The 57,671-nt window shown below is 44.6% G+C and carries 54 protein-coding genes and 1 tRNA gene (1 of these 55 running past the window's edge); 29 read left to right on the forward strand and 26 right to left on the reverse strand.

What is annotated here, in order from left to right; translation table 11 throughout:
- Positions 1–124 precede the first annotated feature (124 nt).
- From bfr (ACYFDN_RS18090) to ACYFDN_RS18105, 4 genes are all read right to left on the reverse strand, one after another.
- Positions 125–592 (reverse strand): bacterioferritin, encoded by a 468-nt coding sequence (gene bfr, locus ACYFDN_RS18090; RefSeq protein WP_016402942.1) that lies wholly within the window; start codon positions 590–592, stop codon positions 125–127.
- A complete protein-coding gene (bfr, locus tag ACYFDN_RS18095) occupies positions 592–1,071 on the reverse strand; it encodes a bacterioferritin (protein WP_016402943.1) in 480 nt (159 codons plus the stop codon). The genes bfr (ACYFDN_RS18090) and bfr (ACYFDN_RS18095) overlap by 1 nt, the downstream gene beginning before the upstream one ends.
- A gap of 451 nt (positions 1,072–1,522) precedes the next feature.
- Positions 1,523–2,221, reverse strand: a complete 699-nt coding sequence (gene mtgA / locus ACYFDN_RS18100) for a monofunctional biosynthetic peptidoglycan transglycosylase (protein ID WP_483512224.1) — start codon at positions 2,219–2,221, stop codon at positions 1,523–1,525.
- Between the two features lie 31 nt (positions 2,222–2,252).
- Positions 2,253–3,455 (reverse strand): benzoate/H(+) symporter BenE family transporter, encoded by a 1,203-nt coding sequence (locus tag ACYFDN_RS18105; RefSeq protein WP_483512225.1) that lies wholly within the window; start codon positions 3,453–3,455, stop codon positions 2,253–2,255.
- 122 nt (positions 3,456–3,577) lie between these two features.
- Here ACYFDN_RS18105 and ACYFDN_RS18110 point away from each other — a divergent pair, with 122 nt between their 5' ends.
- Entirely contained in the window at positions 3,578–4,156 is a 579-nt protein-coding gene (locus ACYFDN_RS18110) for a helix-turn-helix domain-containing protein (protein ID WP_220718705.1), read from the forward strand.
- A gap of 53 nt (positions 4,157–4,209) precedes the next feature.
- On the opposite strand, the gene ACYFDN_RS18115 is transcribed toward ACYFDN_RS18110, so the two are convergent.
- Positions 4,210–4,285: transfer RNA gene (locus ACYFDN_RS18115), tRNA-Phe, on the reverse strand.
- Between the two features lie 423 nt (positions 4,286–4,708).
- Here ACYFDN_RS18115 and ACYFDN_RS18120 point away from each other — a divergent pair.
- From ACYFDN_RS18120 to ACYFDN_RS18135, 4 genes are all read left to right on the forward strand, one after another.
- Positions 4,709–5,158 carry a Fur family transcriptional regulator gene (locus ACYFDN_RS18120; RefSeq protein ID WP_016402947.1) on the forward strand — a complete coding sequence of 150 codons (450 nt, stop codon included), beginning with the start codon at positions 4,709–4,711 and terminating at the stop codon, positions 5,156–5,158.
- A gap of 87 nt (positions 5,159–5,245) precedes the next feature.
- Positions 5,246–6,685, forward strand: a complete 1,440-nt coding sequence (locus ACYFDN_RS18125; RefSeq protein ID WP_483512227.1) for a peptidoglycan DD-metalloendopeptidase family protein — start codon at positions 5,246–5,248, stop codon at positions 6,683–6,685.
- 136 nt (positions 6,686–6,821) lie between these two features.
- Complete coding sequence (locus ACYFDN_RS18130; protein ID WP_194164113.1) at positions 6,822–6,995, forward strand: hypothetical protein; 174 nt, start codon at positions 6,822–6,824, stop codon at positions 6,993–6,995.
- Positions 6,996–7,174: 179 nt separating this feature from the next.
- A complete protein-coding gene (locus ACYFDN_RS18135) occupies positions 7,175–7,690 on the forward strand; it encodes a cysteine hydrolase family protein (RefSeq protein ID WP_483512228.1) in 516 nt (171 codons plus the stop codon).
- A gap of 19 nt (positions 7,691–7,709) precedes the next feature.
- Here the strand turns inward: ACYFDN_RS18135 and edd are convergent, their stop codons facing one another.
- From edd to ACYFDN_RS18155, 4 genes are read right to left on the reverse strand one after another with little or no spacing between them, the layout of a single operon-like run.
- On the reverse strand, positions 7,710–9,518 hold the full coding sequence (edd, locus tag ACYFDN_RS18140) for a phosphogluconate dehydratase (protein WP_483512229.1): 1,809 nt from the start codon (positions 9,516–9,518) through the stop codon (positions 7,710–7,712).
- 7 nt (positions 9,519–9,525) lie between these two features.
- Positions 9,526–10,056, reverse strand: coding sequence for a gluconokinase (locus tag ACYFDN_RS18145; RefSeq protein ID WP_483512230.1), 531 nt, complete (start codon positions 10,054–10,056; stop codon positions 9,526–9,528).
- Positions 10,053–12,494, reverse strand: coding sequence for a GH36-type glycosyl hydrolase domain-containing protein (locus ACYFDN_RS18150; protein WP_483512232.1), 2,442 nt, complete (start codon positions 12,492–12,494; stop codon positions 10,053–10,055). Before ACYFDN_RS18150 ends, ACYFDN_RS18145 begins: the two co-directional genes overlap by 4 nt.
- Positions 12,495–12,498: 4 nt before the next feature.
- A complete protein-coding gene (locus tag ACYFDN_RS18155; RefSeq protein WP_483512234.1) occupies positions 12,499–13,524 on the reverse strand; it encodes a LacI family DNA-binding transcriptional regulator in 1,026 nt (341 codons plus the stop codon).
- Positions 13,525–13,766: 242 nt separating this feature from the next.
- Between ACYFDN_RS18155 and ACYFDN_RS18160 the strand changes: the two genes are divergently transcribed.
- The 3 genes from ACYFDN_RS18160 to ACYFDN_RS18170 all read left to right on the forward strand — a co-directional run bounded on the left by ACYFDN_RS18160 (position 13,767) and on the right by ACYFDN_RS18170 (position 17,090).
- Complete coding sequence (locus tag ACYFDN_RS18160; RefSeq protein ID WP_483512235.1) at positions 13,767–14,399, forward strand: glutathione S-transferase family protein; 633 nt, start codon at positions 13,767–13,769, stop codon at positions 14,397–14,399.
- 219 nt (positions 14,400–14,618) lie between these two features.
- The gene (locus tag ACYFDN_RS18165) at positions 14,619–15,809 is read left to right on the forward strand and encodes a class I SAM-dependent methyltransferase (protein ID WP_483512237.1); all 1,191 of its coding nucleotides are present in this window, start codon (positions 14,619–14,621) and stop codon (positions 15,807–15,809) included.
- 231 nt (positions 15,810–16,040) lie between these two features.
- A complete protein-coding gene (locus tag ACYFDN_RS18170) occupies positions 16,041–17,090 on the forward strand; it encodes an alpha/beta hydrolase family protein (protein WP_483512238.1) in 1,050 nt (349 codons plus the stop codon).
- Between the two features lie 57 nt (positions 17,091–17,147).
- Here the strand turns inward: ACYFDN_RS18170 and ACYFDN_RS18175 are convergent, their stop codons facing one another.
- From ACYFDN_RS18175 to ACYFDN_RS18185, 3 genes are all read right to left on the reverse strand, one after another.
- Positions 17,148–17,396, reverse strand: coding sequence for a hypothetical protein (locus ACYFDN_RS18175; RefSeq protein WP_016402961.1), 249 nt, complete (start codon positions 17,394–17,396; stop codon positions 17,148–17,150).
- Between the two features lie 227 nt (positions 17,397–17,623).
- Positions 17,624–18,013 carry a CBS domain-containing protein gene (locus ACYFDN_RS18180; RefSeq protein WP_483512239.1) on the reverse strand — a complete coding sequence of 130 codons (390 nt, stop codon included), beginning with the start codon at positions 18,011–18,013 and terminating at the stop codon, positions 17,624–17,626.
- A gap of 231 nt (positions 18,014–18,244) precedes the next feature.
- Complete coding sequence (locus ACYFDN_RS18185) at positions 18,245–19,228, reverse strand: lipase family protein (RefSeq protein WP_483512241.1); 984 nt, start codon at positions 19,226–19,228, stop codon at positions 18,245–18,247.
- A gap of 286 nt (positions 19,229–19,514) precedes the next feature.
- Here ACYFDN_RS18185 and ACYFDN_RS18190 point away from each other — a divergent pair, with 286 nt between their 5' ends.
- On the forward strand, positions 19,515–20,231 hold the full coding sequence (locus ACYFDN_RS18190; protein WP_483512242.1) for a hypothetical protein: 717 nt from the start codon (positions 19,515–19,517) through the stop codon (positions 20,229–20,231).
- Between the two features lie 65 nt (positions 20,232–20,296).
- Here ACYFDN_RS18190 and ACYFDN_RS18195 read toward each other — a convergent pair whose 3' ends face one another.
- Positions 20,297–21,061 carry an exodeoxyribonuclease III gene (locus ACYFDN_RS18195; protein ID WP_016402965.1) on the reverse strand — a complete coding sequence of 255 codons (765 nt, stop codon included), beginning with the start codon at positions 21,059–21,061 and terminating at the stop codon, positions 20,297–20,299.
- Positions 21,062–21,384: 323 nt separating this feature from the next.
- Here ACYFDN_RS18195 and ACYFDN_RS18200 point away from each other — a divergent pair, with 323 nt between their 5' ends.
- The gene (locus tag ACYFDN_RS18200) at positions 21,385–22,959 is read left to right on the forward strand and encodes a BCCT family transporter (protein WP_016402966.1); all 1,575 of its coding nucleotides are present in this window, start codon (positions 21,385–21,387) and stop codon (positions 22,957–22,959) included.
- 57 nt (positions 22,960–23,016) lie between these two features.
- Here ACYFDN_RS18200 and ACYFDN_RS18205 read toward each other — a convergent pair whose 3' ends face one another.
- The 3 genes from ACYFDN_RS18205 to ACYFDN_RS18215 form a co-directional block, all read right to left on the reverse strand.
- Positions 23,017–23,733, reverse strand: a complete 717-nt coding sequence (locus ACYFDN_RS18205; protein ID WP_152781984.1) for a 3'-5' exonuclease — start codon at positions 23,731–23,733, stop codon at positions 23,017–23,019.
- A complete protein-coding gene (locus ACYFDN_RS18210) occupies positions 23,733–25,619 on the reverse strand; it encodes a DUF294 nucleotidyltransferase-like domain-containing protein (RefSeq protein ID WP_483512243.1) in 1,887 nt (628 codons plus the stop codon). Before ACYFDN_RS18210 ends, ACYFDN_RS18205 begins: the two co-directional genes overlap by 1 nt.
- Positions 25,620–25,943: 324 nt before the next feature.
- Positions 25,944–27,245 (reverse strand): anaerobic C4-dicarboxylate transporter, encoded by a 1,302-nt coding sequence (locus ACYFDN_RS18215; protein ID WP_338624571.1) that lies wholly within the window; start codon positions 27,243–27,245, stop codon positions 25,944–25,946.
- 313 nt (positions 27,246–27,558) lie between these two features.
- Here ACYFDN_RS18215 and ACYFDN_RS18220 point away from each other — a divergent pair, with 313 nt between their 5' ends.
- Positions 27,559–27,978, forward strand: coding sequence for a GNAT family N-acetyltransferase (locus tag ACYFDN_RS18220; protein ID WP_483512244.1), 420 nt, complete (start codon positions 27,559–27,561; stop codon positions 27,976–27,978).
- Positions 27,979–27,995: 17 nt separating this feature from the next.
- Here the strand turns inward: ACYFDN_RS18220 and ACYFDN_RS18225 are convergent, their stop codons facing one another.
- From ACYFDN_RS18225 to ACYFDN_RS18235, 3 genes are all read right to left on the reverse strand, one after another.
- Positions 27,996–30,659, reverse strand: a complete 2,664-nt coding sequence (locus ACYFDN_RS18225; protein ID WP_016402971.1) for a family 14 glycosylhydrolase — start codon at positions 30,657–30,659, stop codon at positions 27,996–27,998.
- 196 nt (positions 30,660–30,855) lie between these two features.
- Complete coding sequence (locus ACYFDN_RS18230; RefSeq protein ID WP_249483261.1) at positions 30,856–31,326, reverse strand: methyltransferase family protein; 471 nt, start codon at positions 31,324–31,326, stop codon at positions 30,856–30,858.
- A gap of 13 nt (positions 31,327–31,339) precedes the next feature.
- Positions 31,340–31,882, reverse strand: coding sequence for a hypothetical protein (locus ACYFDN_RS18235; RefSeq protein WP_483512245.1), 543 nt, complete (start codon positions 31,880–31,882; stop codon positions 31,340–31,342).
- A gap of 1,055 nt (positions 31,883–32,937) precedes the next feature.
- Between ACYFDN_RS18235 and ACYFDN_RS18240 the strand changes: the two genes are divergently transcribed.
- On the forward strand, positions 32,938–33,867 hold the full coding sequence (locus ACYFDN_RS18240) for a pyridoxal-phosphate dependent enzyme (RefSeq protein ID WP_483512246.1): 930 nt from the start codon (positions 32,938–32,940) through the stop codon (positions 33,865–33,867).
- Here the strand turns inward: ACYFDN_RS18240 and ACYFDN_RS18245 are convergent.
- Both ACYFDN_RS18245 and ACYFDN_RS18250 read right to left on the reverse strand, forming a co-directional pair.
- Entirely contained in the window at positions 33,864–34,619 is a 756-nt protein-coding gene (locus ACYFDN_RS18245; RefSeq protein ID WP_483512247.1) for a hypothetical protein, read from the reverse strand. The two genes, ACYFDN_RS18240 and ACYFDN_RS18245, sit on opposite strands and share 4 nt — an antisense overlap.
- Before the next feature lie 118 nt (positions 34,620–34,737).
- Entirely contained in the window at positions 34,738–35,454 is a 717-nt protein-coding gene (locus ACYFDN_RS18250) for a substrate-binding periplasmic protein (RefSeq protein ID WP_472588994.1), read from the reverse strand.
- 205 nt (positions 35,455–35,659) lie between these two features.
- On the opposite strand from ACYFDN_RS18250, the gene ACYFDN_RS18255 reads away from it, so the two are divergent.
- Both ACYFDN_RS18255 and ACYFDN_RS18260 read left to right on the forward strand, forming a co-directional pair.
- Positions 35,660–36,694 carry a DUF2157 domain-containing protein gene (locus ACYFDN_RS18255; RefSeq protein ID WP_483512248.1) on the forward strand — a complete coding sequence of 345 codons (1,035 nt, stop codon included), beginning with the start codon at positions 35,660–35,662 and terminating at the stop codon, positions 36,692–36,694.
- Positions 36,695–37,208: 514 nt separating this feature from the next.
- Positions 37,209–38,825, forward strand: a complete 1,617-nt coding sequence (locus tag ACYFDN_RS18260; RefSeq protein WP_483512249.1) for a methyl-accepting chemotaxis protein — start codon at positions 37,209–37,211, stop codon at positions 38,823–38,825.
- 153 nt (positions 38,826–38,978) lie between these two features.
- Here ACYFDN_RS18260 and ACYFDN_RS18265 read toward each other — a convergent pair whose 3' ends face one another.
- A complete protein-coding gene (locus ACYFDN_RS18265) occupies positions 38,979–39,926 on the reverse strand; it encodes a LysR family transcriptional regulator (RefSeq protein ID WP_483512250.1) in 948 nt (315 codons plus the stop codon).
- Between the two features lie 354 nt (positions 39,927–40,280).
- On the opposite strand from ACYFDN_RS18265, the gene ACYFDN_RS18270 reads away from it, so the two are divergent.
- The 3 genes from ACYFDN_RS18270 to ACYFDN_RS18280 all read left to right on the forward strand — a co-directional run bounded on the left by ACYFDN_RS18270 (position 40,281) and on the right by ACYFDN_RS18280 (position 45,344).
- The gene (locus ACYFDN_RS18270; RefSeq protein WP_483512251.1) at positions 40,281–41,405 is read left to right on the forward strand and encodes an efflux RND transporter periplasmic adaptor subunit; all 1,125 of its coding nucleotides are present in this window, start codon (positions 40,281–40,283) and stop codon (positions 41,403–41,405) included.
- Entirely contained in the window at positions 41,402–44,503 is a 3,102-nt protein-coding gene (locus tag ACYFDN_RS18275) for an efflux RND transporter permease subunit (protein WP_483512252.1), read from the forward strand. Before ACYFDN_RS18270 ends, ACYFDN_RS18275 begins: the two co-directional genes overlap by 4 nt.
- A gap of 256 nt (positions 44,504–44,759) precedes the next feature.
- Positions 44,760–45,344 (forward strand): PEP-CTERM sorting domain-containing protein, encoded by a 585-nt coding sequence (locus ACYFDN_RS18280; protein WP_483512253.1) that lies wholly within the window; start codon positions 44,760–44,762, stop codon positions 45,342–45,344.
- 36 nt (positions 45,345–45,380) lie between these two features.
- Here the strand turns inward: ACYFDN_RS18280 and ACYFDN_RS18285 are convergent, their stop codons facing one another.
- Positions 45,381–45,698, reverse strand: coding sequence for a heavy metal-binding domain-containing protein (locus ACYFDN_RS18285; RefSeq protein ID WP_221074530.1), 318 nt, complete (start codon positions 45,696–45,698; stop codon positions 45,381–45,383).
- Between the two features lie 197 nt (positions 45,699–45,895).
- Here ACYFDN_RS18285 and ACYFDN_RS18290 point away from each other — a divergent pair, with 197 nt between their 5' ends.
- The 3 genes from ACYFDN_RS18290 to ACYFDN_RS18300 all read left to right on the forward strand — a co-directional run bounded on the left by ACYFDN_RS18290 (position 45,896) and on the right by ACYFDN_RS18300 (position 47,784).
- Positions 45,896–46,297, forward strand: a complete 402-nt coding sequence (locus tag ACYFDN_RS18290; protein ID WP_483512254.1) for a hypothetical protein — start codon at positions 45,896–45,898, stop codon at positions 46,295–46,297.
- Between the two features lie 341 nt (positions 46,298–46,638).
- Positions 46,639–47,346 (forward strand): hypothetical protein, encoded by a 708-nt coding sequence (locus ACYFDN_RS18295; RefSeq protein WP_483512255.1) that lies wholly within the window; start codon positions 46,639–46,641, stop codon positions 47,344–47,346.
- A gap of 27 nt (positions 47,347–47,373) precedes the next feature.
- Positions 47,374–47,784 carry a hypothetical protein gene (locus tag ACYFDN_RS18300; protein WP_483512256.1) on the forward strand — a complete coding sequence of 137 codons (411 nt, stop codon included), beginning with the start codon at positions 47,374–47,376 and terminating at the stop codon, positions 47,782–47,784.
- Between the two features lie 365 nt (positions 47,785–48,149).
- Here ACYFDN_RS18300 and ACYFDN_RS18305 read toward each other — a convergent pair whose 3' ends face one another.
- Together ACYFDN_RS18305 and hutX are read right to left on the reverse strand one after the other, a co-directional pair.
- Positions 48,150–48,662: a pyridoxamine 5'-phosphate oxidase family protein gene (locus ACYFDN_RS18305; protein ID WP_483512257.1), complete on the reverse strand. Its 513-nt coding sequence runs from the start codon at positions 48,660–48,662 to the stop codon at positions 48,150–48,152.
- On the reverse strand, positions 48,662–49,177 hold the full coding sequence (gene hutX, locus ACYFDN_RS18310) for a heme utilization cystosolic carrier protein HutX (RefSeq protein WP_152782024.1): 516 nt from the start codon (positions 49,175–49,177) through the stop codon (positions 48,662–48,664). The genes ACYFDN_RS18305 and hutX overlap by 1 nt, the downstream gene beginning before the upstream one ends.
- A 180-nt stretch (positions 49,178–49,357) precedes the next feature.
- Between hutX and ACYFDN_RS18315 the strand changes: the two genes are divergently transcribed.
- From ACYFDN_RS18315 to ACYFDN_RS18340, 6 genes are all read left to right on the forward strand, one after another.
- A complete protein-coding gene (locus tag ACYFDN_RS18315; RefSeq protein ID WP_483512258.1) occupies positions 49,358–50,185 on the forward strand; it encodes an energy transducer TonB in 828 nt (275 codons plus the stop codon).
- A 4-nt stretch (positions 50,186–50,189) separates the two neighbouring features.
- Entirely contained in the window at positions 50,190–50,927 is a 738-nt protein-coding gene (locus ACYFDN_RS18320) for a MotA/TolQ/ExbB proton channel family protein (RefSeq protein ID WP_016402993.1), read from the forward strand.
- Complete coding sequence (locus ACYFDN_RS18325) at positions 50,924–51,346, forward strand: ExbD/TolR family protein (protein ID WP_483512259.1); 423 nt, start codon at positions 50,924–50,926, stop codon at positions 51,344–51,346. Before ACYFDN_RS18320 ends, ACYFDN_RS18325 begins: the two co-directional genes overlap by 4 nt.
- Positions 51,339–52,193, forward strand: a complete 855-nt coding sequence (locus ACYFDN_RS18330; protein ID WP_483512260.1) for a heme/hemin ABC transporter substrate-binding protein — start codon at positions 51,339–51,341, stop codon at positions 52,191–52,193. Before ACYFDN_RS18325 ends, ACYFDN_RS18330 begins: the two co-directional genes overlap by 8 nt.
- Before the next feature lie 62 nt (positions 52,194–52,255).
- Positions 52,256–53,323, forward strand: a complete 1,068-nt coding sequence (locus ACYFDN_RS18335) for a FecCD family ABC transporter permease (protein ID WP_221074539.1) — start codon at positions 52,256–52,258, stop codon at positions 53,321–53,323.
- Positions 53,324–53,330: 7 nt separating this feature from the next.
- Positions 53,331–54,113, forward strand: a complete 783-nt coding sequence (locus ACYFDN_RS18340; RefSeq protein WP_483512261.1) for a heme ABC transporter ATP-binding protein — start codon at positions 53,331–53,333, stop codon at positions 54,111–54,113.
- An 8-nt stretch (positions 54,114–54,121) separates the two neighbouring features.
- Here ACYFDN_RS18340 and ACYFDN_RS18345 read toward each other — a convergent pair whose 3' ends face one another.
- Positions 54,122–55,021, reverse strand: a complete 900-nt coding sequence (locus ACYFDN_RS18345) for a helix-turn-helix domain-containing protein (RefSeq protein ID WP_483512262.1) — start codon at positions 55,019–55,021, stop codon at positions 54,122–54,124.
- A gap of 295 nt (positions 55,022–55,316) precedes the next feature.
- Here ACYFDN_RS18345 and ACYFDN_RS18350 point away from each other — a divergent pair, with 295 nt between their 5' ends.
- The 3 genes in view from ACYFDN_RS18350 to ACYFDN_RS18360 are tightly spaced (at most 5 nt apart) and all read left to right on the forward strand, a layout consistent with a single transcriptional unit that may run on beyond the window.
- Complete coding sequence (locus tag ACYFDN_RS18350; RefSeq protein WP_483512263.1) at positions 55,317–56,192, forward strand: virulence protein; 876 nt, start codon at positions 55,317–55,319, stop codon at positions 56,190–56,192.
- On the forward strand, positions 56,192–57,121 hold the full coding sequence (locus ACYFDN_RS18355) for an alpha/beta fold hydrolase (protein ID WP_483512264.1): 930 nt from the start codon (positions 56,192–56,194) through the stop codon (positions 57,119–57,121). Before ACYFDN_RS18350 ends, ACYFDN_RS18355 begins: the two co-directional genes overlap by 1 nt.
- Positions 57,122–57,126: 5 nt before the next feature.
- A protein-coding gene (locus ACYFDN_RS18360) for a DUF4056 domain-containing protein (protein WP_483512265.1) crosses the window boundary here: on the forward strand, positions 57,127–57,671 show its beginning. 757 nt of this gene lie beyond the right edge of the window; 545 of the gene's 1,302 nt are visible here — the first part of the coding sequence; it begins with the start codon at positions 57,127–57,129; its stop codon lies beyond the right edge, outside the window.

Genomic DNA, 57,671 nt, shown 5'->3' on the forward strand with positions numbered 1-57,671 from the left:
GAAAAATCCTGCCTTATTCTCGAGTATTTTTCCTGCGTTTTTTTGAACACTTACTTAGTGTGATTGGTATAAAACAAAAAACGAGAGCAAAAGCTCTCGTTTTTATATCTGCTGGGCACAACTTTTACATTTGGCTTTGTAGGTAATTCTCTAAGCCAATTTTCTTAATTAAGCCTAACTGCTGCTCTAACCAATAAGCGTGATCCATCTCGGTATCATCAATCAGGGTTTGCAACATGTTACGTGTTACGTAATCTTGCTTAAGCTCGCAAAGGGCCATCGCTTCTTTTAGTAAGGCATCAACTTCATACTCAACTTTTAAGTCATTCTCAAGCATGCTTGGTACATCGCTACCAATACGCAAAGGCTCACGCTTACTTAAGTCTGGTGTACCTTCTAAGAACAAAATACGTTGAATAAGCAATGAGGCGTGACCTTTCTCATCATCAAACTCGTGATCGATGCGCTCATATAACTTATTAAGGCCCCAGTCTTCATACATGCGTGAATGGATAAAGTACTGATCCATTGCTGTTAGTTCATTCATCAACAGGCGGTTTAGCACATCAATGACTTCATTATTACCTTTCATTAGTCATCTCCTTCGGTAATTTGAGCAGCTAAATAGTTTTCTAGGCCCATTTTTTCAATTTGATATTGTTGAGTTTCAATCCAATCAATATGATCTTCTTCGTAATCTAAGATTTCTTCTAACAAATCTCGACTAACGAAGTCTTTAGCTAGCTCACATTCGGCAATAGCTTGTTTAATGATTGGCAACTGCTCTAACTGGAAGTCCATATCACATTGCAGCATTTCTTCGGTGGATTCACCAATGCGCAATACACCCAACATGTGGGCATGAGGTAAACCTTCTAGGAACAAAACTCGCTCCATTAATTTGTCGGCTTGCTTCATATCCTTAATCGATTTTTTATAGTTACGCTCATTCAGCGCATCAAAACCCCAGTTTTTATACATTCTGGCATGTAAAAAATACTGGTTAATCGAAGTAAGTTCTGAAACTAACACCTTATTTAACAAAGCAATTATATTTGGTTCGGCTTTCATTACTGCGCTCCAAGCTGCCAATTTGAGGTATCGAAAAAGTATACACCCTAACTAAGCTCGCTGCATAATATATTTACATTTCATTAACTTACAGTAAAAAGAATGACAACCATTATCATTAATATTTAAATTTAGTGTGCGATTAAGTGACCAAAATTAAAATCAATTTACCGATCACACTCTTTAGTGATTGTTTAAAAAAACAGCAGTCAATATTGATCTAAAACAAATTCTAAAATTCAGTGTTTACTCAACATTTAGTATAATTACATTGAATCAAACTCCAGGGATGGCTAAACACAAGTGAGGTCACTATGTTCTTTGGATTCTTAAAAACACTCTCAAAAGCTAGCCTTATCGCAATCTCTGTATTTGTCATTTTGCTTTGTCTAAAGCTGTCATCTCAATTCGCTATAGACCTTTTCCAAGCAGCACTTTAGTCATGCGTAAACTAATGGCGGCTCAACTCTAAAGATCCTAATTGGCGCATTTGCTGGCGAATCCACGAGATTCGCTGGCTCATAAATGCACTGTTGGGGTTTAGTGAGTAACGATATGGACTTGGCAGCAAGGCTGCCAAGCTTGCCGCCTGACGAGCACTAAGTTGTGATGAAGACAAAGCGAAGTAATGCTGACTAGCCGCCTCTACGCCGTAAATACCAGGACCAAACTCAGCAATATTTAAGTAAATCTCGATGATTCTGGATTTAGGTAGGTTCAACTCCAGCAAACCTGCAAAGCCAGCCTCTACTGCCTTTCGCCAATAACTCTGACTAGGCCACAACCACAGATTTTTGGCAGTTTGTTGAGTAATAGTACTACCGCCCCTTAATCGCCCGCCTTGTTGATTGCTCTTATACGCTTTCCAGATAGCTAAAAAGTCTACGCCATAGTGCGACAAAAACCGCTGGTCTTCAGCGGCAACCACCGCCAAGGGCATTGATTTGTTGATATTAGCTAATGGTATCCATTGGTGCTGTATTTGCTCAGGGTATGAAGCAGGGGGGAACCAAGCACGGTGTAAGCGCCAAGACCAAATTGGCGGGTCGATCCAACGTAAGGCTAACACCATTAACTCAGCAAACAGAGCAAGTAGCAGAAAGCCTTTTAGTAAGTAGAGCAAAAAACGTTTAATCAACGACGTAAACAATCATATTTGTGATGCTTCACCTTAAGATAAGCTAGGCTTTATTGCTAGCTTCTCTAGTCTCTTTAACTATTCCGGCGGCTTCATTGCGAGAAAAAAGGTAGTGCACGCTCAAACCTAAACTTAGGCCCCAAAACGCGCTGGCAATGCCAAACAAGTTGACCGATGAAGCAGTTACCAAAAAAGTAATGGCGGCCGCCTCTCTTCCCTTTGTGCAGTTTAAAGCAGTTGATAAACTGTTTGCGATGGTACTAATCAGCGCTAAACCAGCAATAGCCACCACCAACTCTTGAGGAAAAGCGGCAAACAAACTCACCACCGTTGCCCCCAGCAAGCCCACCAGTAGATAAAACACTCCAGCCCATATCGAGGCATAATAGCGTTTTGTGGGATCTTCATCGGCCTCCTTGCCCATGCAAATTGCAGCAGTAATGGCCGCCAAGTTAAAAGCAAAGCCTCCAAATGGCGCTAGCAGTATCCCGGCGACGCCTGTCCAAGATATCAGTGGAGAAACTGCAGGCCGATATCCATTGCCATGCAAGGCTGCAATACCAGGCATATTTTGTGAGGCCATGGTGACCACAAACAAAGGCAAACCTACACCTAAGATTGCTTGCCATGAGAATGTTGGACTAATCCACACCGGCATAGCTAACTCTAAAGTCACCGACGATAACTCCAGTAAACCCAAGTAAAAAGCTGCTGTAATGCCTACCAGTAAGGTAATCAGCATAACGTAGCGTGGGGCATATAATTTGCCGATTAGGTAGCAGGCCACCATACTGGATACCAATATCAATTGGCTCTCTAGTGATTGAAACAACTGCAAACTAAATTGCAATAACACTCCAGCTAACATCGCAGAGGCCACTGATTGTGGGATCCAACGGATCAGCTTATCCATCAACCCACTTAAACCCACTAAGGTTATTAATAGCGAGCTAAACAAAAACGCACCAATCGCTTGATTAACCGAGAGCCCAGATAAGCTAGTCACTAGCAGTGCTGCGCCAGGCGTAGACCAAGCAGTAAGAATCGGCTTTTTGTGATACCAAGAAAAGCCGATACTCGTCGCCCCCATCCCAATACCTAAAGCCCACAACCACGAACCAATTTGCTGTTCGCTAGCTCCTGCCGAAGCAGCAGCTTGAAACACAATAACGGCTGAGCTGGTATAGCCCACTAATACTGCGATAAAACCAGCCGACACTCGAGATAAAACAAACCAGTCACGCATAGCTACTCCTTGGCTTAACTGTAAATTCCTACTCACGCCGTGCGCTATAGCGCACGCACTGGACAAGCCTAGCACTTGTGCGCTATAACGTACAAGACTAATTTTTCAACTAGTAGGTTATTTTGCTGGCCTTAAATCAATATCTCGCGGCAGCGCTCAAACAGCAGCGCAAAGACAAACAGTGGAGTTTAGACACCGCAGCCAAACAAACCGGTGTGAGTAAAGCCATGTTAGGACAAATAGAACGTGGTGAATCTAGCCCCACTATTGCCACACTGTGGAAAATAGCAGGAGGTTTTAATACTTCCTTATCAACCTTTTTAGAGCCAGAACTTGCAGAACAAGCCCAGCCAGAAATTCGCAGCGCAGATCAACTTCGCCAACAACCCGCCAGCGATGACATGCTTGTAGCAATTTTATTCCCTTACGATGAAAAGTATGGTTTTGAGATGTACGAACTCACCTTGTTAGAGAACTATCAGCGAGTATCGGAGCCCCACGAAGCAGGAGTGAGTGAACATGTCATTGTGACCAGTGGGGAGATGGAAGTATTGGCAAATGGGCAATGGAATAAACTCAGCCAAGGACAAGCGTTGCGCTTTGCTGGCGATAAACCTCACGGCTACAGAAACTTAAACAAGCAAGCGGCGGTGTTTCATTGCTTAATTCACTATTCTCGCAATAAATCTCAGCAGAACTAAATTCAAGGCTTGAAACGAAAAAAGCCTGCTAAATTTAGCAGGCTTTTTAAAGATGGTGCCCGGAGGCGGAATCGAACCACCGACACGAGGATTTTCAATCCTCTGCTCTACCGACTGAGCTATCCGGGCAACGGCGGCTATTAAACGTTTTTAGCCGAAACAAGTCAACCGCTTTTTCGCAATTAAGGTTCGAGTGCTTACAAAGCGAGCAAACTAAATAAAAAATCAGCACTTTTAGTGGAGCCTTTATCTACAGCAGCTTCAGCGCTAATCAACCGCATTAAATTACTCGGTATTTACATCTCTTCACTCAGTGAAGTAAACAGTAATAGCAGATGGCATAATCACTTAAAGTAGTACATTTTAACCTGTCGCCAATCAACGACATAATTTAGCGCTTTATTTACAATCACTTAAATAAGACATAAAAAACCATGGCAATGTCGATACTTGACCTTGCAAGGCTTGCCTATAAGCAGTGATTGTTATAATGTAACGCTCAAATTTTGTGGGTGTATTTCGCTCATCAGCTAAGTTCTATTTCGGTAAAGCATGTCTACAGCCAATTATATACAACGTGTCAGTGACTACTGTAGCCAAAATAAGCTTAAGTTCACGCCAAATCGTGCAGCAGTGTTGGCTATTCTTCATCAACATCAACAAGCACTTAGCGCTTACGATATTTTGGCTAAGCTGCAACAACAGCAACAAAACACCAAGCCTCCAACGGTATATCGCGCTTTAGATTTCCTACTGCAATATCACTTCATTCAGCATATTGAATCAAGTAGCCGTTACATCATTGGCCACCAGCATGCCCCATTTACTCCACAACCCTTGCTTATTTGCACCGACTGTAAATCTGTCACTCAAATAGGCTTGTCTGAATCATTAAAAATTGAATTGGACCAGTTTGCCGGACAGCAAGGCTTTAAATTGCATTCACAAAGTTACGAATTCCAAGGGCTTTGCTCTGGTTGCCAACAAGGGCAAGTGTCGTGAATAGCACCACGAACCAGCAAAAGTCGCTCACTAGTATTAATACAATAACAGCTGCGTTAAGACAGCGTTCATTAGGTAAAAGATTGTATGTTTAACAGTAAAACTCGTTTGTTTGGTCGCCCTAGCAGGCTTCCCAACAAACATTGGCAGCTCATTATTGCCTGCGGTGTACTCGTGGGCATTGCCAGTATTTGGCCTAGCTCCAAACAAGTAAGTACCAATAGCCGTCAGCTTATCGAATTGCCGCAAAACGACTTTAAGTCAGAGTCCGATGGCATCACTTTTAGCCTGGCTAGTCGCTCCAATGAAGCCATCGATATAGTAAAGCAGAATACCCAAGATGAGCCCAGTGCCGAGCAGTTTAGACAAGCTGCTGAATCGCCAGTTGTGGCAAAGCAAAACACCAACGAGCCAACACTCGCTGCTGCAAAAACAGAGCCTGAACAAGCTGAGGTTGGAGGCGAACGCAGCTATCAATACACTATTGAGAAGGGCGATACTTTAGGTAAAATTTTCACTCGCTTTAACATCGACCAAACCACTATGTATCAAGTACTAGAGGCGGATATTTCGGTACTAGCTTTAGATACCTTAAGTCCTGGTCATGATCTTACCTTTACCATTGACCACGACCAACAACAATTATTGGCCCTACAACTTGCCTTTAATCCGGCACAAAAAATCATCTTTAAGCGTGTAGATGCAAGCAGCTTCGAATACGAAACCATTAATATTGAAGGGCAATGGCAGAAACAAGCCATAGCAGGCACCATTGAAGGTAGCTTTTACGTATCAGCCCGAAAAGCTGGTTTAAGCCCAAGTGAAGTAGAGCAAGTAGCGCAAATGTTTAAAGACAAACTGCGTTTTTCTCGTGACTTTAGAGCGGGCGATGTTTTCCAAGTTGTACGTAATCGCCAATACATCGATGACGAACTCACCGGTCAAAGTGAAATTAGTGCAGTACGTATTTTTAACCGAGGCAACGAATACAGTGCTTATTTGTTTAGCAATGGCAACTACTATGACAAAGATGGCGAAAGCCTAGCGCGCGCCTTTATGCGAGTACCGCTTAAAGGTGCTCACCGGGTCACCTCTGGTTTTAATCCACGTCGTAAGCACCCTATTACCGGACGTATCTCGCCACATAACGGTGCCGATTTCGGCATTGCTATTGGCACCCCTGTTCTAGCCGCTGGCGATGGCGTAGTAACACGAGTCGAGAATCACCCGTATGCGGGTAAATACATCGTGATTCAACACGGCGGTAAATATCGCTCACGTTACCTACATTTAAACAAATTTAAAGTTCGCAAAGGGCAACGAGTCACTCGTGGCCAAGTGATAGCAGACTCTGGCAATACAGGTCGCTCAACAGGGCCCCACCTGCATTACGAGTTCCATATTAACGGCCGAGCGGTTAATCCAATGACCGCAAAAATCCCCCTCGCCTCTGCCATTGATAAACAAGAGCGTGCCGAGTTCGACCAGCTGGTTAGCAATATGAATGATTTGATTGCGGCAGGCTAAACCACTTCGCTTCCCCCTTTAAAAACGGACCTTAATTGGTCCGTTTTACTTTTCTTTACGTTTTATTACAGATTGCTGGCAATCAAAAGAGGCTATTCGCGGTCTAATAACATGTACAGCTTGTTAGGGGTATTTTATGAACCGACTTACATTGGTGTTGTTGCTGCTTATTCCAGTGTTGCTCTCAATCTCTATTGCCAGTCAATTACACAAAGGTGTGGCGCTAAATTCATCGCTATTTTCTTCGCAAACTGATTTGCCAGAAAGCCATAACACCCAGCCAATACTAGCTAGCAAGGATAATAGCTAGCTCAACACTAAACATGCTAGCTTCTGAGTAAAGCAGTGGTGCCTACTGTTCCTTATTAACACTTCTCACAATGTCAGTTTTACCCTCATAGTTGTCATTTATGACTCTGTTAGCCAACCAGCACCAATCCGATAATAGCCTCACTGATTAAACGCAATTATATTAAAAGGCTAACAATTATGACCACTGCCCTGTTAATCATCGATCTACAAAATGACTATTTCCCTGAAGGCAAATACCCGCTTTGGAATACCTCAAAATGCTTGCAGAACATTCAATCTGCGATAGCAAAGGCTACAGAGCAACAGATGGAGCTTATTCATATTCAACACATTGCCGACCCAGCATTGGGGCTCGCCCCGTTTTTCAATCAAGACTCAAGCGGCGCAGACATTCACCCAGAGATCTTAGCGGCAGCTCCACAAGGCAAAGTGATAGTGAAAAGATTTGCCGACAGTTTCGAGCAAACCGAACTTAATCGTTACCTACAACAACAAGGCATAGATAAGCTGCTAATCTGCGGCATGATGACCCAAAACTGTATTACTCACACAGCCTTATCGAAAGCAGCCGAGGCTTATGAAGTATCCATTTTGGCGGACTGCAGCACCACGGTAGATGAAATGCTACACAACATTGCCTTACATGCCTTGTCTACCCGAATTCCACTATTAAGCCTTGAGCAAGCTTTTTAAGTTGCGGCTACGTGAAGACTTAGTCATCAAATAATATGGTAGCGCCGCTCTCGGCGCTGCCTACCAAACGCCTAAAGGGATTAAATAGCTCTCTGCCACAACCCTCATCTTGTTTGGTTTTGCTGTCGGCGACAGGCTCTCGTTGCAGTAGTTCTTGCTCGCTAACTTGGCAGTCGATGCGTCCTTTAATCGCATCTAAGTAGATCATGTCACCGTCTTGTACTTTGGCCAGCAAACCGCCTTTGGCCGTTTCTGGACTTAGGTGCAGCGCGGCGGGAATTTTACCTGATGCGCCCGACAAGCGACCATCGGTAAGCAGTGCCACCTTAAAACCTTGTTTTTGCAAGTTGCCCAATACTGGCATCAATTTATGTAGCTCTGGCATTCCATTGGCTGCTGGCCCGTTATAACGCACCACTACTACAACATCTTGGTCAAGCTTACCTTGTTGATACGCTTCTACCACGTTGTGCTGACAATCAAATACTTTAGCTGGCGCACAAATAACTTGATGCTCAGCCTTAACTGCACTGGTTTTTATTACTGCCCGCCCCAAGTTGCCGCTTAATACCTGCAAGCCACCACTGCGATTAAACTGTTTGCCGTCTGCTGCAATCACATGGTTATTGTTGCTGGCCTGTGCTGGCCCCCACTTTAGCTCTTCGCCTACTAAAACAGGTGACTGTAAATAATCACTTAGCTTTCCATAGAGAGTAGTGGCATCCATATGCAGCAAGTCTCGTTGCGCTAACAAACGCAGCAAACAAGGCACTCCACCTGCTTGCTCAAAGGCATTAATATCTGCTGGGCCATTAGGGTACATGTTAGAAAGTTGCGGCACTACCTCGGCAAGCTGCGCAAAATCATCCCAATTAATGATAATGCCGGCACAACGGGCAATCGCTATCATATGTAAGGTGTGATTAGTGCTGCCTCCAGAAGCCAACAAAGCCACTAAACCATTCACAATGGCTCTCTCATCGATAACTTGATACAGCGGGCGATAAGCTGAGCCTCCGCGAGTAATTCCCACCATGTGACTAAGCAAATGTTGATTAAGCCTATCTCTAAGCGCGGTATTCACATTAACAAAGGCGCTACCCGGTAGCATTAAACCCATAGTTTCAAATACCAGTTGATTAGTATTGGCAGTACCGTAGAAAGTGCAGGTGCCGGGCGCATGGTAGGCTTTGTTTTCCATCTGCTGCAGCGCCGCTTTGTCCACTTCTCCAGCAGCATGCCGTTGGCGAACCACCACCTTTTCATCATTGCTAATACCACTTGGCATTGGCCCGCTGGGCATAAAAGCAGTTGGCAAATGGCCAAAAGACAAAGCTCCCATTAACTGCCCTGGGGCAATTTTGTCGCAAACCCCTAATAAGACGCAGGCATCAAACCCTTGATGGCTCAAACCAATGGCAGTGCTTTGGGCAATAAGGTCACGTGAATACAGCGATAAATCCATGCCCTCTTGGCCTTGAGTAACGCCATCACACATCGCTGGTACACCACCAGCAACTTGCGCGCTATGGCCAAGTTCAGCCATTTTTTGCTGAATCAACTGAGGGTATTGAGCGTAGGGCTGGTGAGCACTTAACATATCGTTGTAGGCAGTAATAATAGCCAGATTTACTTTGGTAAAATCTAGCAGGCGGTCTTTTTGTTGCTGACCACAGGCAGCAATGGCATGGGCTAAGTTTCCGCAGCTTAAATGTGCCCTTGCGTTCCCCTGCTCAGCTTGTTTTTCCATTCTTTGAACATAATCGCTGCGCAAGCCTTGGCTGCGCGCAATAATGTTTTGGGTAACGTGTTTGATAGTGGGATTCATTTCAACCTCAATTAAGCGCGGGCTTGCGACTAATACTATTAATACAACGTGCTAGTACCTGCTCTAGGTTAGCGTCAATTTCAATCGGAATAACATCAGCTTCGGCAGAAGAAGGGGCTTCTAAGGTGGCAAATTGGCTAGCTAATAAGTGCTGTGGCATAAAATGATTACTGCGCCGCTCTAGCCTTTGCTGAATTAGAGTTTGTTCACCTTTTAAGTAGATAAACACCACTTTATTGCTTACTTGGCGCAATAGATCTCGGTAAGATTTCTTTAATGCAGAACAAACAATGACTACCGTTTTTCGTTGCTGGCTAATAGCATCAGCTTTAGCCACTATGTTCGCCAGCCAAGGCTTACGGTCCTCATCATTTAGTGCAAGACCACTGCGCATCTTTTCTATGTTGCTTTGAGGGTGTAGCGTATCTCCGTCAATAAACTCAGCTTGCAGATAGTTTGCCAGCCCTTCACCAATGCTAGATTTGCCACAGCCGGAAACCCCCATAACGTAATAAACCATACCCTGTTCAGCATTCATACTAAGGCACTCTCAGCAGCGGCTTGGCTGGCCTTGTCTTCTAGCGCTTGTATTACCCTTATCTGATACCGCTCGCCAGCCACGAAACCACTAAGCAGCAATTTACCATCGGCCTGCTGAGTGATGGTGAGCTTAGCTTCATCAGCACTCAATAGCTGTTTTGCGCTTATAGGCTTGGCACTGCCTCCACTAACTTGTTGGTATTGGATATCAAAGTTTGCCCCTCTAAATTCTCGAACCACCGAGGCTTTTTGCCAATCACTTGGCAGTTGCGGCTGAAGCAGCAAGCCCTGTGGCGTACCACGTAGGCCAAACAACTGCTCAACCACTAATTGGTAATACCAAGCGCAAGTACCAGTATTAAACAAGTTGCTAGAGCGCCCAGCGGTGCGTGGGTATTGGTAATAAGCGCCTCGATAATAGTTAGGTAAATAAATCGGCAATTGCCCACGCACTTTCAATTCGTCTGTGGCATTGCTTGGCAGCATTTTGCGTAATACATTAAATGCGCGCTCCCCTTCGTCACTGGCATACAAAGAAGCCGCGTAAAACGCTGCTGCATGGTTATACACCGAGCCATTTTCGGCACTGCCCGGCCACTTTTGAGTGACTCGACCAACATCATCGCGCATTTCGGTAAAGGCAGGCGCACTCATCATTACGCCAAACGGCGTGTCTAACTGCTCATCAATGGCCTGCAGCATCTGCGTTTTTTGCTCATTACTGGCAGCTCCACATAACATTGCCCAGCTCTGGGCATTAAGAAATATTCGCCCTTCCTTATCGCTGCTTATGCCAAATAACTTGCCAGCATCGGTAATGCCGCGCCCATACCATGCGCCATCCCAAAAATAGTGATTAATGCGCTGGTTTAATTGTTCTGCACATTGGCTAAAGGCTTGAGCTAAGGCGGCTTCGCCTAGGTGCTCACACACTGGCACCCACAGTTGCAAGGCATAAGAAATGGCTTCGGCCAACCAACCCGACACGCCCTTGCCTTGATAGCCCACCATGTTCATTGGGTCGCACCAATCTCCCTGGGCGATATAAGGCAAACCGCGTTCATCTTTGGCCTCACACAAAAATTGCATCGCCTTGCTCACATGCTCAAATACACTTTGCTCGAGTGGGTTATCTGCCCAACAAAGCCTGAGTTGTAGCAAGCTATAGTCGTTGGTTTCTTGAAGATAGGCGTTTAACACAATGGCTAGCCAAACCGGATGGTCGGTATGCGGCACTTGATTAATGTACTTAAGCTCCGCCTGTTCGCTTAATAAAATGCCGTCGGGCATCTCACCTGAGAACTTTTGCTGTTTAAGTGCGATTAGCAATGCCTGTTTACAAGCTTCTGGTTTGAGGTAAACCATGCCCATGGCATCTTGCAGGTAGTTACGGGTTTGAGGATCGGTCGTTAAACGCTGACTATCACCATGATAAAACACCTGCCTAGGCAGCCAATGATTAACAAAGTGATTAAACTGCTGATCGGGCGTCTCTATGGAAATACAGCCTTTGGCTTGAGCAAAATAGGCTTCGCTAGCTTGGCGTTGGGGATCTAGCTCGGCGTACAAATACTGCTGGTTGAGTTGCTTAATTTCGGCCTTATCTTTCGCCGGCCCAAAACTAAGATTAAGCACATCGCTACCATCGGCCGGTAAATTATATTGAAACTGCATAATCGCCGCTGGCAGCTCATAATGCGCTTCGCCATTATTTAAGTTTCCACCATCCTGCAAAGCACTGGGGTTATGTAAACCACCCTCTCCTTCAAAAGCCTGTTGCGAAACTTCATAGAAGTCTGGCAGTCGGCTAGCAGACAAAAAGGTAAGATCTTTGAAGTGCTGATTCTTGAAATAATCAGTGACTTTTTGGTAAGGAGTTACACTACTGCAAACAATCGCATTAAGCTCAGCATCATATTGTCCGCCCATATTCATCCACGAGGCGTAACCCACTGGGAAATAGGGTATTAAAGAAATATCTCGACGCTGCGAGCTTAGGTTTCGCAGAGTGACTTGCCAGCTCTCTAGCACCGCATCAACCGCTAGGCTCAGCCTTATGTTTAGCTCAATATCAAGCTTTTCTACCACCCAGCGAATGTCAGCCAAACCCGGCTCAAAAGCAAAGCGGTCTAACTCCACTTTCATTGGCTCGTAGGGAGCAGAAAACATCTCTCCAGTTTGATTATCTCGCAAGTAGAAAAAACGTCCAGGATGATGACTAAAATAAGGCTGCTCGGGCTGCATAAAGCTTTGCGCAGCTAAATTGGGCACATGAGCATATTTGCGAGGTTCGGGATCCATATATTGGCTAACCGCAAAGCCACGACAGTTTATGTGCAACATCATTTTTTTGTTCCACAAGTAAGCCGCGCTGTTTGGCGCAATACAAGGGTCTTCTAAGTGATAACGTGTTCCATCTTCTATAAACTTCGCCATAAGCTTAGCCTTCTTTAGTCTTAAGATACGGGGATGCTTGGGTGCTCGCTCGCGCAATAAAACGCGGCTCAGACACGCTGGGAATAGTGAGTGTTAAGTCGTAAGCTAAATTGAGTACTTGCCTGCTAGCGACTGTCGCCATTTGTTTGATAGGAATGGCAATCGTGCTAAGAGGTGGTGAGGCAACTGCGGCAAAATCGACATCATCGTAGCCCAATACCGAAACCTGTTGCGGCACCTTTACGCCAGCCCCCTGCAAGATTGATAAAGCCACTAAGGCAACTTTGTCGCTACCACAAAACAATGCATCAAAAGGCAACTGTTTATCCAGTAGCTGCTGCACTGCAAACTGGCTAGAGGCAAAATCAAAGCTTCCTTCAATACACAATTCCGGGTTAATCGGCCGACCTTGGCGGGCTAATTCATCCACAAAACCTTGCTGGCGCTGCTGCGCATCTTGGGCACTTAAACGGCCACTTATACAAGCAATGTTCTTATGGCCTAGCGCCAACAAGCTGTTTGCTGCCAAACAACCACCTGCATAATGATCAACACTAAAAGACTGCTTAGACAATAAATCGGTGGAGTGATTAATAAATACCAGCGGTGGGTAATTAGCTTGAGCAATCAGCAGATCCGAAATGGCGATTTCTGGACACACCATCAGTACTCCATCGCAATCACGATTAATTAAATAGTCTAAGTGCTGCAGATATTCTTCATTACTGTTTGCTTCTTCAGCATTGGCTATAATTAGGTGTTTGTCGTGCAGGCGCAGCTCAAACTCTATGGCTTGTAGTATGTGCTGATAAAAAGGGCCGGACAATGAAGGTAACCAAACACCAATAATGTTGGAGCACTGGGTAGATAAAGCCCGAGCAAGGCTGTTAGGTCGATAGTTAAGCTGCTGCATGGCTTCGCTTACCTTTTGCTCAGCCTTGGCAGACACCCCGCCCTTGCCAGCTAAGCAGCGAGATACGGTTCCCACGCCTACTTGCGCCAACTTAGCCACATCTTTAATCGTTGCCATCGTTTCCAATATTGCTAACCCAACTTAACACCAGCATGGTCGCCAAAGCTTAGATGCTCAAGCTTTAAACAAGCAAAACGGAACCGATTCCAAATTACTATGAAACCAAGCTTGAATTAGCTCTTTAGTTTCACAGCCGCTCATCAAAACGCTGACAAATTGCCAACAACAAAAGCTCGCGTAGTCGCGTTCAAACAACTACTTTATACAATGCTTGCTAATGCTGAATAGGAACAGTTTGAATGATTACTTTGTATGGCTCGCCACGCACTCGCTCTTTGCGCGTATCGTGGATGCTGGAAGAGTTACAACTTGAATGGAATTATCACTACCTTAACCTTCAAGCCGGTGAACACCACAGCGATGAATACTTAAGCATTAATCCCTGCGGTAAAGTGCCTGCATTAAAAGATGGCGAGCTAGTCTTTAATGAATCTGCCGCTATTTGCCTTTATTTAGCCGAGAAATACGGCCCGCACTTTTTGCCCTCCCCAGGCAGCGACCAAGCTGCCCTGCACCACCGCTGGGTAAGCTTTACCATTTGTGAATTAGAACAAGCCTTGTGGAACATGGGCAAACATCGCTTTGCTTTACCTGAAGAACTGCGCGTGCCAGAGATGCAAGAAACCGCTACTTGGGAATTTAATAAAGCGGCTGCCATTGCCGAGTTTTGGGTTCCAGAAGAAGGTTATTTATTGGGCGAACAGTTTACGGTTGCCGATATACTGCTGTGCCACACCCTAAACTGGGCAATGGCGTTTCAGCAGCAACTTCCCACAAAACTCATGGCCTACCGCAAACGCACCAGCCAGCGCTCGGCGCTCAACACCGGCCTAGAGAAAGAAATGAATGGAAAAGCCATGAGCAAACTCTAGGGACTGGTTATCTTTCGCGGTTAATTTTGTTCGTGAAAGATAAACAGCCCCTAGACCACCAGACAAAATTCACTCACTAAATAGCCAAGCTTCTGCTTGGCTTTTTCATCGCCTAATAAACCGAGTAAACCTGCCAACGAGTAATAAAGCCAGACTATACTTGGGTTTTGCTAAGCATGGCGCTTATAATGCGCGGCATTAATCATTAGGAAGCAGAACATGAGCGGCATCATCACCCTTAAAGCCAAGCGCGACAAAGCTTTGTTACGTCGTCACCCTTGGATTTTTTCAAACGGCATTCATAAAGTATCGGGCAAGCCACTCTCTGGCGAAACCGTAGAAGTTTACAGCGCCGAAGGGAAATATCTGGCTACTGCTGCCTACTCGCCAGAATCGCAAATTAGAGCTCGAGTTTGGAGCTTTGAACAGCAGCAAGAAATTGATAAGCAGTTTTTTATTGACCGCTTAGAAGACGCCCAAGCGGCTCGACAAATTCTCGGTGAGTTTGCCAATACCAACGCTTATCGTTTAGTTGCTGGTGAAAATGATGGCCTACCAGGCATCACCATTGATCGCTATGCAAATGTATTGGTATTGCAGCTGCTAAGTGCTGGAGCAGAGTTTCAGCGTACTAACCTTATTGAAGCGCTAAAACACTGTTTCCCAGATGATGTTATCTACGAACGCTCAGACGTAGATGTTCGCAAAAAAGAAGGTTTAGCTCCTCAACAAGGGCTGATTCATGGTGAGCTACCCGCTCAACCAATGGAAATAAATGAAAACGGTTTGCGCCTACTCATTAACGTGGAAACCGGCCATAAAACCGGTTATTACCTTGATCAACGCAATAACCGTAAACTGGTTGGACAGCTCGCCAAAGGCAAAAAAATACTTAACTGCTTTTGTTACACCGGCGGCTTTGGCACCTATGCCTTGGCTGGTGGCGCTAAAAAGGTGGTAAACGTAGATGTCTCTGACGCCGCTTTAGAGATAGCCGCCAAAAACGTTGAGTTAAACGACTTAGACGCTAGCAAAATAACCCAGCTAAATGCCGATGTATTTAAGCAACTGCGCGCCTACCGCGATTGTGATGAGCAATTCGACATGATAGTGCTAGACCCACCAAAATTTGTTGATAGTAAAGCCAGCTTAAATCGCGCTAGCCGAGGTTATAAAGACATCAACATGCTTGCTATGCAGATGTTACGTCCTGGTGGAATATTGCTGACTTACTCCTGTTCTGGCCTTATGCCAACGAGTTTGTTCCAAAAAATCGTGGCCGATGCAGCCATTGATGCCAAACGAGAAATGCAGTTTCTTAAAACCCTAGAGCAAGCCGAAGATCACCCAGTTGGCGGCCCCTACCCAGAAGGTCACTACCTAAAAGGCTTTTTGTGTAGAGTTAAATAACTCTAGCCTCTTAACGCTTCAAAGACGCTGCTTTTGCAGCGTTTTTTATTCTATCAACATATCTCGCTAAGCAAGTTTCACTAGCCAAATTTCGCTACAAACGCTGACATATCCGCTACGGATTAAACAAGAAGACGACAGTTCTATACAAAAGATTTAGCGTATTAGTTTCATAATAATAATCACTAACTTAATGTAGGCAGCTAAGCGCTTAACAAGGGACATTAAAGCATGAGCAGATCAACGATTTATCGCTATGGTTTGTTACTCCTCATCGTTGGAGTGGTGTTTTCTTGCTTGGATGATTCACCTCAAGTTCATGAAAAGAAAATTAGTTTCCCCTCTGGTGAGCTTAAGATAAGTGGCTCACTAATTACTCCCACCAATCTTCCAGGCCCTTACCCAGTTGTTGTGCTAGTACACGGCGACGGTGCGATGCCTTATGATGCCTATGGCTATTACAAACCGATATGGACCGAGTTTGCCAAACGAGGCATTGCTACTTTAAGTTGGGATAAACCCGGTGTTGGTGGTTCAAGTGGAAACTGGTTAGAGCATTCTATGGAAGAGCGAGCGGAGATTGTGAGAAATGCAATAAGCTACCTGCGCAAGCAAAATGCCGTTATCGACCAGCAACACATCGGTTTAATGGGCTTTAGTCAAGCTGGCTGGGTATTGCCTAAAATAAGCAATCAACAGCATCAAGTTGATTTCGCGGTGTTTGTAGGCACCGCGATTAACTGGTTGCGCCAAGGCCAATACCACCGCAGCATCAGTAATGGTACTGGCAGTAATCCAGAATTCTATAAAACGCTACCTGATTCCTTGCTCACTCAAGCAGTAAAACAAAACTTGTCTTTCGCGGCTTACCAAAGCGCGCACCAAGATATGCTCACAAGCGATCCCAACTTTAATGAGGGCTTGTTTAGCGATGAAGCTCGTTACGGCTTTATCACAAAAAACTGGATGAATGACGCAAGTTCAGAGTTAAGCCAAATAGACATTCCTATTCTCGCAGCTTTTGGAGAAGACGACCTTAATGTAGATATCAACGATAGCATTTACCATTATCGCCAAGCCTTCGCCCACAACGATCCGGAGCTGCTAAGCATTAAGCAGTTTTCTGGAGCCAGTCATGGGCTATTGCAGTCCTGGTTTTGGAATACTCAAAGCCCCGGAATCGCGCATATCTTAATGATTGAGTTTTTTGGCAAAAGCATGTTTGCCGACAACTCGCTTGACCAAATTGCGACTTGGCTGGAGCGCCAAGTCCAACACTAGCGACTTAAGTCACTAGGCCTTAATCGCTGCATACTAAGCCTTAAGGTCAGCATTAAATTAAATCACTTTAAATACAACACGCTCATTGTCTTCAATATCTTCTATTTCGAGGATCACCCCAGAACTATCGCGACTCAGCAGCGACGCTTTGAGGGTTGCCAAGCTATCGGCGTCATCGGAGAAATAAGCAGCTAATTTAGGCGGTAAGCATTTAAACAAAGTTTTTGCGATGTATATGGGCAAATTGACCGAGTCAGAAAGGCTTCCGGTATCTAGCTGATAAGTTTCGATTCTTAATTTTTTCATACAGTCGCTTCCTTAGTGACTAACTACCATTGCTAACTAAAGCAATATCCATCAGAGACTTGAAATTAAACCATCCACAAGCCTTAGTGACAAAAAAATCACTAACAACTCTATAATAGTCAAAATTTTTATGAGCAGCTTGAAATGTATGAAACTAATTGCAGTGTTTACCCATAGTTATACAGGCAACAACAAGGATAGGAACTCTCTCAACCATATCTAGAGTACTAGATAAACTCTGTTTTTAAGAAAGCACTTAATACATCAGAGGCGGAGACAATGCCAACACAGGCTGAACCTTCGGTAACAATAAGGTGATGGATTTTTTCATAACTCATAATTTCTGCGGCTTGCTGAATACTAATATCAGGCGCAACCTCTATCACCCGATGTGTACACAATTCCCAAGCATGTTCCAACTTTGGATTAGCTCGCTGGGCACTAAAGTGCACCAAATCACTCGCACTAATTACGCCAAAAATGGCGCCATCAGGGCTAAATACCGGAACACAACAAAGCTTGTTGTCATCTAATACTTGGCATACTTTTTCAACCGAATCGTCTAGCGCAACTCCGATTACATTGGTTTCCATGAAACTGCTAATTTGAGTGCTCATTAGATGCCTCCTTAGCATTTAGTTCTCTAACCAAAAGGTTATTGATACTTTAATAGTAGTTGGATTTAATGCCTTAGGTGGCCACTCTAGTGTAAATGAGGCTCTAGCTTGTTGAAGATCAATATTGCTTAAACGAACACATAGGCTGGCGATTAGGCTTGGTTATGCGGGTGAGCAGCCAGTGGTAACTAAGCTCCCTTATTTACCCCAACCACTAGCACCAAAGTGATTTTACCCTGGTAAGTTATTCCAAAGCTTTACGCAGTAATAGATGGGCATGTGATCGGTAAAACTAATTTTACTGTCGGCTTGCCACTGTTTAAGATTATCTCGCCATTCTTTGAATGACTCAAGTAAGTGCTGGTTTATCTCGGTAAGATCAACACTCAAACTCTTACGGCGTTGTTCTTGAGCTTTAAAAGTATTAACAATAAGCGCTTTATACTCGGTAGGGCTCTTTTCCGGTCGTTGGTAATCTATTTGCTGATTACTGTGAATGTAAACCAACTCGCCAACATCCTCAAAACCAAAGCTTATTGCGGGCAAATTGGGCGGTAACATCGGGATCGGATCTTTGGCGTGTTCTACTCGCCAAATAGGCCGGTGATTAATCTGCTCAATAAATTGTTGATTGCCGACTCGCGGGGCACCATAAATATATAAACCCGTTGCTTGTGGCACTTTAGCAAAACATAAGCTTGCTAAAGCACCACCTAAGCTATGGCCGGTAAGCCAAATAGGGCGGTCTGGGAAGTCTACTATCTGCTGCTCAATAAACTGCTGTAAGCCTTGCTCGCCACTCCAAACTTCGTCGAGCGCTTTGGCAAAGCCTTGATGTACTTTTCCACCCTCTGCAAAAGCTACAGGCATGCTGTCTAAGTCTGTTTTTAACTCGTATAAGGCAGACAAAGATTTAAGCTCTGTGCCGCGAAAGGCAATAATTAAGGCTTCTCGATTTCCAGCTGCCATGCATTCGGTGCCGGTGCCCTCAAAAAAACTAAACTGCTCAAAGCCAGCTAGTTTAAAAGCCATACGAGCAAAACCTGGGTGACAATAAGCAAGCAGTGAACATTCGGCCAACCACCAAGCATTTACCTCTGAGAACTCGGTATTGTTGGGCTGAAACGGATATTGATTAGCACCTTCGAAATAAAGGTAATTCATATCAGGCGGAACAATGTCGTAGTATTTGGCGTCGGGGATTGGCTTCTTCATGGCTAAAACTGCTACTGTTAAGCGAACGATTAGCTTAACGCATTTACTAGGGGCTGTTGACCTTTCGAGCTGATTTTTGCGGCTTATATGCAAGGCAAAAGCTTTAATGTGTAGCGAGCCTACATGACAAGCTGATAACGAAATAGAAATAAGCCACAAGCGCTGCCCGAAGACTTAGGCTTAGGCTAAAACAGTAACACTCGCCTAGTTTTGAGTTACAAACGTAAGTTAAGCGGTGGCTATCAGTATATAAAACCTAGCTAACAATAAAATTGGAGAACAAGTAATGGCAATGATTGCTGGCAAAACTCGCCTTATAGCAACAATGGCTTTGAGCTCATTATTGTTAGCATGTGTACCTACCATTCAAACCGTTTACCTCACACCCCAAGTGCAAGGGACGGTAGTGTTATTTTCCCCAGGTGAGAGCGCTAACTTTAGCCCTTTAAGTGGTATTACTGCTTACTACCTTTCTTCACCGGAAGCGGCGACACAATCCAATCAGCAAGGTGAATTTCTACTGGAGGCAAGCAGTACGGTGGAAGCCAGTTTATTGATGCCAGGGCACTCATTAAATTACTACCCAGTAACAGTAGAAACCGAAACATTTAGTTATACAGTGTTAGCACAAGCCTCAACTAAGATGTTAGATCTAGAAACAGTTAAGCTAAGCAGTGTAGTTGTTAACGATGAACTCGAAGGTAAACTGCTGTTAGCTGATTCTGGCCCAAACGCACTCAAGTACTGTAATCTGAACTCGGTTAAACAGCTACGCAGAGAACAAGCTGTTCATCAACTGCTCAAGCAATACTATCCAGCGCCAGAGCAACTTGAACAGCCAGTGCTTAACTATATCAAAGACCAACAGCAACAAACCTTAATGTGGTTAGAATACGTAAAGCGCTCATGCAATTGGGAGGATGAAGACGGCTACCCTCGCTACCGTGATATGAAAGACGCCCGTGAGTACTTTGCTAAATTAGAAACAAGCTTGCTCAACTAAAGCGCCAAGTAAAAACAAAAACGCTGCTTATAATAAGCAGCGTTTTTATTTAGTTCGTGGGAAAATTAAACCGCAACATCCACTTGCACAGGGCAGTGATCAGAGCCCATAACATCATTCAAAATGTCAGCATCACTAACTTGAGCAGCAAAGGCTTCACTCACCAAGAAGTAATCAATTCTCCAGCCAATGTTTCGGCCACGTGCGCCAGCTCGGTAACTCCACCAGCTGTATTTAACCTCATCCTGTTTCTTTAAGCGGAAGGTATCAACAAAACCAGCAGCGGTTAAATTATCAATGCCGTCAATTTCTGCCTGCATATAGCCAGCGCTTTTGTTGTAGTTAGGTTTTGGACGAGCCAAGTCAATGTCTTTATGGGCTACGTTTAAGTCGCCACATACCAACACCGGTTTGCGGGCTTCTAAAGCTTTTAGATAAGCGAGGAAATCGGCGTCCCATTGCTGGCGGTAATCAAGACGTTTTAACTCACTACCAGAGTTAGGGGTATATACCGTTACCAGAATAAACTCGGCGTATTCGGCCGCAATGACTCGCCCCTCTTGGTCGTGCTCCTCAATGCCCATGTCATATTCAACATTTAGCGGCTTCTCTTTAGTTAAAATGGCAGTACCTGAGTAACCTTTTTTAACCGCCGAGTTGCTGTAAATGTGGTATCCCTCTAGCTCACTTAGGGCTTCAAGCACTTGATCATCTTGTGCTTTGGTTTCTTGTAAACACAGCACATCGGTTTGCATTGATTCTAGCGAAGCCATGAAGTCTTTCTTCATCACCGCTCTAATGCCATTTACGTTCCACGATACTAAACGCATTCGCCCTTCCTTAAGAGAGTAAAGTGTAATATTCAAGCCCAAGCCTTGCTCAGGCTGAAGCAAATTAGTGCTTCATTGTAGAGGCTAAAACCAAGGAAAAACACCCTTAAACACTAGGGGCTAAGATTAATACTCAAATACCAAATTGATAGAATCCTGCTTGATTTCTCTCATCTAAATGAAACTTTCATCAATTACTTGTTAACTTACACCTACACTAAGCTAATAGAAGGGCTTACTTTGAGTTAGTTTCTGAAAATTAATGCTTATTAAGGTACAGTAGGCATACAAAATCGCATGGACGTTGTGCTATATGAGGATGAATGACTACCAACAAAGATAAATACAGTATTGATAATACCGATTACACTGTCGGACAAGATAATGTTCAAAAATGGGGCTTTGATGTACATAACCCAGTTTTTGGCATTAGCGCGTCTTTAATCGGTGTGTTCCTAATAGCCATACTGCTGGTTGATCCAGACGTATCAAAAGCCGCATTAGATGGAATAAAGTGGCAAATTATCGGCGCATTTGATGGCCTATTCATGTGGTCAGCCAACATATTTGTGCTGTTCTGCTTAGCAATGGTGGTATCCCCCTTCGGCAAAATACGCCTAGGTGGTGAAAACGCCAAAACCGATTACTCAATGATGTCGTGGATAGCCATGCTATTTGCCGCAGGCATGGGCATTGGACTTATGTTTTGGGGCGTAGCTGAGCCTGTTGCTTACTTTACAGGCTGGTACGAAACACCACTAAATGTTACCGCCAATACGCCAGAAGCAGCTAAATTAGCGCTTGGCGCCACCATGTTCCACTGGGGATTACACCCTTGGGCCATTTACGGTGTGGTGTCTCTATCACTAGCCTTTTTTGCCTTTAACAAAGGCCTACCGTTGTCTATGCGCTCGGTGTTTTACCCTATCTTGGGTGATCGCACTTGGGGTTGGCCTGGACACGTTGTAGATATTCTTGCAGTACTTGCCACGCTGTTTGGCCTAGCAACCTCTTTAGGTTTAGGCGCGCAACAAGCCGCCAGTGGTTTCCACCATGTATTTGGTGCAGATAACGGTCTACTGCTGCAAATAGGCATCATTTTCTTGGTGACACTATTAGCCGTGGTATCGGTAGTTCGTGGTATTGACGGCGGCGTGAAAGTCATTAGTAACGTAAACATGTTGCTAGCGGCAGCCTTGGTAGTATTTGTTGCCTTAGTCACCTTTGCGGTTTCAATGGGCACAGTGCCAACCACCGTTATGGGCTACATCGAAAACATTATTCCACTAAGTAACCCTGTTGGTCGTGAAGACTCAGCATGGATGCACGGCTGGACAGTGTTCTACTGGGCTTGGTGGATTTCTTGGTCACCATTTGTAGGCATGTTCATTGCGCGTATTTCACGTGGCCGTACTATCCGTGAGTTTATCATTGCCGTGCTAATCGTACCTACGGTAGTAACCACTCTATGGATGTCGGTATTTGGTGGCGTTGCGATTGATCAAATCGTCAACAAAGTGGGTACCTTAGGCGCCGACGGCTTAACCGAAGTGCCTTTAGCTATGTTCCAAATGTTTGATGCCTTGCCAATGGGCAGCATCTTATCTTTACTAGCGATCGTTTTAGTATTGGTATTCTTTGTAACCTCTTCAGACTCTGGTTCATTGGTTATCGATAGTATTACTTCGGGCGGTAAAGTGGATGCTCCGGTTCCTCAGCGCGTATTCTGGGCGACCATTGAAGGCGCAATTGCTGCCGCGCTGGTTTGGGTTGGCGGCACCGAAGCTATCCAAGCATTACAGGCGGGCGCCATTTCTACGGCCTTGCCATTCACCATCATATTGCTGGTGATGTGTGTAAGCTTGTTAATGGGTCTACGTACCGAAAAACGCAGTTAAGACTTTCTAAGCCTTAACAACTAAAAGCCGAGTAAGCCTATGCTACTCGGCTTTTTTTTATAACCACAGTTTGTTAATGGGTGTATCGGGACTAAAGTGATAATGGATCTGCGCTTGCAGCAATTCGGCGGTGGCAATGGCGTCGGTAAGTGCGTCATGCGGCGGATAAACCGGTAAGTTATAACGGCTACGAGTATTAGCCAGCCGAATAGATGTGGGCTTAGGTTTTCTTAGCAAATCTATTAGCTTTTTAGGTTGAGCGGCTAACATGTCGGCTTCAATTTGCATGGTATCCACCAGCGGGAAAATAATGCCTTCATTAATCAAACTGCGTAGCGTGTGATGCAAAAAATCTCGTTCAATTCTGCGATAGTGTACAACCACTACTTTACCGGCCAGCTCATCTAGTAGCTGCTCCAAAATCCGCAGTAAACTGGGCGCGCCCTTTAAATCAGAATGGGTAATGCCGTGAATCACAATAGAGTCTTCTTTAAGTTTATCCTCTGGGGTAACAAACCAATGTTTTGCTTCTCTACAGGCAATCCGTTGCAGCGTAAATGGCACCAAACCAATACTAATAATGCTGTTCTTCTTTGCATCTAAACCGGTGGTTTCAAAATCTAAAGCAACAAACTCAATGTCTTTGAGTTTGGTATCAGCATGATAAGTGCTGGCGTTGTAAAAGCTGCTCAAACGCTTATCTTTGCTCTCTAAGGCTTTAATCTTAAAGAAGGCTTTCCAGTTGAGAATTTCTTGCTGATTAAGATTCGGCATTAACTGTTCTGCATACTGTTAGCGGTGTAACGAAACTTGAGAAAGTTTTGCGCGCTGCTTAGTACCAAAAAGGCATCTTTAAGATTTCGCCTCTCAAAGTCAGACATGTTTTCCGGCTCAATATTATTATCAGGCTCTTGGTTGGCTTCTATATCCAAGGCTTGGTGGCGAATTCGCACCAAAGAAATAAACTCCATCGCATGTTGTAAGTCTTTACCTTTTGAAGGTGGCAAAATTCCCGCCTCAATAATGTCCTCTAAGCGGTCAAAAGAGTTCTGAGACTGCGAGCCAATAGCCAAACCATGTACCCGAATAAGATCGGCCAGCGGTGCTGTACCGCGCCGTTTTAGGTTAATTGAGTTTTTATGGCGGCCATCTTTTTCCATCACAAAATCTTTAAAAAAGCCCAAGGGTGGCGTGCGATTTAAGGCGTTTCTGGCTAAGCAGGCCAGAAAACGGTTGTTCTTTTTGGCCTTACGAAGAATAAAGGCATTTAGCTGCTCAGCCCATTTGGGTCTGCCATATACGCCGTTAAGGTCAAAGAAGATAGAACAGTTAAGCAATGCTTGCGGGTTAGGATTATCAATCCAATCGGCGAAACATTCTTCCCATTGGCTTTGCGTTTTGCGGTACTCCGGGTTTGTTGCCATTATGTCACCGCTGCAATAGGTATAACCGCAAGCAGCCAAACCATCACATACGTAGCGAGCAAGCTCTTCAAAATACTTTCCGTGCTCCGCTTCTACATATTGGTTATCAAGAATAATCGCGTTGTCTTGGTCGGTCACAATCAGCTGTTCATCTCTCGCCATCGAACCTAAAGCCAAAAAGCAATAAGGTACGGGCGGAGGTCCTAGCTTTTCTTCCGCTAACTCCAATAAGCGCTGCTTAAAGCTGCGGCCAATTTCCGACATGGCTCGCCCCACCATATGAGAGTTGGCATCTTCGTTAATCATCCTTACAAAACAATCTTTAAGTTGATGCGATAGCAGCACTAAATCATCGATACTGTTTTGCTGAAAAATACTGCTCACAATCAACAAGCTATTTTGCGACTCGTAACGAATAATATCGCTAACTTCAATTAAACCAATTGGTTGTTTGTTCTTTAAAATAGGCAGGTGATGCACGTTGTAACGCAACATCAGCAACATGGCTTCGAATATATAAGCATTGTGATCTAAAGAAATAAGCTCGGTAGACATTACCTCAACGACCTGAGTCTCTACATCTAAACCTTGAGCAATGACTTTGGCACAAAGATCACGCTGAGTAATAATGCCAACAAAGCTTTCACCACCTTCGTCAGACAAATTGAGGTCATTAATCAAGGCGGCTGAGACATTCTCTTCAGACATAATTTTGGCTACATCTTGAATTGAGGTAGTCGACGCTAACATCACCGGTTCGCTACTAAGAATAGTTTTAACCTTTGATGTGGTTAAGGAGTTGGCATCATCACTGTTATCTTCAACCGCTTGTTGTAAACGAATAGTGCCTTCAACTTCCACAAAGTCGGCAAATACATCGTAACGCTCGCAGAACTCTTCAAAGATGTTTTCGGGAATACAATATAGCAGTGTGTCTTTAATCGCCTTGGCAGGGAAACGGACTTTGTTGTTGGTTAACAAGCCCATTTGCCCAAACACCCCGCCTTGATCTAAGCGGTTATATAACTCACCAGTGCGGCGATAAATTTCCACCACCCCACTGCGGATCATAAAGAGATCATGAATGTTATCGCCAAACTCGATAATCATATTGCCTGCGCGGTAATAAGATATCTCAACACTTTTTGCGACTTCGATAATTGCTTCTTCGGGCAATTGGTCAAAGGGAGGGTATTGGCTAATAAAATTGCGAACTTCGAGTAGCTCTACGTCCATTAATCTCTCGGTGTAGAAGATAGTTTGAGTGGTTGGGGTCTAGTATATGGTATCTACCCGATAGTTGCAGTGCAGCAAAGTAATCCTGGGTAGCATTATTACTAAATATTCGCTATTGCACCGCCACCTAGCAAGATGGCAAAGCCTTGGTAACAAACAGATTTAAGAGTGTTGCGGTTAACGGGTTCCCCCCCAGCAAGGCCTGTGTTAAGCGCCATGCCGACCGTTTAAAGAGCATAAACCTTTACATTTTCGATAAGCTATTACCGAAACAACTCGCCACGGCGTTTTGCAGGAACAAGCAAAACGCCATAGCATAAGCGCTTATAAAATAATGCCGGCAAACACAAAGCCGAGTATCACCGAACTAGTAATAGTAGCGACACCTGGCACAAAGAAAGGATGGTTAAATACCCATTTCCCAATACGGGTAGAACCGGTGTCATCCATTTCTACAGCCGCTAATAAGGTTGGGTAAGTAGGCAATACAAACAGCGCACTTACCGCTGCAAACGAAGCAATGGCTGCTTCTGGGCTAACACCTAACATAAAGGCCGAAGGCATTAAGGCTGCCGTGGTTGCCGCCTGTGAGTACAGCAACATACTGGCGAAAAATAAAATAAGCGCCAACATCCACGGATGATCTTCTAACAAACCACCCGACAAGGCTTTAATTTCATCTAAATGGCCTGATACAAAGGTATCGCCCAGCCACGCTACACCTAATACACAAATACAAGCACTCATGCCCGATTTAAAGGTTGCGGCATTAAGCACTTCGCCAGTATCAATTTTACAAAACAGTGCAATGGCAGTGGCTGCAGTTAGCATAAACACCATGATTGCTTCGTTACGTGGCAAGCTTGGGTTTTCAATTAAGCCAACCGCATCACTAATCGCCGTTGCGTAAAACACTACTGCTACAATAGCCACTAAAAATATAAGAACTGAGCGCTTAGCACTGGCCGGTAAAGCTTCACCTTGTTTATCTCGCTGACTCACTAAACCGTGGTCTAAACGTTCTTGATAGATAGGGTCATCTTTAAGCTCTTTCCCCATAAACTGGGCAACAAAGGCACCCACCATACAAGCTAAAAACGTGGCAGGAATACAAATAAGTAGCAGGCTAATATAGCCCACGCCTTTGTCTTCTAACATGCCGCTCATCAGTACCACTGCCGCCGAAATAGGCGAAGCAGTAATGGCGATTTGCGAGGCAACAACTGCAATGCTTAAAGGGCGTGATGGGCGAATGCCCTGCTCTTTAGCCACTTCTGCAATCACTGGAAGGGTAGAAAATGCCGTATGCCCGGTACCGGCAAACAAGGTCATAATGTAGGTAACAATCGGCGCAAGAAAGGTAACTTGCTTAGGGTTACTTCGTAACACCCGCTCTGCAATATTCACCAAATATTGCAAACCACCAGCTACCTGCATTGCAGCAATGGCAGCAATCACCGACATAATAATTAGGATCACTTCAATAGGAATAGTGCCGGGGCTCATACCCAAGCCAAGAGTAAGCACCAATACCCCTAAACCACCCGCAAAACCAATTCCAATGCCACCTAAGCGCGCACCTAAAAATATGGCTGCTAATACCACCAGCAACTCTATCGTGATCATAATTCCTCCCAAGCTCTAATTGCGACGCACTTTACGTGAAAGCCAACGCCAACAATAGATGATTAAATCAAACTAACGGCAAAAATCAGACAAATAAACCCAAAAATGCAAAATCAACAGAACTTAAATCCACTCAAAATGTAAGGGAAATATCATTTGTTTTTAACCTATATGCAGCATTTGTTAGTAAGACTAGCACTAATTATGTCTATGTATTGATTAAATTTTTGACAAAACAATGATAGAAATTTGCCATGAAAATCCTAACAGCGAACAAAGTAAACAACTGTTAAAAGCCCAAGCCGATTCCTTAATGAAATTAACTGGAAACAGCGCGGTTGAATGTTTTAATGAAAGTGAGTTCTTAGCTGAAGATGCAGTATTTCTATTAGTTAAACGTAAGGGTGTAGCCCTCGCCTGCGGTGGTTTTAGGTATCTACAACCAGGTATTTGTGAAATGAAGCGAATTTACTCGCATCAGGCTGGATTGGGTAAAGTCATTTTGCAAGCTCTAGAGCAGTACGCTGTAACTCTGGATTATCAACAAATATATTTAGCCACCCGTAACTCAAACACTCAAGCCATCCAGTTTTACGCCAAACACGGCTACCGAGCTATCTCGCCTTTTGGTGTTTATAGTCACCATCCTCATTACTTAAGTTTGGCTAAATCACTCGCCAATGCTCAGCAGACGCTAGGCATAAAAAAAGCGCAGCTTAGTCGCTGCGCTTAATCAATATTACTCACCTATCAGCTAATGCGGTTAATCAGCTTTCTTAGCTCACGCATTGGCGTTGGCTCATCATCAAAGAAGTTTTGCATTCTTAACAAGGTTAAACCATCGTAGCCAGGTGCGCGCGTTAGTGCCCGCGCCATTTGTTTCCAACCCTGCTCGCCATATAACTCACCGGCAAGTGCATTTTCACCCATCAGTGATACTTGGCATTCGTCTGCCGCATCGGCCATCCAGTCCACTAAGTCAGCTGCACGAGAATAACCTTCATAGTCTTTGTTTATCATTTCTAAACAAGTGAAATGAATCGCGGCACGCGCTTGCTTGCCTTCTGGCAACAAGGCTTTAAGCAAACCTAAGTACTCTTGCTGGTTATTGCTGCTTAAGGTTGGGTGCACTGCAATTAAGCCAGCGGTAATCTCGGCAGCACGTGGCAACTCGGGATCGCTTACAACCCAGTGAATCCCCGGAATTTTAATGCCAATAGGCACTTGGCCAAATGAATCATCGTCAAACACACTCAGTGCATTTTCAAAAATGCGTCGACCATGAGCAACCAAGGCTTTGTGATACCAGGTTAAAAACTCTCGTGCCCACGCATTATGAATGTAGCGCTTGTGGCTAAATAACCAATCTGCATCTGGAATTTCGGCTTGCTCAAAGCTTTCCCAAGTAAAACCAAAACTGCCATTAAGTGCTGCAATACTGTGGTACTTCTCTTTTAAATAACGTAACCAGTCTTGTTTTGCTAAACGGCTATAACACTGCAAGGTGCCACGGTTAGGGTAATTACCCCAATCGTGGGCGTTGTAACTTGGATAACGCAGCTCTCCCGCAGGGCCAAGGCTTACGTTGATTTCATCCATCAAGCCAGCTTGGTTAATGTAATGCTGCTTAAAGGCTTCCATAAAGCGCTGGTAGTAAGGCATCACAAACTCATCGGCCCATAACGACACATACTCCATAGAAGCATCGCCGGTTTCCGATACATATTGCAGATCTTGCACCGAGTTAAGTTGATCGTTACTTTCCAGCAAACGGCCCCACAACCAAAGGGGAATGGCTTGCATAAAGTCATCGTTCACATTGCCACCTGCCTGGTGGAACGACAAAATAGGTACCCATTGCAAACCTAAACGCTTAAGCAGGCTTACTACGCGGTCGTAGTAACTCCAGTCAAACTTGCCAGGTTTGTCTCCTTCCACCAAGCCCCACCAAATATCGGTAGAAATGGCGGTAACACCAATACTGCGAAGCTGGCGTAATTGCGCCTCAAACTGTTTCCAGTTTTCTTCATCAAGCAATTGCTTTTGGTTGGCAACTTTAAGATGCAAAGGCCCCATTACTCGGAACTGCTTTTTACCCAATTGCTTAGTTTCGGCAATTTGATACTTAAACTTATTAAGTTGCGACAAACGCCCTTTAACGATGGCCTGCTCATTTAACTGAGACATGTCGTTAAAGATCCAGCCTTCAAACCCGCTACCGTGTAATACCGAATGATAAAGCTGATCCCAGCCAGGATGGCTAGCCAAGGCCTGTGGCTGAGAATTTTGTACCAAAGCCGGTATTTTTAGCTTACGCATTGCTGTAAGTAAGGCTTGATTAACACGAGTTGCATGGCTTGATTCGGCGCCGCTGGCCACAATCAACAAACGACCGGCAGCTTGCACATGCCAATACTCTAGCTGAGCGATTTGATAATCAAGCAATTGGGGGCGGTCTAGCCACGGCTGCGGATTAATCCCTGTTAAACACCCTAACCAAGGATGATCGCTTGCGGTAAGCTCTGGCATAGGAATGTTTAAACACAACTGGCTGTGTGACCATGCATCCGTAAACTGCTGCTCAGCGACTGCCAACACATTACCCACATAAGCTTGCCAATTACTGGCATACCATGCATTAAACTCTTTAAAACAGGTATTACTTGTTTTGTTCTTGTAACAACGGCTTAGCGTTTCGGCCAATTGTTCTTGCCAAGGTGTATCGCCATTTAACTCCCACAAACTCAACCAAGCTTGTTGCGAGCCATATTGCTGTTGCATGTCTTCGGCTAAAGCAGCCAAGGCAGTTGGGCTAAAGCTTTGATAGATAGGTTGACCATCACGCTCCCCCCAAGGAATACATGCCTCACCATTTGGCCCTAAGCCCAGCAGCAAGGCATCACAACGTGGCGCAAACTCAGCCATGTGCTGAGCAAAGCAGCCCATCCAGTGGCTAAACATTTCCACCAAACCAGCCTCAGCCCATAAACTTGGGCTTTGGGTATTGTCGCGACCATATTGGTTAACGTACTTAATCGCATCGGCAGTTTGAGTTTTGGGTAATGCCGCCAGCATAGAGCCCCAAAACCAATCAGGAAGACGTTGTTCAGTGCCTTGCTGAGTATCGGAAGAAAAGAACAACTGGTATTGCAGCTTAAAGCCATGCGACACCAAATGCGCAGACAAGCGCTTAAGAGACGCCCAGCACTCTGCCTGATCTAATTGCTCGGCACTAAACGGTGCTATGTAGCGCCAATGCACTGGCACTACCAAAGCATCTACACCATTTTGGCGTAAATTACGAAGTTGTGGAGATAAGCTCTGAAGCTGAGCTTGATTACATGAAGCGGCATACTCTGCAAGAGGTAAAGAACCCTTTACCCAAGCTTTGCGTGCTGAAATTGGATTAGCCATGTTTAGCTTACTCTAAAAAAACTGTGCTAGTTATCCCTAGTCCGCGTCTTAACAGCAAGGCTGCAAAGCTTTTCAGCTGAACAAAAGGAGATCGAGATCACATTACATATTGGCTGTAGTGTAGCCTAAGTGCTTAATTTACCAAATTGATCTGGCTTAAAAGTCACTCCGTAAAGTTAAAAAACCTGCACTTTTGCTAAAGCCAACGTCGAACATTGCGGCAATATTGCAGGTATTGTTCATTAAATTGCTGCGTAAGTAGCTTTTCTTCAGGCTTTATTTGTAAACGATTGATAAGCAGCACAAACACTACGCAGCTTAATAAGCTTAAACCCGCCTGTAAATGCAAACACCAGGCCGTTAACAGTAGCAGCAAACTTAAATACATTGGATTACGGCTATAACGATAAAGCCCTTCCACAACTAAATGCTTACTGCGTTCCGGGTGATGAGGATTGATAGTTGTGTGTTTTCGAGCAAAACCAATCAGGCTAGTTACTGCGATAAATGCCGCCAAAAACACCAAAGGCCACTGCAGCTTTACCAAGCCCAATGGCAGTATTAGCCAACTCCACTGCGTACTTAACTGTGCCAAGCCGTAAGCTATAGCTACACATAACAATAGCCAAAGGGGAGGAGGAACCAACAGTTCTAAGCGTTTAAGCACTAGGCCTCTCTAATTAGTTATCGGCGTTATCAGATTTTTCCATTTGCTGATAAATATAGTGCCCTCGGCCGGTAATTGCAGTATGAAATAGATTCTGGAAAGGAAACAAACGCTTTTTAAGGTAATAAGTAAAACCGGCAAACAGTGCACTTAAGGCTACATTTATGAGCCCTTCTAGCTGAAAAATGTAAGGCAAGCTTTGATAGATCGAATAGCCTGAAAACACCATCAGCAGTAAATAGCCATTGGCAGCATTTTTGTAAATCATAAAGATAATTAACAAGGGAACTAAGGCCGGCATCAATAAGGCCATTAACAACTGGGCACTCACTTGTTCTGCAGCCATTAGACCAAACACCAATTTACTCAGCACCATAAACTGCAATACTGCCAACAAAAAAGCTTTCTGCTTAGAATATTGCTGCAAAGTACCGGGCTCTGGAATAGACGCCAAGGCTTTAGTTACCTTTCGCAAATTCCACTGCTGCTGCTCTGCATGTTCGTAGACTTGTTGTTTGTTTAGCCCTTGAGCTAGTAATTGATCAACTTGTTTCATTGCACCTCCGTAAAGGCTCACTTTACCTTAGTACGCAAATTAGCGACATCTTCAGGCGCACAAATAGCAATTAGCATAAGCAACAAAACAGATCAGATAATCAGCCAAAGATCCTTAGTATTAATTACCTACAGCTAAGCAAAATTTAGCGCTTTACTCTTGATTATCGCCAAACTTATTCACATAAGCGCAAGTTATTAACATTTAATCGTTCTACGCAACCAAATCATCTAGAAAATCGAAAAGCCTTAGATTGAGAAAAAACACAATATGCTATTGAGTTACGACCGTTTTACAGTGCTTGTCTCTTAAACAAGCTGCTGTGATATCGATCAGCTTGCTTACGCTAACAGCATAAAAGTGACAATTATTGAACATTCCTGCGAAAAAACGCACTTAGACTAGTACAGCACTATCAGTAGCTTAGCTTACATATTTGCGATATAGGTCAATATAGGCTTAGTTTTTTGGCCATTACATTCTTAAAACAAGGCTCATGAAACGTTCTATTTTTGTATTTATTTTAACTAACAGAAAAATGTCAACGCCACGAAACAAAGAAGCAGTAAAAAAGAATTTTTTACTAATTTTAGGTGACATTATTGACGCTAAAAGCCGATCCGCTGCAAGCCACTAACTTCACTGGATAGAGAATTTTATCCACAGCTTTGTGCACTGTTTCTGTGGGAAAAGCTGTTTGGATTATTCTGCTTATTTCAGTGAAATATATTGCGCTGACGGATATAGGCAGTTGTTACTCTCATTGACAAGTAAAAAATCAACTAAGGCTTCTATTTTTATTTGTTAACTAAGTCTTGTCATCCACATAAATCTAATCTCCCGCGCCAACGCTGGGCTGCGCGTAAGATCTCAAGAGGATCGCAAAAAATTTTGATAGATCTTTTTGCTCATTATTTTTTATCACCAAATTTTCACAATTGAATGAAATAATAAGCAGTCGCCCAAGTTGTTGGCGCACAATCATTAAATTGCTTTGCCGCTGAATCAAGTCAACGTAAACTAATCACCACAGACTCATCACATTTGGTTGCCTGTTGTTTAAACCATCTCCGGTACAGTTGGTACATTTTCAGCGTAAGAAAATCTACGTAAAGCGAGATGATTTGCTGCACCCGCAGTTTTCTGGCAACAAAGCACGTAAGTTCTACCACTTCTTAAATCACCCGCAACCGGGCGTAAGCACACTAGTAGGAAGTGGATCAGCGCAAGCTAACTCGCTATATTCTTTAGCTGCGTTGGCGCAACTTAAGCAATGGAAATGCGAATTCTACGTTGATCATATCCCCAGCTGGCTAAAACAAAATCCTTGTGGCAACTATCAAGCAGCGCTAGAGCTAGGGGCACGGATCATTGAGGTAAGTAGTTTACATCGTCAGCAGCAAGCTAACTTAGACAGCTTTATGCAAACCATCGTTAAGCCAAGCTTATCGCCGCAACAATTATTTGTCCCTGAAGGTGGCCGCTGTGAATATGCACGCGAAGGGGTGGTCACACTAGCGGAAGAAATTGAACAATGGCAGCATCAAAACCAAATTGGCCGTTTAAACATAATGCTGCCAGCCGGCACCGGCACCACGGCATTATTTTTGAGTGAATACTTTAGCCAAATGAACCCCTGCATAAAAGTATATAGCTGCGCCTGTGTAGGAGATGAAGACTACTTAACCCTGCAATTTACCCAACTTAATAGTAATACCGCCACTCACCCAATTATTCTACCGCGTACCAAGAAGTATCACTTTGGTAAGTTATATCGCGAACACTACCAAACTTGGCTAGCGCTTAAGCAGCAAACTAAGCTTGAGTTTGAGCTTCTCTACGACCCTATTGGCTGGCAATGTTTAATGCGCTTTCTTGAAGAGCAAACGGATGAAACCCCGACCTTATATATTCACCAAGGTGGTTTATTGGGTAATCAAAGCATGCTGCCACGTTACAAACGTAAATACCCAGATTTAACTTAACGCCAATCTAGCCAATAACTATAAGGAAACTCTTCAGACAAACTCACTGTTTCTTGATAGTGAGGACTCGGGCTATTTAAGCATTCGGTGCCATGAAATTCGGGCTCAGCCCAACCGGTATTTTCATCCAAATATTCACGGCTATAACCCCAGCGGCCACAAGACAAAATGGTGTCGTAGCTTTGGTCTCGTTGGCACACCACGCAGGTTTCAAACTCCACCATTATATCTTGCCCCTCTTTACCCAAGGCATCAGAGACAAACGGAGTGTCGTAAATGGCTAAGGTAGACGCTCTTGTAGGAGGTTCATTCCATGGCTTATCGAGCGTATCGGCTGGGGTTTGATGTACGCCAGCGCCGTGCTCTAAGGGAAAAGCATCGTAAAAAGGCTCAACAAAGCTTGCTGGCGCATCAATTTGTGCCCTGCGTTCATCACCTAATAAACGCCGATTGGTGGTGCGAATTTGTAACATGCGATATTGGTTACACTGGGCTTGGTTGGCTAACTCTAACTCGCCTAAGCGATTAGCAAATAGGTGAATTTCTAGCCCCACCCCAGTGGCATTATCTCGCGGAATATAAGACGCTTGCTGACGACTGCTGTGATACCAAGCTTCAGAAAAGACCAATACGCCTAGTGTTTGCTGTTGATAGGTAACTGGACACACTTTACCCACCCATAACTCTTCAGCGACTAAAGCTGAACTTAAGCTGCAATAGCTTAATGTTATCCATAAGCAAGCTCGCGTCATAAGCCATCCCCGCTATCACTATCATGCAAATGTCATTTAAGTGTAGTCGCTATGCCACAAGCTAAAAGTAAGGGGCGGGTTTTAAATCGATGCAAGCACTAGAATATAAGGCTTAGTGCTAGCGTTCTTGAATCGCTTTAGGTAGGTAACTCTCTACAATATCTTGAATTTCACCACTCTCGAGAAGCTGTTGTACGCTCTGTTCAATGTCTTGCAAAATTTGCTCAGCATTGGCTGTATTCGGGGCGATAGAAATAGTGATGTATGATTTCGCAGACGTTAAATAAGCAGGCTGAGCAAGCTCTATTTCCATCTCTTGTGCTAGATTCGAAATAATCCCAAGATTACCCGCAAAGCCATCTATTCTCCCTGCTTCTAACAGCTTAAGCGCCTGTGAATATGTTTGCGCCGACAATATAGTCACTTGTCCCTGCTCTGCTGCATCATACAGCTTTAACCCATAAACCTTGCTAGCTCCCCTTAACGAGGCCACCCTTTTACCCTCAAAGTTATCCCAGGTAAATGGCTTATCCGCGAGGCTGACCACTGCTGTTTGAAAACTGGCTACAGCAATTGGCTGGTGAATCGATTGGTCAAACTTTTTGTTAGGAAACAAGCAAGAAATAACCACTCCTTGTTCGTTATGCAGCAGCTCATTAACAATTCGTGGATAAGGAACCACATTCACTTCAGCATCATTTAACTTTAAGCGCTGAGCAACAAGCTTAAGTATATCGACATAATAACCTTTCGGCTCACCGCCTTCTTTAAAGCCAGCAGGTTTAGAATTCAAGGCATAAAAACGATAGAACTCGCCTGAATGCTTTGCGCTCAAACAGCTGCTACAGCTAAAAATAATTATGGCTATCATAAACTTAAGTGCCATAGGCTAATTATGTCCGTCACATTTGGGATAAGTAAGTAAAGCGACAGCAAGGCTTATCTGTCAAGTTAGCCTAGGGTAGATATTTTTGACAAATGACTTAGTTTTCCTCAGAAAACAATGGCAAGCTGATGAAATCTCGTAATAGGACTCACTAATGACTCAAATTACCCCGCGTAAATTACAACAAGCCGTTGAAGCTAATATCATCAGTCAACAACAAGCAGAAAACTTGCTCAGCTTCTTAGAGTTGCCATCAAGCACTACGGCTCAATTCAACTTTAGTCATTTGCTTTATTACTTTGGTGGATTAATCGCCATTGGCGCTATGACCCTGTTTATGAACTTAGCGTGGGAAGGTTTTGGAGGCTGGGGCATCGTTAGCATTAGCCTAGTATATGCAGTATTGGCACTACTTCTTTGCCAACGTTTTAAACGCCAAGGCCATATTATTCCTGCCGGCTTATCTGCCACTTTTGTGATTTGCCTTACACCTTTGGCGGTATATGGCTTGCAACAAGCGATGGGTTGGTGGCCTAACTCTAGCCAATATCACGACTATCACCGCTATGTTCAATGGCATTGGCTATATATGGAAATCGCCACCCTAATCGTTGGTTTAATTCTATGCTGGCGCTACCGTTATCCCTTTATGTTGATGCCGTTGGCCGTTACCCTTTGGTATATGAGCATGGACATCGCCGCCATGTTAGCTGGTGAACGACCCGATTTTCAGTTACGAAGTTTAGTTTCACTATATTTTGGTTTAGCCATGATTTTGCTGGCCTTTTGGGTTGATCTACGCAGTCGTCACAGCGCCGATTTCGCATTTTGGTTATATATCTTTGGCGTACTCACATTTTGGTGTGGCTTAAGCTTCCAACAATCTAGTAGTGAGTGGGCAAAGTTTTTGTACTTTCTCACTAACCTAGCCATGATGCTGGCTGGGGTTATTCTGGCCCGCCGCGTATTTGTGGTTTTTTCTGCCATGGGCTGCTTTTACTATTTTTACCACCTTGCCGACCAAGTATTTAAAGACAGTTGGCTATTTCCAATTTCGCTAACGTTGATTGGATTAGCGATGGTCTACCTGGGTATTCTCTGGCAGAAACATCAAGACACAATTAGCCAGCGTTTACGCGGGTATTTACCCTTGGCCATGCAAGAACTGCTGGCCAATAAAATGCATTAAACGCTGTTAAGGTGGTGGTTTGGCTAAACGTCCTTCAAGCTCTCTAGGGTCTGTTGAACTTTGGTGTTGAAATTTTGTTCGAGATAAGCGGGCTTTAATCGCGGCGAGCACTTAGAAGCCTAGTGGGCTAAGCAAAAAGTGCTTAACAAAGAGTAAAGTCCGCTTATCCGAAACCTTCGGGCAGCATTTCTTAGCCATTTATTCAGCGTTAGCGAGTGATAATCAAGCCCACTTAACTGCACACTCACTGCCTTGCCTAAATGGCTAATAAATTGCTGCATAAACCATCAGCAAAGATCAACAGACCCTAGTCATTATGTATGATCAACTAAGCGGGAAAACATCAAGAAATCTAAAGCCACACTCAAAATTGTAAAAAAAATTAACATCCACACAAAATTCACTTTGTTTGCCTACACTTAGAACTTATAACTTAGCCTATATGGCTTTGTTTTATATAAGTTAATTATCAATAAGTTGTTTGATACGGACGGTAACGATGAATGTTAAGAGTATGAGATTTAAGTATTCGGTAATTTTTGCTGTGAATGCTTTGTTATTAATTTTGGTATCGCTGATTGGTTTCAATGTTGGTAAAAGTACCTATAGCAGTTTACTCACCGTAGAAGAAAACATCTTACCCGCCCTTGCGGCGGTACTAAATGCCGATCGAGACCTTTACCAAGCCAGAGTGGCCGAGCTAGAAGCGCTAGAAGCTCCAAGCTCAGCGCTAGCGGGCTTAATGGATGATTACCAGGAAAATGCTGAGCAAGCGCATCAGCGCATGCAAAAGTTTAAAGAGCTGTTAAGCGACTACCCTGGTGCGACTCAAGGCTTACAAAATTTCGAGCAAAAATTTAATCAATGGAAAAAACCGAGTACCGAAGTATTTTCCTTGGTTAAAAGTGGCAAAAGAAAACAAGCCATTGAGTTAAGTGCAAACCAAAGTGTGCAAAGCTTTCAAGCCTTGCGAGAGCTTTACGACATAGCCACCGGCGCAGCTGAGAAGCTGGCCGATGATATCGAGCAGCAATCCTCTGCCGATGTAACCAATCAACTCAGCATGTTAGGTGTTGTAGCAAGCATTGCCGTCGTGCTGTCTATTTTGTTGGCTTACTTTGGCCCTAAAATTCTAGTTGATTCAATTACTCGCATTACCGCCCGAATTAATGACATTTCTCAAGGCGATGGCGACTTAACTCAACGCCTAGAAGTGCAACGTAATGATGAAATAGGCGAGCTAGCCACCAGCTTTAACCAATTTGTAGATTTGCTAGAAGGCTTAATTGGCAATGTAAACAAATTCTCGGTAGAGCTTAACCAGTCTATCGCTGGCATTGCGCAAAAATCTGAGCAAACAACCGAAGTCAGTAAAGAGCAAAATCAGTCGGTAGAAATGATAGCCACAGCGGTAACACAAATGGCGGCAGCCATTAGAGAAGTGGCCAATAATGCCAACCACGCCGCCGAAGAAATCAATACAGTGAATAGCCAAACCGAGCAAGGGCAAAACGTTACTAAAGAGTCGGTAGAACACATTAGTTTACTCTCAAACACCGTTCAAGAAGCCGCCAATGTAGTTGAAAACCTATCGCAAGACTCCGACCGCATCGCCTCAGTATTAGATGTTATTCGCGGGATTGCCGAGCAAACCAACTTACTCGCTTTAAACGCCGCCATTGAAGCAGCGCGCGCTGGCGAGCAAGGCCGCGGATTTGCCGTGGTAGCCGACGAAGTAAGAAGCCTCGCCAGTAAAACTCAACAATCTACCGAAGACATTCAGAAAATGATTGAAGCGCTACAAAGCGGCGTAACCCAAGCAGTAGATGCTATTAATAAAGGCTCCACAGTTGCCGAAGGCACCGTTGATTTAGCAGGGCAAACCTTAGAAGCGCTTAATCAGATCTTAGAGTCTACTTCTAAAGTGAGCGAGGTTTCGGTCTCAACCGCCACCTCAACCGAAGAGCAAAGTCATGTAACCGAAGATATCGACCGCAACCTAACGGAGCTAGCCGATAAAACCCGCATTAACTTGGAAAACTCCAGCGACTCTTTAGCTGCAGCTCAATTAGCAATAGAGAAAGCGGAACAATTAAACCAACAACTTAGTCGCTTTAAAGTATCGGTTTAGTTAAATAAGTAACCGGCGTTATCTATCAAAGAGTAAGCAACAATGCTTGCTCTTTTTTATTGCTATCTAACCTAATCTTGGGATAAGCAAGTGACCATAACTCTGCAGGCCAGTACTTAATCTAGCTTCATGTTTCTGGTGAGATAGTTTGGCTTATTTATATAGCTGTTGGTAGTTGGGTAAGTGCTCAAGCCAAAATGGTGGAGTACCAATATATTGCTGCACAGCACCAATAAACTCTTTCACTAACACCGTTTGCTTGCGATGTGGATACACCGCATAGATGCCAGTATCCATGGTAGAAATTTGGTAGTTGGTAAGCAGCGGCACTAAGCCAAGCTGCTCTGCTGAACACTCAAGATTAAACAAGTCAATCATGCTATAGCCTAAACCGTCACACACAGCCCCCATTAAGGCTCTAACATCACTCACTTTATAATTGCCACGCATTCGGTAGCTTTGGTTGGGTTCACCATGCGGGGTTTCGCCCAGCTTGATATGATCGAGCACCCGCTCGCCATTGCTATACACAACTGCGGGTAACGCCAATAATTGCTCTGGTGTTTCGGGCATACCGTGCTGCTCAACAAAGCTTTTAGAAGCAACCAAAGCAAAGTGAGTATTCGCTAACTTTTTTGCAATCAAGTTAGACGCATTTAACTTACCAATGCGAAATGCTAAATCATAATGGTCGGCAATTATGTCTGAGCGACGATCTTCCAATACCATGCTAATTTTTACCTGTGGGTATTGCTTCATAAACTGCGAGACCACCGGTTGTAAGTATTGCTGGCCAAAAAATATTGGCGCGACAATTCTTAAGGTGCCCTTAGGCTCCAGTTGGTAAGAGTCAGCAATAATCTGAATGTCGCCCAAGGTATCTAACAACTGCAAGGCTTTATCGAAAATCTCTTCACCAGCTGGAGTTAAGGAAAAGGAACGGGTAGAACGATTAAGTAGCTGCACGCCAAGTTCAGTTTCTAGCTTTTTAATCTGCTTAGAGAGCAAAGAATTATCCATATTGTGCAAGGCAGCAGCTTTAACAAATGAGCCTTGTTGCACAACATCAACAAACAAAGACAATTGCTTGGTATTCGACATTCCCTCTCCTTAACACAAAGTTTTGACTAGACCGCTTATCCACTTACAAGCACTCACTTACAAGCACTTACTTAAACAAACAGGCGCTTGCCAACATACCCTATCTGGCCTATTTACCCTAGAGCAACAACCCGGCCAGGCCGCACAATGGTACAAACACACACCGCAGCACTTGCGCAAAAATAACCTTTGAACAATTCCATCCAGATGCCTTTGTCAGTGTATGTCATTTCCAAAAATACAAAATCGCCAGCAAGTCGCGACAGTACTTACCGCGAGCAATTTTATACTTTGTTCATTGTAAATTATTAAGCGATTAAGCCCCGTTTCAACAATAGATGCCAAGGAGCTTTTGTGAAAAAACTGGCGATTAAACCCATCTTAATGGCGATAGGCTTATTAGTACTCTCGTTAGCCACCATTGTAATTTTAGAGCCGCAAGCAATAGAAGATGCTCCCGCGAAGGTTGATTATCTACCACTTAGCGCGTTAGTGGTAAGCCCCACTATTTATCAACCCAAACTGTTATTAAGCGGCATTACCAAGGCCCGTTGGTTTAACCAACTTAAAGCCCAAAGCAGTGGCCAAATTATTAACTTTGATGAGCAGTTAACTCCCGGCAGTTTAGTCTCAAAACAACAACTGTTGCTTAAAGTCGACCCCATTCATTTGCAAGCCGAGCTTAGCGCAGCCTTAAGCCAAATAAAGCTAGCCGAACTTAACTACCAGCGAGAAAAGCACGAACAAACCGTTGCGCTTAGTATGTTGTCTAATACCGCCAGTTCGGCCTTTGCTCGACGCGAACCTCAATTGGCGGCAGCCAAAGCAGAGCTGGCCCAAGCCAAAGGCAGCTACCAAAGTATTCAGCAACGCCTGCACGATAGCCAAGTAGACGCGCCGTTTAACGCCATCATCATTAATAGCTACGTTAGCCCTAAGCAGCAATTAGATGTGGGCGATCCGCTGTTTGATATAGCCTCAAGCGAAAGCATCGACATTACCTTGCCAGTGTCAGAGCTGCACTGGTCACGGATTCAAGCCAGTTTAGCCGAGCCACAAATTACCGTTATCGACCGCCAAAATAAAACTTGGCCCGCCAGCGTGCGTTATATTGCGCCACAAGTAGACACCACCACTCGCCAACGGCAAGTGGTGTTAAGTGTGGCTAAGCCCTATCAAAGCAAACCTCGGCTATTGCCCGAGCAGCAAGTAAACATTCAAGTCAGTTTAAGTGTGCAATCTGCGGTGGCCAAACTACCAATGAGCGCATTAACCAAAGATGGCGAAGTATGGACCATCGACAGCAAACAACAATTACAGCTTGAGCAAGTAACTATTTTGGATGAGAACGAAAGCACAGTATGGCTAAAGTTTGTCAATCAGCCGGAGCAAACTCGCAGCGTAGTCGTTTATCCCCTGCCCTCATTACTACCGGGGTTACGCGTTAAGCCAAACCTTGTGCAGGAGAGCCGATTATGAGACAGCTAAGCCATTGGTTTTTGCATAATAGCGTCGCGGCAAACCTCCTTATGCTGGCAATTATTGTGGCGGGTATGCTCTCGCTAAACCATTTAAGGGTTGAGTCCTTTCCGCAAATTGCGCCGTCGAGTTTGGTTATTAGCGTTGCCTATCCCGGTGGAACCGCCGAACAAATTGACCAAAGCGTTACCCAGCGTATCGAGCAAGCCATTGGCGATTTAACTGGCATTAAACAAATAGTGAGCGAATCTTCAGCCGGTTTTTCTCAAGTAAGAGTGCGTAAAACCTCTGGTACCGATTTAAACCGTTTAATAGAAGATGTTCGCAATCGGGTAAATGCCATTGCTAACTTTCCAGTACAGGCAGAAAGCCCGCAAATAAGCCGTGATGAATACACCAACCTTGCGGCATTTGTGATTATCTCCGCCCCTCGGCCCGACCAACAATTGCAGCCGATTGCTCGCCAAGTAGAGCTAGCCCTGAAGAAGCACCCCAAAATAGCCAAAGTTAGCAATTGGGGGGCGCGTATGCCCCTAATTGTTATTGAGCCAAAATTAGAGCAGCTTAAAAACTACCGGCTGAGCTTAGAAGAACTGTCGACACGCATTGAACAAATGTCGATAGAAACCCGCAGCGGTGAACTAAAAAGCGCCCGCGGCCGCATGGTTTTGCGCGGCGATGGCTACGCCGACAACCTACAAGAACTCAAGCAACTAGGCATTTTATCTAGCCCAACCGGCAGCGTAACCCTGGGTGATTTAGCCCATGTTTATCGCGATTACGAAGCCAGTGGTTCAATTGTGCGTAATAACGGCGAGTCTGCCATTGCCCTACTCATTAGCACCAGCCAACAAGACAACTTACTCGAAGTAAGCCAAGCGGTTAAACAAGTACTTGGCCAACAAGCAGAGCGTTTACCTAATGATGTAAGCCTATCCACCATGGCCGACATGGCGCCCTATATTGAGGACCAACTCAGCCGATTAGCCGACAACGCCTGGCAAGGTTTGCTGATTGTGTTAATTCTGCTGGGCATATTCTTAGAGCTAAAAGTGGCAGTTTGGGTAGCCATGGGCATTCCAGTTGCTATCGCAGGTACCTTTGCCGCCATGGGTTTTATGAATTACAGCATTAACGACATCACCCTATTCGGCATTATTTTGGTATTAGGAATTTTAGTCGACGACGCCGTAGTGGTGGGCGAAAGCATTCACGAACAACGCAGTAAAAGTAAGCAAGCACTAAAGGCTACCTGGCGCGGCTTAGAGTCGGTCTCTGTTGCTACGGTATTTGGCGCACTTACCACCATTGCTGCATTTTCGCCGATGTTATGGATAGATAACGAGCTAGCCAAATTACTCGCTAGTTTTTCAGCGGTAGTTATTTTTGCGCTGATCTTTTCCCTAATCGAAAGTAAATTGATTTTGCCGGCCCATTTAGCGGCAATTCGCTACCCTTCAACAACCGATAAGCCATCAGTATCGTGGTTTCGCCGAATACAACAGCTGGCTCAAGCTGGGCTCAATCGCTTTAGCCAAAAAATCTATAGCCCAATATTGAGCAAAGCCATCGATAACAAAACCGCTACCCTTATTGGCTTTTTTGCCTTAGTGCTTTTAGCTTATGGCTTTTGGTCTACTGGGCTTATTCGTAGTGCTATTTTCCCAGAAATTCCTGGCCGATATATAAGTGCCAACGTAAGTTTGGAAGACGGCGCTCCACTGCCTCTTCAACAAAAAACCTTGTTTAAGTTAGAACAAAGCGCGCTGCAACTAAACCAGCAAGTTCAAGAGCAATATCAGTTACAGCAACAGCCCATTAGCAACCTACTCATTTGGTCAGACGGTTACGGCTCGATAGAAGCCACCTTAGAAATTAGTAATGAAGCGCTTAGCAACTTGCCAAACAACTTATTACTTAATCAGTGGCGCGAACTTAACGGCAGCATAGAAGGGGCTTACTCCAGTGAGTTTACCGCCGACGATGAACCAGCGGGCGGCACCAGCCTTGCCATTAGCGCAGAAGATCGCCAACTTGCAGTATTAGCCGCTACCGCACTAAGCGAACAAGTTAGTCGCCTAGCTGGCGCGCAAGATGTGCGCCACGATGCACGTGGCGGTAGCCAGCAATTGCGCATAGAGCTAAACGACTTTGGCCGCCAGCTAGGCTTAACTCAACGACAACTAGCACTATTTGCCGGCGGCGCCTTTGGCGAGCGCGAAATCCACCGTTTATTGCAACAAGGCCAAGAAACCAAAGTTATCGTGCGTTATAACCACAGCCAAAAAACCACTACCCAACAACTTCTCGCCACGCCGATATTTTTAGAAAACGGCGAATCATTAATGCTGGGCGACGTCGCTAAGCTGCGTTTTGAGCAACACGCAGAAGTGCTCTATCGCCGCAATCAAGAGCAAGTAGTTAATTTGTACTGGCGCCAAGACCGCGGCGTTCAATCACCCGAAGAGGTGCTAGCCAAGCTACAACCTATTATCAAAGACATTGAACAACGCTACCCAGGGGTAAGCATAAATCCCGATGGCGAGTTTGAAGAGCTAGGCGAGGTACAAGCAGGTTTTAAATCGGCCATGATCATGACCCTGCTGTTAATCTACATTTTGTTGGCGGTGCCTTTAAAGTCTTATTGGCAGCCGCTCATCATTATGGCGGTTATCCCTTTTGGTTTTGCTGGCGCTATATTTGGCCACGGCATCATGGATTTACCCTTAAGCATTTTGTCAATGTTTGGCATGATGGCCATGACCGGAATCGTGATTAACGATTCACTGGTGCTAATTACCCGCTTCAATCAATATTACCGCGCTGGCATGCCCTTAAAACAAGCTTTAATTAAAGCCGGCACTAGCCGCTTACGGGCAATATTTTTAACCACCATTACCACCGTGTGTGGCCTGCTCCCCTTATTGTTAGAAAGCGCCGAACAAGCGCAATACCTAAAACCAGCCGCCGTATCTTTGGTGTTTGGCGAGCTGTTTGCCACAGGCGTAACCTTGGTGATTATTCCCACTTTACTGGGGGTATTTACTCGCCGTGATGTAGTAAAACTCCCGGCAAAAGTGGCCGTGTTTAACTCGTAAATAAAAAACCAGTAAAGGCCGAGCCCTAGGCCTTTATTGGTTTAATTTAACCGCCGCAGCCATTGTACACAAAACCAACAAACAATAGTTCAACTATTAACCACAGGTGACTGATTTATTTACACTTTTTAATTACCAATAAAACCAAATATAGTAAGTAACTGAAATAAAATAGCTTTTTATTTAGGCTCGATTCATGCATAAACAGGCCGTGAAAGAATGAGTCTTTCAAGAATTAAATTACAAAGGAAGTAATATGAAGACCTTAAAGGCTGTTATAGCTGTATTAGCTATCTCATTTAGCGGTTTTGCAAGTGCTGGGGTGATTGAATTTGAGTACACAGGCACAGGCTCAGGCAGTATTGGTGGTCAAGCATTCACCGATAGCTTTTTTACCATAACAGAGTATTCCAATACAGATGATCTTCAATCTTGTAGCGCTACTTGTCGATACATTGATGCCATTAGCACCACGATTACTATTGATAACATTGGCGTGTTCGATTTTGTAAGTGGCACTCGAACTTTTGTTAATAACGGATTATTAGGCCTTTCTAGAGCAGGGCAATTCGGTTCGGACCTCTATTACGTTTTTGACATTGGCAGCTATGATCTATTATCGGCCCTCGATACTGTTGTGAATAACGTATCATTTCTGCAATGGGACAAAACCCCTAGTGTGATCACAAGCGGGGGCACACTAATATTTAATGATGCTGACGCAACCGGAACGTTCCAAGCTAGATTAAACAGTCCAGCGACGGTTACCGAGCCTGGTACCCTAGCCATCTTCGCCTTTGGTTTAATGGGCTTAGCTGCACGTCGATTCAAAAAAGCTTAATAGAAAAACACCTCTAATAGGCCGAGCCCTCGGCCTTTATTGGCTTAACTTAACGGCAGTGCCAAACACCATAATTTCTGAAGAACCGTCCATAATTGCACTGGTAGTAAAACGAATCCCCACCACCGCGTCAGCACCTTTGTTTTTGGCACTCTCCACCATGCGTTGAATCGCCACGTCACGTGCTTCGCTTAGCATCTCGGTGTAACCTCGAATCTCGCCGCCAACAATGCTTTTAAACCCCGCCATAATGTCGCGCCCAATATGTTTAGACTGCACCACGCTGCCAGTCACCACGCCTAATACTTCACTAGTGGGTTTTCCGGCTATTGATTCTGTAGTAGTAAAGATCATCTTGATTCCTTAGGTCGAGTGACTTGGTTTGTACTTTGGCATGATAGCTTAAAAGCAAAGCTTCCAGTACTTTCAGCCAGTGTTCTACAGACACAATCACTATTGACTACTTTGTTATCTTTAGCGCTAGGCAACTGATGTACATAAGGAAAAATGGTAAGTTATTTTTTGTAAAGGCGTTAACTAAAGAGGGAGTTATGTACAAGGAAGCTGATTTTAAACTGAGCCAAGAAGCGTTTAGCTTTAAAAAAGACTCATACCCTTTATCAAAAATAAATAATGTGAGAGTTAAAAAACTGAGTTTGCTCGATAATTTGGGGCAAATCATCTTTTGGCTATTTATCTTCTCTGGCGCAGTTTGGCTTGCAATTCCAAGCCTAGACAGTTCACCAATTTGGTTAAAGGTTTTAGTCATATCCTTAACGATCATAGGTTTGGTTTTTGGTCTGTATCGTTGTTCAAAATACGCATTACAAATTGAGTTTCGTCATATAGATGAAACGGGGATTCAGTGGATAAATGTTGCCGGATCTTACTCTAAATCTGACCATGTTTTATTTGAGCAACAAGCGGCAATACTGAAGGCCGCTTTCATATAACATACAATTATCAAAGGCAAGGAAGCTCGATAAATCGACGCTGCTCAGTGGTTAGCCTATACCAGTAGTGAGCTTGATCTAGCTCTGATTTATTTTGAGTCTGCTTACTGTATGATTGTTAAACACTTATTTGATACTTGCTAGTGTGCCGATACATGGCCACCTCCGAATTTGGCAGGTAGGCTAACTTGCAAGGTCGCAAAATATAATTGTTATTACTGATATGAGATACGTTAGTGATCAGAGTAAAAAATCAAAACTATAAGTGCTACTTAATAGACTCCAATTTTATTATCCAGATGTTTAAAGAAAGAGAGTCATTTGGATCTAATCTAATTAATATGGTGCTATCTGATGGCCTGTTTGTTTTCTCCCCTGTGAGTATGTGGGAGATATCCCAAGACGATTGCTTTGACGACTTTATTGCCACTTTTTCTACCTTGCCTTCACTATTACTTTTCAGTGAGGACGAAATCATATCTAAAGAGGCTCAAAACTATTACTCTGAGGCTCTCACATCTCTGAAGGACGTGTCGGTCCCACTATTGAGTTTTTCTGCGCACAGTCTTAAAGCTTTAATTAAAAGCTATGTTGGCAAGGTATCGAGCAAGAGGTATAAGGCTAATGAAAAATACGCTTTCTCTGAAATCAAAAATTGCAAGAAAATTGGTTATCTTTGCGGTCAAACAATATCGGACAAAAAAGCAATCAGAAGCAGTGTTGAACTTGCAGCCTTCGAGTTCATTGCTAAAGCAGCACCTACATTCTGCAAGAATCTCCAAACTAGCAACGCTGCTTTGGATGTTAATAAATTCCCTTCACAGGTTAGTAAGAGCTACATCTACCACTACAAATTCGCTCATCCAACTCGCAAGGGAGAATCATCCGACTTGTCGGATATACTAATTAGTTCAGCTCTACCTTATGTAGACGTCTATTTAACTGAAAATAGTTTGGCTAATTCTATTAGAGAGATAAAAGGTGTACACGGTCAGTTCAAACACCTTGAAACCAAGACGATGAAGCATATGCGTATTAAACATGCATAACAAAGCGTTATACGCTAAAAGGGTTCGATGAATACATTTAAAAACGCACTTGATGATTTGAAATCTAAAGATCCAAAAATCAGAAACAAAGCCGCTCTTGCCTTGAGAGATTTGGGTGACCAACGCGCTGTTGGTCCGCTTATCAGTGCAATTGTTAATCCAGATAACTCAAAATCTATCGGTACAATGCTATATGCCTTAGAAGTAATGGACTGTCGAGAGCTATTTCTACCACTGATACGAATTGCTATTAGTGGTAACTTCGAAGCTAGTGCGATTGCCCTAGACTTACTACATGAGAAAGATTTCTTTGTGACAGATGAGGACTTTGCTGAATCTAAAAGTTTTCTTGATAGCATTGAGCGTACAGACCTAAAAGACTTTCAGAGCGTTGCGCTTAATGAGTTAACGGAGTTGTTCTTCAATGAGAGCGTATAACTAAGTAATATTATAGAACTCCTTGAGCTGTCACTTTGTTAGTAAAAACACGCAAAAAAGCCGCCAATCCACTCCGTCGCACAAATTGCGGCGTTAACTCTAATATAGCCATTCTCGATCGCATTCAGCATACCTTTTACCAAGCGAGATTTTTTAGCTCACACCAGTCCAAAGCTGAGTGAGCGGCCTGCTTAATTAATGCCATTCATCAATAAACTCTTGTTTCAAAGGCATAAAAAAAGCTGCACCAATACTAGTGCAGCTACAGTCTAATAAGACCCAAGGTTTCAGCTTTCGCTGAGTGTGGAGAGAGTACTTACGTACAAGGGCAGCTAAGCCCCAACGGGTGTAAAACCCACGAGCAATTAAGCCCGCTTTTTATGCCCTTCCTTCAAGTGCACAAAATCGACATCGTCTAGGCCTTTAATATCAAAGGCTTGACCAAATCCTTTTACATAACGTCCTTTAATTGGTTCTAAAGCAAACAGGCTAAAGTCGGCTAGTTGGCGTAAGTTGCCAACAATTTCGCCGTGGCGCTGTTCGAGTAAATCAATCACTTGCTCGCGCGGTTCGTCGTCTACTTGCTTGGCAATAACGTCGTAACTTAGGCGTTTACGGGCATAAATTTGCTTAGTATCGGCTTCGTCGTCAATTAACATTACGGCGGCTTTGTTGTGAGCGCGCAAGTAATCGGCATGCTTGGAAATATCGCTAATTAAAATGTAAAACGCCCCTTGGTAACAAATAAATGGCGAGTAAGAGCAATGTGGGAATTCATCTTCCCCCAGCGAGGCAATCAAAATACTCTGCTTGCTAGCTACAAACTCTGCTATTTCGGGGCCTAGGCGCGATGCCAAGCGTGCTTTTTTATCAATCATTACTGTTGGTTCTCTAGTTCCGTTAGTGCCATGTTTTGCTTTAGCAATTCAAAGCGTTCTACTTGTTCTGGCAACAATACGCGTTTGCGATCTCGCCCTAAATAAATCTTAAATATGGTGCTGCCATTATCATCAAAGAACTGAAAACAGTAACTTTGGGTGCCGCGCAAGGGCTTACTAATTAAGGCAATGCTAGCAATGTTGTCTAACTTTAAATGGCCATGTAAATGGCTTTGCTTATCCATTAAATTGTAATAACCGTGGCCTGGTTTACCACAAGGAAAGTTATCTTTTATTTCAAATACAGAGCCAGCCACTTGAATGATGGTGGTCATTGGTCCCCAGCTTGGGAGATCGTACATTAGCCATTGCAGCTGCTCGTTAGGTAACCAACAGGCCCACTCTTCCGGCAGAACTTGTACAATTTCTGCTTCGCTGCATTGCGCTTTTTCTGCCAATTGAGCCACACTTAATTCGCTATGCTGCTCTACTACTTCGGCTGGCGTTAAGGCCATTTAACTCTCCTATCTTGCTTGCTATTAGCGGCTTGTTTGGACAATAGGCCAAACTGCTTAACTGTTTGCCACCTTAACCTAGCAACAAATCAAATGCAAATCATTATCATTTGTATTTACTTATTTTTTGTTTGCCAGTATCCTAGGCCCAATGTCGAGTTAATGGTGTAAGGGTAAAAGATGGGGAAGCTTAGTTTGGCCGTGCTAATTTCAGCGGCTATACATGGCTACTTTATGTATATGCAGCCCAACATCAAAGAGATGACACAAAGTAGTGGCGGCCAAACGGCAGCGCCAAGTTTAAGTGTTGTGGCAATAAATACCTCGGTGGTGGCAACAGAACAAGCTGAAACACCTTCAGAAGAGGCATTGCCCCCTGAGACTCCGCCGCCAGTAAAGCCCCTAGTAAAACCAGAGCCGGCAAGCCCAAAGGCGCTAACAAACAAGCCTACACCTCGCCCAGTTGAGCAAAAAACAGCGGAAGTAAAACCTGTAGTAAAGGACACACCGAGTGAAAAACAGCCCCCTAAACCTAGAGAGCAAAATCAACTTGCCCAGCATAAACCGCCGCAGCCGGAGCAAGTTAAAAAGACGCCTACAGAACCCCTTAAACCCGCAGCAAAGCCTGATCCTAAGCGCGAGCCTGTTGAAGAGTTAGACACCGCTCAAGCAAGTGCTAGCCAAGTAAATAGTCAGGCGCAAACCGAGCAAGGTTTATCTAAATTGCCGCGCATTAATACCCAGCCTCGCTTTGCTCAACCGCCTACTGCGCCAGTGTATCCACGGGTGGCTAAAAAACGCGGTTTAGAAGGCACAGTAATGGTAGAAGTTTGGTTAGACCCAACAGGTCGACAAACCAAACGTGAAATAAACAGTAGTTCGGGCGTAAAAAGCTTGGACAAAGCGGCATTAAAGGCGGTGAAGCGCTGGCAGTTTAAGGGCCTGATTGTAGATGGCCAAGCTCAAGCTTCGCGCGCGCTTATCCCTATTCGTTTCAATTTGAGTTAAGTTTATGCAAATAATATCTTCTGAACAGCTTGGTGCGCTAAGCAACATTTTAACGTCGGAGCAATTGGGCGACTTACGCTGGCCAATTGTACTTTGCTCGGTATTGGCCTGCGCCATCATCATTGAGCGCATCGCCAGTTTAGCCTTTACTCACATTGCTATTCACCAACGTAACTGGCTTAAACTTGCCACCCATTTACTTACCAGTAAAAAAGCCCCCTGCAAAAATCAAAAGCAGTGCTTTTCGCAATCTCGCAGTTTGGCACGCAAAGCCATTTGCTTGTTATTAGTACATAAAGATCAAGCTAAGAACCTACGTGAAGAAATCGCCGCAGTATGGTTACGCCAACAGCAGCAAAAGCTGGCTAGAGGTTTAAAAGCCTTACACATACTGGCCTTAATTAGCCCTTTGTTGGGCTTACTGGGCACGGTGCTGGGCTTAATAGAAATGTTTGATGCGCTAGCAGTAAGCGAGCAAGCCGTTAACCCCGCCATGTTATCGCAAGGTTTAGGCACGGCCATGTATACCACTGCCGCAGGCCTATTAGTTACAGTGCCAGCACTGGCTTTTGCTCATGGCTTAAGCCTTTGGAAAGACCGGATTATTCATGAATTAGAAACCACCATTAACCAGGCAAATCTAATGATTGAAGGGGTGAACACTCTCGCCGATGATGCTCGCACCTTGGCGGCATTTCAGCCTGAAGCGAAGACGAAAGAGTTAGAGCACGCGCCAGCATGATCCGTATCGAACAACAGCACAATAGCTTTAGCATGGTGCCCGACTTAACCGCCCTTCTCGATATTATTTTTATTGTATTGGTGTTTTTGCTGCTCACTGCCAATAGCCGGGTTTACCAAATGGATATGGATTTACCCAGCACCAGCCAAGAGCAAAGCAGCGTAGCCAGTGAACCTGCCGAGCTGCAGCTTAGTTTGTTTCAAGATAATCCCATTTGGGGATTGGATGAGCAGCGTTATCAAACGTTTGCCGACTTTGAAGATGCCATAAAACAACAAACTAAGCAGCAAAACGATCCTAGCGTGAGCTTGGCTAGCGAGCGCCAAGTGCCGGTTGAACACCTATTAAAAATGCTCGAGCTGTTGCAACAGTTAGATATTAAAACCACCCAAATACTCATGGATAAGAACAATGATTAAGCGCCATCTCTCCCCCCTGTTTTCTGCCTGTTTAGGGCTAAGCCTTATTGCCAGCACAGCGCTGCAAGCTGAACCACTAAAACGCGTAGTAAGCGCTGGCGCTAACATCACTGAAATCATCATTGCCTTAGATGCCGAACAACAGATTGTTGCGGTAGATTCTACCAGCCAGTTACCCAGCAACCTTTCGCTGCCAGTAGTGGGCTACCATCGCCAACTTAGCGCCGAAGGTTTGTTAGCTCTTGCGCCCGACGCAGTCATTGGCAGTGATGAAATGGGCCCCGACAGCAGCCTTAATCAGCTGCAGCAAGCTGGCGTGCAGATCCACCGATTAAATAGCCAATCAACGATTGACAGCCTAGAGCAGCGTATTGATGCCTTAGCTACACTGCTAGGTCACCCAGCCAAAGCCACGGAGTTGCATCAAAAGCTAAAACAACAGCTAACTCAGCTAGACGAATATTCACAATCGGCCAAGCCAATGAATACTCTGTTTTTTATGAGCCACGATGCAAAAAAACTACTCACTGCGGGCAGCGATACAACTGCCAATAGCATTATGGAGCTAGCAGGTGCGGTAAACCTGGCCAAACCACATTTAAACAGCTACAAGCCGCTATCAGATGAAGCGATACTTTCTATGCAACCAGAGCTCTTGCTGTTTAGCCAACGCAGCTTAGATAAATTAGGTGGTGTACAAGGTGTGTTAAGCAGTTTTCCGGTATTAGCTGCGACCCCTGCTGGAAAAACCAAGGCAATTTATGCGATTGATGGACATGCACTTATTGGTGGCTTAGGCTTGGCAAGCATAGATGAAGCGGTGCGCCTAAGCCAACGCTTGCAGTAAATCGTTAACCCTTTGCTGGCGAAGGCTCAAACCTTCGCCATTGTAACTACTAGGTTGTATTAATGTCTCTATTTTCTCAGCATTCGGCTAACCCCAATGCCTTGTTTTCAGGATGGCTACTGCCCGTGGCTTTGCTGGTATTGTTAGCCACTGCGCTGTTGTCGGTCACCCAAGGGCCAATGAGTATTCCGGTTAGTGATGCCCTAAGTGCTTTGCTGCCCTTTAACTTAGAAAGCGACGCACCGGCGCATTATCAATTAGTGGTAACCGGTATTCGTTTACCCCGCACCTTATTGTGCATTGCGGTTGGCGCCATATTGGCAATGTGTGGCGCGGTAATGCAAGGGCTATTTCGTAACCCGCTGGCCGACCCCGGCATTATTGGTGTGTCTAGCGGTAGTGCTGCTGGTGCAGCTATCGCGATTGTATTGCTGGGCTTGGTAAACTGGCAACTGCCCGATTTTATTAGCGCCTTAGCGGTGCCACTGTTCGCCTTTATTGGCGGCTTTGTAACAACGGTATTGGTATATCGTTTAGGTACCACACCTAACGGTACTTCGGTAGTAATGATGTTATTAGCCGGTATTGCTGTTGGCGCATTATCTGGCGCAGGCATTGGCTTATTAAGCTATTTAGCCAATGACCAAATGCTACGAGATTTAAGCTTGTGGCAAATGGGTTCCTTAGCTGGGGCCACCTGGAGCAACATAGTATTAGCCTTTGTCACTTTAGCTATTTTGCTAGTGGTATTTATGCGCAAAGCCCAAGCCTTAAATGCTTTGCTGTTAGGCGAAGCCGAAGCGGGCCACTTGGGTATTCAAGTTCAAAAGCTTAAAAGCCAATTAATTTTCTTTACTGCGCTTGGCGTAGGCATAGCGGTATCGGTATCGGGTCTAATTGGTTTTGTGGGCTTGGTGGTTCCGCACTTAATTCGCATGCTGCTAGGGCCTAATCATCAACGCTTAATTCCCTACAGCGCATTATTGGGCGCAGCCTTATTGTTACTGGCTGATTTGCTTTCTCGCTTAGTGATAAGCCCTGCCGAGCTGCCTGTTGGCATTGTTACAGCCTTGGTTGGCGCACCGTTTTTCATCTTCTTGCTGTTACAACAGCGCCAGCGAATTGCTTAGGGTTTCTATGTCGTCTTTATCAAACAGTATTCAACTGCAAGGCTTAGATTTTTCGCTAGGCAACAAGCAGCTTTTTAAGCAACTTTCATTAAGCTTTGCCGCTGGCCAACACACTGCATTATTGGGTGCGAACGGTGCAGGTAAGAGCTCGCTACTAAAACTTATTTGTGGAGATCGCCAACAACAAGCCGGCGACATCCAAATTTTAGCTAAGCCGCGCAGCGAATGGGATAAACCCCAGTTAAGTCGCCATTTAGCCGTGTTGCCACAAAGCTCGGAACTTAGCTTTGCCTTTAGCGTGAGCGAAGTGGTTGGCTTGGGCTTAATAAACAGCCGCTTAAGTTATCAAGATCAGCAAAAGATTATTAAGCAACAGCTTGAGTTGATGGATATTTGGCACTACAAAGATACCCCTTACCCGCAGCTTTCTGGCGGTGAAAAGCAACGCGTGCATTACGCACGAGTAACTGCGCAGCTAGCTACCACACCCATCGAACAGCAAATTTTATTGTTAGATGAGCCCACCAGCGCCTTGGACTTAAGCCACCAGCAAGTGCTAATGGAACACGCAGAAAAGCTCAGCCTGCAAGGCGCTACAGTCATTAGCGTGGTGCACGACTTAAACCTTGCCTCTCGTTACTGCCAGCGCATTTTGTTGTTAAAAGACGGTGAAATTTGCAGTGACGGAACGCCAGAAAAAGTACTTAATCAAGCCAACATTAAGCATGTATTTGATTACCAAGCCGAGATAATGCGCCACCCAGAACAAGACTTTCCGGTGGTTATTTAGCAGCCCTGCTAACTTTTATTTCGAAAGCTAGCTGGGCTGTTACCAGTTAGCTGCTTAAAGCGGGCGCTAAAGTGGGCTTGGGAGGAAAACCCGGTTTGATAAGCCACTTCTGCCAAACTCAATTCGCCTGTAAGCAATAAGCTTTTAGCCCGCTCGATACGCCGCTGGCTTAAGTATTGATGAGGGCTTAACCCGCTGCTTTGTTTAAACATACGGGCAAAGTGATAGTCACTTAAATCCACCAACTGGGCTAATTGATTCAAGCTAAGTTTGTCGGCTAAATGCTCCTCTATAAACTCTTGGCAACGGGCAAGCTGAAACGGCGCAAGCCCCCCACTTAAGGTTGGTTCAGTTAACTGTTTAGTTAGGTAGTGTTTGCTTATATGGCCAAGCAGCAGTTGGCTAAGTTGGTCCAAGGCTAAACGGTCGGCATCGTCTTGCCAATTAAGCTTAAGTAGCCACTGCTGAATAAGGCTGCTTACGGCGAGATCGTCTGCAAAAGTAAGATCTTGCACGTCAAAACCAGTACTGCTTTTATCCCAAATTTGCTCAATACTTTGGCTTAGATCTTTATCGCTAAAATATAAATGCACAAAGGCCAAATCGCCATCCACTTGCCAACGAGATTCATGACCAGCAGGCATTAAACAAAGTTTTCCCGGAGCACCGCCACTCACCAAATCTGAGCCAATCAGCCGCTTAGTTTGATAACCACCAGAAAGGTAAACACTTAAGGTGTGATGCTCTGGGCGATGATAAGAAGTGCGGTCATTTTGATTAGACCAACGGGCAAAACCTAACTGGTCTCCAAGGCTAACGCTATTATGTAACACTGCTCGCGCTTGATTAAGCCGTTCAAATACATGGCTACCCTGAATAAGGCGATGATCGGTTAAATTGCTGCTCATACCACCTCCTTTTGGTGTAGCGCACTAGCTTAGAAAGTATCACCAACATTCCCACTTAAGCAAGCCTACTAATAACAGTAATTGCTTGCCTTAGAGCAGATACTCAAATAAAATTGCCCCGATTACTATAAGCACTGAACCTGAACGCATATCAGGCTATGTAGCGCATTCTTTAAAACTCTTCTAAGCGCTGCCCTCCAAACCACACGGACGTAGACACTCTGCCTTTGCAAGCGGGGTGGTATTGGCGATCGTTGCTTAATTATTTACACGCAAAATTGAGACAAGTTCGTACATGAAACTACCTAATTTTCTGCCGGGGTTTAGCGCTTTAACGCTATTGGCTCCCCTATTTAGCTTTGCAGAAAACTCACCGCAGCCCACTGATGACAGTGAGCAATACCAGGCTTTTTTCCCCATTTGGGCGCAAGAGGCCATCGATTTGGGCCACAAACTGCCAAAGCCATATGGCTTTAGCATTAACTACATGCGTATGTCGCAGCCGCTAATTGTGGATAGCGTGGCCTTTTCTGGCCTTGGTAACGCCATCGACAATCTGGTTGGTGTTAGTGGTAGCCACGCTATTCAAGACTCAGAAACCCTTACTCTGCGCGGAGATGTTTGGGTTTTACCCTTCATGAATGTATATGGGGTACTTGGGCAAACCAAAGGCAGCAGTGTTGCCAATGTTCAAGTAGATCTCGCCGGCATGCCTATCGGAGACCCCTTCGATTTCAGCTTAAACTTTAGCGGTATCACCTATGGTGCAGGCACAACATTAGTGGGCGGCGTGGGGAACTGGTTTGCTTTGCTTGATGTTAACTACACCAATACCGATCTTGATATTTTAGACGGGGAAATCAGCACCATTGTGGTCACCCCACGCGCAGGTTACCGCTGGGAAGTGGGCGGGCGTAATATTCAGGTTTGGGGCGGTGCGATGTATCAAAACGTTGAGCAAACCTTTAGCGGCAACCTAAACGACATAGGTATTAATCTTCCACCACCGCTGCCTAGTGGCGGTAAGTTTGTGGTTACACAACACCTAGAAGAAAAGTGGAATGCCTTAGTGGGCGGACAAATGTCGCTTACCGAGCATGTAGATGCTTTGCTGGAAGTAGGCTTTGGCAAACGCAGTAGCTTTATGCTTGGTCTAGGCTATCGCTTCTAATGCGCATAGTGAATGTGTTTCCCCGCTGGTTGCTCGGCTTGGCTTTACTGTTAAGCCTAAGCGGCTGTTCTGCCCTAGCGGTTAAAGAGCAATTAGATGCCAAGCAACTGCAAAAAGCGCAGTTTACCGAAAGTGAACTCAGTTTGGCTGAAGGTGGTCAACTGCGTTACTGGGTGGGCGGCCACGGTGAGCCACTAGTATTGCTGCATGGCTTTGGCGGTACAGCCACCACAACCTGGTTGCCAATGATGCTAGAGCTTAGCCAGCACTATCGAGTCATAGCCCCGGATTTAGCGTGGTTTGGTGACTCTTATAGCCAAGGTGACGCCAATATTAGCACCCAACGAGAAGCGGTTAATCAACTCTTGGCGCAATTGCGCGTAAAGCAATTTAATTTGGTAGGCATCTCCTATGGGGGGCTAGTCGCTTACGACATGATGGCCCAGCAAACAGGCATTAAAAAAGCAGTAATACTCTCTAGCCCAGGCACCTTTATCAGTGACCAAGAGCTGCTTGAACTTAGCCAGCGTTTTGAGCGAGAGCAGCCAGCCGATATTTTTGTACCTGAAAATCGCCAACAAATGCGCCATTTGCTAAAGGGCGTATTTAGTCATTTTCCACCGCTGCCCCATGCTATCGATGAGCAAATCTATCAGCGCTATTTTGCTCTTTGGCAGGCTCAGAAACGCCAACTAATAGAAACCTTGCCGGAATATCGAGACCAACTCGCCCCGCAAGTAGAGCCACAAAAGATGCCACCTACCCTGGTTATTTGGGGAGAGAATGATCGGGTATTTCCCTTACAGCAAGGCAAACAGTTGGCGCGCTATTTAGATGCCCCCATGATGGTGATACCAAACGCCCCGCATAACATTAGCAATGAACATCCCAGCACAGTTAGCCAAGCAATAACGCTTTTTATTGAATGAGAACCATGAACAAACTTTGCACAGCCAATACAACTAACAAACGCCGCTTAATTAACCCGCTGGCTTTGTTAGCTTTAATCGCCCTATTAACTGGCTGTTCAAGCAATAATTGGCAAACTCGCAACCAACCAACAACGGAAGCGGTGCAAAGTGCGCTAAGCGAGCAACCTGATTTGCAGCTACTTAGCCAACAAACTCCGCAACAATTTAGCTTAGCCAGAATGCCAGAAGACGTAAGACCTTGCTGTGCTTTTGGCAACGCCCACAAGGTTAAAGTAGGCAGCGTACAGGTACCTTTTTTCCGTTATGCCAATACTTTATCGCTGGATGATATTGGCCCACATGCCTATGAAGCGGGCACCTGGAGCTTTCAACGTGGCGAACCTAAAGGTCGTCGCAGCGGCGAAAACAATGGTCAACTTTATACCTTACGTGGTGGCTTTATCGACTTAGCCCATGTTCGCGATACAGCCGACAACACCGTTGCCTTGTTTCAGCGCATTTACCCACAGTTAGGCCAAGCGTTTACCATTGAGCTACCCGCGGAAAT

This window comes from Agarivorans sp. D1326 (assembly GCF_056958115.1).

Coding starts and splice junctions, on each gene's coding strand:
- bfr (WP_016402942.1), bottom strand. CDS start 592: ATGAAAGGTAATAATGAAGTCATTGATGTGCTAAACCGCCTGTTGATG.
- bfr (WP_016402943.1), bottom strand. CDS start 1,071: ATGAAAGCCGAACCAAATATAATTGCTTTGTTAAATAAGGTGTTAGTT.
- ACYFDN_RS18105 (WP_483512225.1), bottom strand. CDS start 3,455: ATGCGTGACTGGTTTGTTTTATCTCGAGTGTCGGCTGGTTTTATCGCA.
- ACYFDN_RS18120 (WP_016402947.1), top strand. CDS start 4,709: ATGTCTACAGCCAATTATATACAACGTGTCAGTGACTACTGTAGCCAA.
- ACYFDN_RS18125 (WP_483512227.1), top strand. CDS start 5,246: ATGTTTAACAGTAAAACTCGTTTGTTTGGTCGCCCTAGCAGGCTTCCC.
- ACYFDN_RS18130 (WP_194164113.1), top strand. CDS start 6,822: ATGAACCGACTTACATTGGTGTTGTTGCTGCTTATTCCAGTGTTGCTC.
- ACYFDN_RS18135 (WP_483512228.1), top strand. CDS start 7,175: ATGACCACTGCCCTGTTAATCATCGATCTACAAAATGACTATTTCCCT.
- edd (WP_483512229.1), bottom strand. CDS start 9,518: ATGAATCCCACTATCAAACACGTTACCCAAAACATTATTGCGCGCAGC.
- ACYFDN_RS18145 (WP_483512230.1), bottom strand. CDS start 10,056: ATGAATGCTGAACAGGGTATGGTTTATTACGTTATGGGGGTTTCCGGC.
- ACYFDN_RS18150 (WP_483512232.1), bottom strand. CDS start 12,494: ATGGCGAAGTTTATAGAAGATGGAACACGTTATCACTTAGAAGACCCT.
- ACYFDN_RS18155 (WP_483512234.1), bottom strand. CDS start 13,524: ATGGCAACGATTAAAGATGTGGCTAAGTTGGCGCAAGTAGGCGTGGGA.
- ACYFDN_RS18160 (WP_483512235.1), top strand. CDS start 13,767: ATGATTACTTTGTATGGCTCGCCACGCACTCGCTCTTTGCGCGTATCG.
- ACYFDN_RS18165 (WP_483512237.1), top strand. CDS start 14,619: ATGAGCGGCATCATCACCCTTAAAGCCAAGCGCGACAAAGCTTTGTTA.
- ACYFDN_RS18170 (WP_483512238.1), top strand. CDS start 16,041: ATGAGCAGATCAACGATTTATCGCTATGGTTTGTTACTCCTCATCGTT.
- ACYFDN_RS18175 (WP_016402961.1), bottom strand. CDS start 17,396: ATGAAAAAATTAAGAATCGAAACTTATCAGCTAGATACCGGAAGCCTT.
- ACYFDN_RS18180 (WP_483512239.1), bottom strand. CDS start 18,013: ATGAGCACTCAAATTAGCAGTTTCATGGAAACCAATGTAATCGGAGTT.
- ACYFDN_RS18185 (WP_483512241.1), bottom strand. CDS start 19,228: ATGAAGAAGCCAATCCCCGACGCCAAATACTACGACATTGTTCCGCCT.
- ACYFDN_RS18190 (WP_483512242.1), top strand. CDS start 19,515: ATGGCAATGATTGCTGGCAAAACTCGCCTTATAGCAACAATGGCTTTG.
- ACYFDN_RS18195 (WP_016402965.1), bottom strand. CDS start 21,061: ATGCGTTTAGTATCGTGGAACGTAAATGGCATTAGAGCGGTGATGAAG.
- ACYFDN_RS18200 (WP_016402966.1), top strand. CDS start 21,385: ATGACTACCAACAAAGATAAATACAGTATTGATAATACCGATTACACT.
- ACYFDN_RS18205 (WP_152781984.1), bottom strand. CDS start 23,733: ATGCCGAATCTTAATCAGCAAGAAATTCTCAACTGGAAAGCCTTCTTT.
- ACYFDN_RS18210 (WP_483512243.1), bottom strand. CDS start 25,619: ATGGACGTAGAGCTACTCGAAGTTCGCAATTTTATTAGCCAATACCCT.
- ACYFDN_RS18215 (WP_338624571.1), bottom strand. CDS start 27,245: ATGATCACGATAGAGTTGCTGGTGGTATTAGCAGCCATATTTTTAGGT.
- ACYFDN_RS18220 (WP_483512244.1), top strand. CDS start 27,559: ATGAAATTAACTGGAAACAGCGCGGTTGAATGTTTTAATGAAAGTGAG.
- ACYFDN_RS18225 (WP_016402971.1), bottom strand. CDS start 30,659: ATGGCTAATCCAATTTCAGCACGCAAAGCTTGGGTAAAGGGTTCTTTA.
- ACYFDN_RS18235 (WP_483512245.1), bottom strand. CDS start 31,882: ATGAAACAAGTTGATCAATTACTAGCTCAAGGGCTAAACAAACAACAA.
- ACYFDN_RS18245 (WP_483512247.1), bottom strand. CDS start 34,619: ATGACGCGAGCTTGCTTATGGATAACATTAAGCTATTGCAGCTTAAGT.
- ACYFDN_RS18255 (WP_483512248.1), top strand. CDS start 35,660: ATGACTCAAATTACCCCGCGTAAATTACAACAAGCCGTTGAAGCTAAT.
- ACYFDN_RS18260 (WP_483512249.1), top strand. CDS start 37,209: ATGAGATTTAAGTATTCGGTAATTTTTGCTGTGAATGCTTTGTTATTA.
- ACYFDN_RS18265 (WP_483512250.1), bottom strand. CDS start 39,926: ATGTCGAATACCAAGCAATTGTCTTTGTTTGTTGATGTTGTGCAACAA.
- ACYFDN_RS18275 (WP_483512252.1), top strand. CDS start 41,402: ATGAGACAGCTAAGCCATTGGTTTTTGCATAATAGCGTCGCGGCAAAC.
- ACYFDN_RS18280 (WP_483512253.1), top strand. CDS start 44,760: ATGAAGACCTTAAAGGCTGTTATAGCTGTATTAGCTATCTCATTTAGC.
- ACYFDN_RS18285 (WP_221074530.1), bottom strand. CDS start 45,698: ATGATCTTTACTACTACAGAATCAATAGCCGGAAAACCCACTAGTGAA.
- ACYFDN_RS18290 (WP_483512254.1), top strand. CDS start 45,896: ATGTACAAGGAAGCTGATTTTAAACTGAGCCAAGAAGCGTTTAGCTTT.
- ACYFDN_RS18295 (WP_483512255.1), top strand. CDS start 46,639: ATGGTGCTATCTGATGGCCTGTTTGTTTTCTCCCCTGTGAGTATGTGG.
- ACYFDN_RS18300 (WP_483512256.1), top strand. CDS start 47,374: ATGAATACATTTAAAAACGCACTTGATGATTTGAAATCTAAAGATCCA.
- ACYFDN_RS18305 (WP_483512257.1), bottom strand. CDS start 48,662: ATGATTGATAAAAAAGCACGCTTGGCATCGCGCCTAGGCCCCGAAATA.
- hutX (WP_152782024.1), bottom strand. CDS start 49,177: ATGGCCTTAACGCCAGCCGAAGTAGTAGAGCAGCATAGCGAATTAAGT.
- ACYFDN_RS18315 (WP_483512258.1), top strand. CDS start 49,358: ATGGGGAAGCTTAGTTTGGCCGTGCTAATTTCAGCGGCTATACATGGC.
- ACYFDN_RS18320 (WP_016402993.1), top strand. CDS start 50,190: ATGCAAATAATATCTTCTGAACAGCTTGGTGCGCTAAGCAACATTTTA.
- ACYFDN_RS18325 (WP_483512259.1), top strand. CDS start 50,924: ATGATCCGTATCGAACAACAGCACAATAGCTTTAGCATGGTGCCCGAC.
- ACYFDN_RS18330 (WP_483512260.1), top strand. CDS start 51,339: ATGATTAAGCGCCATCTCTCCCCCCTGTTTTCTGCCTGTTTAGGGCTA.
- ACYFDN_RS18335 (WP_221074539.1), top strand. CDS start 52,256: ATGTCTCTATTTTCTCAGCATTCGGCTAACCCCAATGCCTTGTTTTCA.
- ACYFDN_RS18340 (WP_483512261.1), top strand. CDS start 53,331: ATGTCGTCTTTATCAAACAGTATTCAACTGCAAGGCTTAGATTTTTCG.
- ACYFDN_RS18345 (WP_483512262.1), bottom strand. CDS start 55,021: ATGAGCAGCAATTTAACCGATCATCGCCTTATTCAGGGTAGCCATGTA.
- ACYFDN_RS18350 (WP_483512263.1), top strand. CDS start 55,317: ATGAAACTACCTAATTTTCTGCCGGGGTTTAGCGCTTTAACGCTATTG.
- ACYFDN_RS18355 (WP_483512264.1), top strand. CDS start 56,192: ATGCGCATAGTGAATGTGTTTCCCCGCTGGTTGCTCGGCTTGGCTTTA.